Source organism: Stenotrophomonas sp. 1278, from assembly GCF_029892765.1.
In the GTDB taxonomy this organism is placed as follows: domain Bacteria; phylum Pseudomonadota; class Gammaproteobacteria; order Xanthomonadales; family Xanthomonadaceae; genus Stenotrophomonas; species Stenotrophomonas indicatrix.
The window spans coordinates 1-43,500 of sequence record NZ_JARXWD010000033.1 but is presented as its reverse complement, the minus strand read 5'-3'; the positions used below and the strand labels follow the sequence as shown (position 1 = coordinate 43,500).

The following is a 43,500-nucleotide window of genomic DNA, read 5'->3' as shown; positions in this document are numbered from 1 at the left end:
CCGGCTTCCGGTGTGGTGTGTGGTCGGCGGCGCCGGGCGCCCCCCCCCCGGGGGGGGGGGGGGGGGCCGCCCCGCGCCCCCCCACTACCGTAGATCCACGCCACGCGTGGGTGGTGCAGTAGATCCACGCCATGCGTGGGTGGTGCAGTAGATCCACGCCACGCGTGGATGGCGATTCAACGATCGGCCGCGCTACCAGCGCAGCTTGCGCCGTGCCAGCGCCGTGGCCAGTTCTTCCATCAAGGCATGTGCACGCGCCTGCGGCAGGTAGCGCAGTGCCAGTGCCACATCGCCATGCGCACCGGCGGTGTCCAGCTGCAGGCTGGCCGTACCCAGCAGCTTGTCCAGCGGCGAACGCTGCAGGCGCAGGCCCTGCACCTTGTCCAGCTCGGCCCAGCGCCACCAGCGCTTCCACCAGCCGCCGCGCACCGCCGCGAACTGGCCATCCAGGTGCCAGCCCATCCGCGCCATCTGCCGGTGCGCGATCAACAGGCTGACCGGCAGCCAGGCCAGCAGTGCCAGGGCCGGCAGGCCCCAGCGCCAGTACAGCGCGGCGGTCAGCAACGGCACCACCAGCAAGGTGGACAGCGACAATCGCCACCATCCGCGTTGCGGAATCGGTTGCCACTGCTGCGGCGGCCATTGCAGCTGCGGCAGCAGGTGGCGCACCAGCCCATCGCAGGCGCTTGCACCAGCCAGCGGTGCCAGTTCGCGCAGCGCGCGGTCGTCGTCGCGCGAGGGGCCACCGGCAGCGCTGTCGATACGCAGCTGGCGCAGCCCGAACCAGCGTTGCAGGGTGCTCTCGCCCAGCGTCCATGCCTGGATGCGGCGGCGCGCGACGCTGCTGCGGGTGCGGCTTAGCAGGCCGGTGGAGACGGTCAGGCGCCGCTCGCGCTCGCTGAGGGTGAAGCCGTGGTAGCGCAGCAGCGTCAACACCACCGACAACACCCGCAGCAACAGCCAGCCCAGCAGCAACGCGGCCGCCAACAGCACCAGCCCGCCGGTCACCCCGGCATGCAGGTGGCTGGCGTAGCCGAAGGCCTCGCGCCCGCCACGCTGGATGGCATCGTCCATCACCGGGCGCGGTACGGTCTGGAACAGGACGCCGAAGGCGGCGATCGCCAGCGCCCAGCCACGGTTGGACAGCAGGCCCATGCGCAGCACATCCCAGCTCGACAGGCGCAGCAATACCTGCTCGTCGTCGGATGGCACGACATCGGCAGCCGGCGCGCCGCTAGGCGTCGGCTGGGGCGCCTGCCCACGCTGGCGCACCAGTTGTTCCAGGGCCAGCGCCTGGTCCAGCCGCAGCACGCGCATCTCCGCTTCCGGACGCACCCCGCCGGCCGATTCCAGGCGCAGTTCGGCAACCCCGAACAACCGGTGCAACGGGTTCTGCCGCACTTCCACGTTGTGGATGCGGGCGAAGGGAATCTCGCGCCGGTTGCGCGCCAGCAGGCCGCTGCGCACGGTGATCGCATCGTTGCCGATGCGATAGCGGTAGCTGAGGTACTGCAGCACCGACACCAGCACCAGCGCGGCGATGGCGGTCAACGGGATCAACTGTGCCCACATCGGATCGCGGTCGCCGCGCTGGCCGAACACCAGCAACGCGACCAGCGGCAGGAAATAGTGGCGCAGCTGCATCAGCAGCACGAACAGCCACGACCACGGATGCAGGCGATGCTCGTCGCCACCGCTGGGCAGCGAGGGCGGCAGGGGCGGGGGCAGGCTCACAGGGCGTCGGCGTCCTGGTCGAGCTGATGGGCCAGGGTGTCACGCAGGCGCTCGGCATCGGCTTCGTCCAAGCCGCTGACGGTGACCGCACTCAGGCGGGTGCCGGCGGTGTGCACGATCAGCGTGGCCAGGCCTGCACGCCGCTCCAGGGGCCCGCGACGCAGGTCCAGGTGCTGCACGCGCGAAATGGGAATGCGGGTCTCCAGCTGCCACATCAGGTCGCGGCGCAGGCCCAGGCCCTGTGCGTCCAGCCGCCAGCGGGTGCGGGTCAGGCGCCGATGGCCGATCCAGGCGCCGAAGGCGAGGCCGACCAGCAGGCCCAGCATCGCTGCCCACAGGCCACCGGGAAGATCGAAGAACCACCAGAGGGCCGCCAGCGGTGCGCCGGGGATGAACAGTCCGCCGAAGGCGCCCTCCAGCGCCGCCAACCGGGCAGCGCGCAGCGGCAGGGGTTGCCAGTGGTCGAGGGGCATTTCGGCAGCAGCAACAGGCAAGGGCAGTTCGGTCACGCGGGCGTCCGTCGGGCAGCAGGGCGGGCAGGCGCGGTGATGACCGCACCGCGCAGACGTTAGCAGGTCGCCCGCGTTACTGGGCGGCCTGGATCAGCGCATCGACATCCAGCAGATGGCCAGCGCGGTCGGCCTTGGTGCGCAGGTAGTGCTCGTTCTCGGCGGTGATCTCGCCGGTGACCGGAATGCAGTCCAGCACCTCGATGCCGGCATTGCGCAGGCGCTGTGCCTTGGTCGGGTTGTTGCTGAGCAGGGCAACACGGGATACACCCAGCCCGCGCAGCATCGCCACCGCGCTGCCATAGCGGCGCTCGTCGGCGCCGAAGCCCAGCTGCGCATCGGCGTCGATGGTATCCAGGCCGTCATGCTGGTAGCCGTAGGCGCGCATCTTCGCGGCGATGCCGGTACCGCGGCCTTCCTGGTCCAGGTACAGCAGCACGCCGCCGCCCAGTTCCTTCAGTTTGCGCAGGCCGCGCCGCAGCTGGTCGCCGCAATCGCACTTGAGCGAACCGAACAGGTCGCCGGTGAGGCAGGACGAATGCACGCGTACCGGCACCACTGCGGACAGGTCCGGTTCGCCGACGATGATCGCTACCTGGTCGCGCTGGGCGACGCCACCGCGGAACACCGCGAAGGTGGTCATGCCGACGTCGCGCAGCGGCACCGGCGAACGCGCCACCAGTTCGTAATCATGTGCGGCGTGCGCGGCGCCTTCGGCCAGATCGCACAGGCCAACCTCGGCCGCGCCATCGAACGTGGCGTCGTCTGCATCCAGGCGCACGGCCACCATCGCCGGCAACAGCAGGCCCAGCCGGGCCAGTTCGACAGCGCCGGCATCGAACGCATCGCCTGCGCTCCAGGCCGCGGGCATCGGTCCGGGTTCGCGCAGGTAGCCCAGCGAGGGCAGGGCATCGAAGGCAACGCCGGCCAGCGGCAGGCGCGCGCCCTCGGGTGCCTCCACGCCGAGCACGCGGGCGCGGGTGGCGGTCAGGTACAGGTAATGGCGCTCGCGCGCGGCACTGGCGAAGGCGGCGAAGCTGCTGGCAGTGGCGCTGTCCAGCGCGATCACCGCCAGGCGCTGGCCCTGGCCATCGTGGAGCAGGACCGGGCGACCGGCGCGCAGTTCGGCGACCGCGCGCTCGCAGCGGATCGCTGCCGGATCACCGAACAGGGAGGAAGCAGACATGGCAGGACCGGGGGAGGCGGACATCGGTGTCTCTATGGGGGCGCCAGCGTCGTATTCAACGTGCTGCGGCGGTGTGTCGCAGGCCGGTGCAGCGGCTCTCAGTGCGGATGTTCGTCGGTCGCGTATGGGTCTTCCTCGCCGCTGCCCGGTGGCCGCAGCGTATAGCGCTTGTAGGTCCACTGGTACTGCGCCGGGTCGCGGCGGGCGATGCGCTCGATGCCCGCGTTGAGCGCGGTGGCCGCCACGTGCGGGTCCGGATCGGCCACGGCCGGGTCGGTCGGCTCGATGTGCAGGGCAAATTCCATGTCCGGGCCGATGCGCTCGCACCAGCCATACAGCACGGTCGCGCCGGTGCGCTCGGCCAGGCGGTTGACCAGGGTCATGGTCAGTGCCTGCACGCCGAAGAACGGCACGAACACCCCGTCGCCGGCCTTGGGCTGCTGGTCGGGCAGGATGCCGGTGGCACCGCCGTCCTTGAGCACCTTGAACAGCTGGCGCACGGCCGGGCCTTCGGCACGCACCTGCTGCACGTTGTCGCCGCCGCGCACGATCTGCAGGAAGGCATCGCTGGCCTCGTCCTCCGGCGGCTTGTAGACGATGGCGATCTGGCCGCGCGAGGCCAGCCACTGGTTCAGCAGCTCCCAGTTGCCGTAGTGCGGGGCCGCCACGATCACGCCCTTGCCGCTGGCAAGGGCCGCGTCGTACAGCGCCTGGCCGTGGCGCTCCTTCAGGTGCAGGCGCAGGTTGTCGGCGGGCTTCCGGCTCCACAGGCGCAGGGTCTCGATGGCCTGCAGGGCGGTGGAGCGCAGCAGTTCGCGCTGCAGGCGGTCGCGTGCCGGTGCGTCCAGCTCGGGGTAGGCCAGCTCCAGGTTGCGGCGGGTGACGCGGCTCTCGCGGGCATCGAGGCGCACCCACGTCCAGGCCAGGGCGCGCGCGAACCCGCGCAGCAATGGCCAGGGCAGGCGGGCGAACAGGGTGGTGGCGCGGTAGACCAGCCGGGCTTTGCGGTGTGGATTCATCGGCCCCAGTTTAGCCAAGGGCGCTGCTATCGTGGCCGGCCCCTTGCCCGGAAGCCCGCCGATGCTCGTCCTGATTCAACGTGTCAGCCAGGCTGCCGTGCATGTGGAAGGTGAGGCGGTGGGGCAGATCGGCCCCGGCCTGCTGGCCCTGGTCGGCATGGAGCCGGGCGATACCGAGGCCCAGTTGCAGCGGATGGCCGAACGCCTGCTCGGCTACCGTGTGTTTGCAGATGAGGCCGGAAAAATGAACCGCTCGCTGCGTGATACCGGCGGCGGCCTGCTGCTGGTCAGCCAGTTCACCCTGGCCGCAGACACCCGTTCCGGCATGCGGCCAAGCTTCACCAGCGCGGCACCGCCGCAGGAGGCTGAACGCGGGTTCAATCGATTTGTCGACATCTGTCGTGAAAATCACGCGCCGGGGGTGGAAACGGGCCGCTTCGGTGCCCATATGGTCGTCAGCCTGGTCAACGACGGTCCCGTGACCTTCCTCCTCAGGCCCTAGGCCGCCGGGACCACCGCCCGGCAGGCCGGGCCCCGGGCTGGTATAATGCTACGTTCCCTATTTCCCCCTAGCCGGTGGCGCGAGCACTACATGGCCAACGAACGTCCTGCCCAATCCGAAATCAAGCAACTGATCAGCAAGGGCCTGGAACAGGGCTACCTGACCTATGCCGAAGTCAATGACCATCTGCCCGACGACATGGTCGACCCGGAACAGATCGAAGACATCATCGGCATGATCAACGGCATGGGCATTGATGTCCATGAAGTTGCTCCGGATGTGGAAACCCTGCTTCTCAACGACGGCAACACGGGCAACCGTGAGGTCGACGACACCGCAGCCGAAGAAGCTGCCGCCGCGCTGAGCGCGCTCGACACCGAAGGTGGCCGTACCACCGACCCGGTGCGCATGTACATGCGCGAAATGGGTACCGTCGAGCTGCTGACCCGCGAAGGCGAAATCGCCATTGCCAAGCGCATCGAAGAAGGCCTGTCCCAGGTCCAGGCCGCACTCGGCCAGTTCCCGGTGTCGGTCGAATCGCTGCTGACCGATTACGAAGCGCACAAGGAAGGCCGCAAGCGCCTTGCCGAAGTGATCGTCGGCTTCAACGACCTGACCGACGACGTGCCGGCCCCGGCCGCTGTGGTGGCCGATGACGCGGACGACGCCGATGCCGACGCCGACGAGGAAGAAGACGACGTCGACGGCGGCGATGAAGAAGCCGCGCCGACCGGTCCGGATCCGGAGGAAGTGGCTGCGCGCATGCAGGCGCTGGGCGATGCCCTCAACGCCTTCAAGAAGGCTGCCGCCAAGGGCGACAAGAAGAACCTGCTGAAGCTCCGCGAGGAGATGTCGGCGGTGTTCGTCACCCTGAAGCTGCCGCTGCCGCTGACCGACGTGCTGACCAAGCAGCTGCGCGACACCATGGGCAGCATCAAGGCCCACGAGCGCCGCGTGCTGAACCTGGCCACCGTCACTGCCCGCATGCCGCGCAAGGACTTCATCCGCTCCTGGGAAGGCAACCAGACCAACCTGGAGTGGGTGGAAGACGCACTGAAGCGCAAGCAGAAGTGGTCTTCGGCGCTGCGTGAAGTGAAGGACCAGATCGTGTCCGAGCAGCAGGCCACCATCGACATCGAGAAGGTCACCCTGCTGGACCTGGACGAGCTGAAGGAACTCAGCCGTGCCATGGCCTATGGCGAAGCCAAGGCGCGCAAGGCCAAGAAGGAAATGGTCGAGGCCAACCTGCGCCTGGTGATCTCCATTGCCAAGAAGTACACCAACCGCGGCCTGCAGTTCCTCGACCTGATCCAGGAAGGCAACATCGGCCTGATGAAGGCCGTGGACAAGTTCGAGTACCGCCGCGGCTACAAGTTCTCCACGTATGCGACCTGGTGGATCCGCCAGGCCATCACCCGTTCGATCGCCGACCAGGCGCGCACCATCCGTATTCCGGTGCACATGATCGAAACGATCAACAAGTTGAACCGCATTTCCCGCCAGATGCTCCAGCAGTACGGCCGCGAGGCTACGCCGGAGGAGCTGGCCAAGGAAATGGACATGCCGGAAGACAAGATCCGCAAGGTGATGAAGATCGCCAAGGAGCCGATCTCGATGGAAACCCCGATCGGCGACGACGAGGATTCCCATCTGGGCGACTTCATCGAGGACACCAACGTGGAGTCCCCGATCGAGAACACCACCAACATCAACCTGTCTGAAACCGTGCGTGACGTGCTGGCCGGCCTCACCCCGAGGGAAGCCAAGGTGCTGCGCATGCGCTTCGGCATCGACATGAACACCGACCACACCCTTGAGGAAGTCGGCAAGCAGTTCGACGTGACCCGCGAGCGCATCCGCCAGATCGAAGCGAAGGCCCTGCGCAAGCTGCGTCATCCGAGCCGTTCGGAGCAGCTGCGCAGCTTCCTGGATATCGATTGATCTCCAGCGAGTGCTGACGTGTTGAGAGAAACCCCGCTTCGGCGGGGTTTTTCTTTGGGGGATCCGGTGTGGAGCCGTGGCCATGCTTGGCTGCGGTTGGCGATGACGCTTTGGCCAACTCTTCGTCGTCTCCCACCACCAATATTTGCGCCTTTTGACGCAACCGGCTTGAGCATTGTTGAGCAATAAAGCGCGATTCCGTGCGGCGGGCAGGAGTTGACCAGCTCATTCCTCAGTTGCCCCAGTACGTCGAGCTGTTTGAGCTGGCATGCCTGCCGCAAGCCCTGTCGCAATCAACAATTGAAGGCACTACCTTCTTTTCCACACAGTCCCCTGCAGGTGCTCAACACACCGTCGTGGGAGGGCTGTCTGCCGTAACAGCAGTCAATCCAAGGTCAACTCGCATCACTCGCCACCCCGGCGAGCCCAAAGGTTTCTGGCCGGGTGGCGCGCAGCCATACAAGACCCCGCAAGGGGGAACGCTGCGGGCGGCCCTACGACCGTGTTGAAGCACCCGGCCGCCTCTCTCAACAGGAGGCGTAGAAGGCTCGACGAATCGTAGGAGATCCAAGATGAGACTGAAGGCGGCAGCCGGCAAGAGCGCTGGCGACCCGGTTAGTGCAGATACGTGTGACTTCCCGCCCCTGCTGGATTGGAATGAAGTGCTGCAGGACGAGCGGGAGGATCGGCTGGGGTTTGCCAGGCGCGCGACGTTCGCGCTGCTGACGCAGTCTGGTGCGGGATTGATCGAGGGCTTCGGTAGCGGCAATCAGAAGGAACTGGAAGGGGCCATGAGGGTGGTGGCGCTGTTCCAAGCGCATCTGCAGGAGATGGAGCGGTTCGCTGGAATAGCCGAGAAGCGGCTGCAGCATGTTGCTGAGGCACTCGCTGCTGCCGACTGAGTAGCCGACTCCGGCCGTGCTCCACTACACTAAGACGCTGCGCCGGGCCTATAGCTCAACGGTTAGAGCAGGGGACTCATAATCCCTTGGTTCCAGGTTCGAATCCTGGTGGGCCCACCATATTGACGTCCAGCCAGATCCAGAGACGTCCGACATCGCCAGAAATGGCGGGGTTTCAGGCCGGGCTCACAGGTGGCCAAAGAAGCAATCGACGAGCCCTGGAAGGCCTAAGACCTCCACGACGGTCGGTTCCCTGCGTGGACAGGTGGGCATTGCCACTGTGGCCTGATTAGCTGTTTCAGCAATGGTCGGTGGGTGGCAGAGGCAGACATGTGCCACTTAACTGTAGATCAGAACTCACCGCACTAGGCCTACTTTCCGGTCTCCTTGCGGGCGTACATGTCCCACTCCTTTTCGTGCCCGTAGCCAGTGCCGCACTCAAAGCTTCAGGAGTCGTCTGATGGGTTCTCAGATGCCAACCACCTAGGGGCGCCAATGGGGGCGCTCTGGCACTGCTAAGGACGCGTAAGCTGCTGCAGATCGCCTTTGAGGTGTCTTCAGCCGCTAAGGATTTTCCAGGCGGATACACCGAGGCCGTCCAAACCTAATGCGAGCAGTGACAGGGCGACGAACCGAAGTCTAGGCATTGCCCGATCCTTGGCGTTCAGAGGGAAGCCTCTCAGCAACCGCCATGCGAATGCATCGCCCACGCATAGCGAACACAATTCTCCATTTATAGGATGATTTAGTTGGCGAGAATGCAATTTGTGTGCCAACAATCCGATTGGACATCACCGAATTAAGGGTTAGGCTCGTAAGCTGCCCACTCAGCTTTGAGTGAGGATAACTGCCCGAAAGGAGGCACAGTTTTGAAACCGGCGCGTGTTCAAATACAGCTTTTCAGGCTGAATAAGGTTGGTGGAGAGAGGTCCGTCAATTCCTTACTTAGAGCGATCGAAGCGGATGATATCGGAGACCGAGTTCGATACGTGCGCGGCGCCAACGTTCGACTAGAGAGTGCGGAGCGGTTGAACGCGGAAAACGGGCTGCCACGCCGGTGGGCGCTAGACTTCGTGAAGTTGAGAGATGTGTCTGGTCCAGGAAAGGGTAGCAAGGACCAGCCAATTGAAGATCTCGACATCGAAGAGGAGCAATTCTTCGGGGAAGAAGCTGCAGCATTGTATCTGCCACAGACCGGCCATCTGATAGCTCAGTACAACCACTATGGCGTTAGACCAAGCGCTATGGCGCAGTACTTGTCTTGCTACTTGGAGGGCGAGACGAATGAATACGAGGCTGACGTTGTGCTCGACCCCGAAGCAGAGGCCCGCTACGGGAGGATTACCGAGGTAAGGAGATTCTCGGTGGGGGTGGATCTCGCCAAACTTACTGCCCAACAGCGAAGGGATGGGCATGCGCTTACACAGGCTTTGGGTCAAGCAGCCGATATGAATGGTGCGCGCATCAAGATTGAGGTCTCAGTTGGCCATGACAAGAACAGGTCTCTTCGCAATGCAAAGGGTTGGCTAAGCCGGCTGGTCAACAGCGGTGCGGCTGATTCGGCAGAAATCGCAGGTCGTGAGACCCCAGACGGCGATATTTGTCCTGTAGATCTCATCAACGAGACACTCAAGCACCACGTAAGCATCGAGCCGGGATCAGGGAAGCGACTTCCGATAGATGCTCGCTTTAGAAAATTGGAGGCGACGTACAGAAGATGGCGAGAACGAATTCACAATGGATAACACCGCTAGACCGGGAGCGGGCTTCTCCTTGGATACTAGCGGTGGTCGTCGGTCTCGCAGCTGGGCTTCTGCACAGAGCGGCGGTCATTTCTCTGCCTGTGCAGTCGCCCGATAGCTATCTTTCTGCGGTGATCTCACTAGGAGGGGTGCTGACAGGCTTCATGGCTACGCTCAAAGCCCTTCTATATGCAATGAGTGACACGGCTTACAGGCGGCTAAAGACCAGTGGCTATCTGGACGATCTTCTCCGCTATCTTCGCGAGGCTCTGTGGGGCAGTGTTCTAATGTGCGTTGTTGCACTGATTGCCTTTTATCTTCCTAAGAGCGTAAGCCTCCACTCAATCGTTGCTGGGGTGTCAGCGTTTGCGCTTTCTTCCGTCGCGAGGATTGCTAGCATTACAACCAAGCTCTTAGCTGTGCGGGCGATTCCAGAGGAAGATTAGATGCTCCTGTCTAGTTGCGTGCCGTCAGACTGTCGATGCGACGAGCGGCACGCCTATTCTCGAAAGCACCTAGTTTCGCTTGCCTGTTGTCGGATCATGAGTGCTTACTGACAGAATTTTCTCAATGCTGAAGATTCCTAATACGGGTAAGTGATAAGGCTTTGCACCGAAAACTGTTCAGGTAAATTAATTGACACATGTCAGCGAAGGAGAGAATCGTGACCAATAGCAAAGTGCCCAGTAGTGCAAAGAAGTCCGGTGCCAAGGTCAGTAAGCCGAAAAGCAGACTGTCAAAGGAGGAGCGGCCTATCAAAAGTGATCAGGCGATGGTTTACACCTTGGATGCCGCAGTGAAGAAGTTTCGCGACAGGGCGCCGGACGCTCCTAACGGTGGGAAAAGGAAGGCTTGATCGAGCTGTTAGTTCATCACGCAATGCAGCCTCTAGCTAAGAGAGATGAATGTTTTTTTGGTTACTAGTGGGCCACCACCGTTGGCGTAAAAGAAGGCAACCAACTGACGCCCTGATGACCTCTGCACGTAGGGAACCCTGCCGCTCCTCAGTACCGAATTCGAGCCGTTCTGGCTGAAGAACCGATCCGCAGCCCGCCCGTGATCCCGGCTTCACGCCCCGCACGCTATCCACGGCGGTCATGGACCTCATACGACTGCTGCGATCGCTGGAAGAATTCCTCTACGAGCTGGTCGGCTGGCTGGTGTTCTATCCGCGGATGTTCTGGCGGGTACTGATTCACCCCGGCGAGGTCGCGCTCTACACCCGCCGCGAGCTCGGCAAGGATCCGGACCAGCGGTTCTCCGATGCGATCAGCCCGGTGCTGATGCTGATCCTGTCGGTGGCCATCGCCCATGCGCTGGAGATGGCGATGCGCATGTCCTCGCCCCGACTCAGTACGCCGGTGGGGCAGCTGCTTTTCAGCAGCGAGCAGGGGTTGCTGCTCACCCGCTCTGCGGTGTTCTGCGTGTACGCGCTGGGTGCGGCACTGGGCACGCTTCGGCGTCAGCGGCTGCCCGTGAACCGCGAGACGCTGCGCGAGCCTTTCTCCATCCAGGCGTTCATCGCATGCCCCTTCGTGGTGGCACTCGCGCTGGCGCAGGTGGCAGCCGCGTCCCCGGCGCAGGCCGGCCCGTTCACCGCGCCAGCCATCGGCGCGCTGGCGGTGGCGTGGTACCTGTGGGCCCGCATGCGGGCCTTCGTGGCCTTGAATGGAGGATCAGCGCTGCGTGCGCTCGGCTCGGTAGTGGTCTCGTTCCTGCTGACGACGATCGGGGTTGTCGGCCTGTTTGCTGCCGTCATCCTCTGATCTTCAACAGGGCGGCGATCACTCGAGAACGTGATCGGACTTGCGCGGTGGCACTGCCGTGGCCTCACCGCGCTGCAGGAGGTCGAAGAAATCCACTGCCTCCGCCGCCAGTGCATCGTGGGCGTCGAAATCCCAGTTCTGCTTGTACTCGCGGGCAAGCAGATCACAGACGGCCTTGGCCTGCTGGTAGGTCTGCGACTGCTCCCCGCGATCGGCCAACTGGTCGCGGTGGATCTGGCACAGCATGAGCTGGTGGGCATCTTCGGCCCGCTCGCGCTCCCAGCCTATGTCGGGCAGGGCGGACAGTGCTGAGGCAAGCGCGATGGCAATCAAGGGCATGATCCGGTTCCGGGCAGGGGGCGGAACCTGAGCGTAGGTGATGGTGCAGTGCGCGTGGCGGCACGCGCGATGGCCGTTTTACAGGGTGTTCACCATTCGCAGCAGCATGGTTGCTGCGCTGAAGGTGGTCATGCCGATGGCTCGCCTGCCGCTGGTTTCTGCTCCTGCCACAGCAGCAGCGCGTCCAGTGCCGGGCACAGGGCCTGCCCCCACGCACTGAGTCGATACTCCACTTTCGGTGGCACCTGCGGATACACCGTGCGCAGCACGATGCCGTCGGCTTCCAGTGCACGCAGCTGCTGCGCCAGCATCTTCTGCGAGATGCCGGGGATGAGCCGCTCCAGGTCGGAATAGCGCTGCACCTTGCCGTCGAACAGGTGGAAAAGGATCAACAGCTTCCAGCGGCCTTCCAGCAGTGCGAGTGCACGGGCCACGTCCGCGGCGGCGGTTTCAGGGGTATAGGCCTTTCTCATGGGGTGGGTCACTTACCTTCAGGTGCGTTCTTGTGGCGGCCAGGGTGCGGTTCGAGAATAGCGCCAGTCCCGCCTGGAGTGCCTGTGATGCCGATTGATCTTCCCGCGCCGTTGTCCCGCTATTTCCTGCTGGCCAATGGCGAGCCCGGAACGCACGTGGAGCAGTGCTTTGCCGCAGGCGCGAAGGTGGGCGATGAGCGCCAGCAACACCAGGGACACACAGCGATTGCCGCCTGGGTGGCACAGACGCGTGCGGCCTACCAGCAACACGTGGTCCCCCTGCAGCTGCACGTGCAGGACGGTCGCCACATCGTGTCTGCGGAGGTCAGCGGCACGTTCCCGGGCAGCCCGGTGGTGCTGACGCACGCGTTCACCCTGCAAGGGGATGGCATCGTCGCGCTGGACATCCACTGATCCAGTGGCGGTTGCTTCCGGAGATCGGGTGGCACGCGGATGGCTGCCGATTGACGCGTAGCAGTACCAATGGATGGCGAACTCCACGCATGGCGTGGAGCTACTGGGAGCGGCGTGGAGCTACAGGTTCTGGAACACCGCCAGCTGCGCGGCGAAGGCGCGCTGGTAGGCCGGCCGCGCGGTCGCGCGGTCAACGTAGGCAGCAAGGTCTGGATACTCGCCAACGATGCCGCTGCTCTGCAGCCGCAGCAGCACCGACACCATCAGCAGATCGCCGGCGCTGAAGTCTCCGTCCAGCCACGGTGCATCGCCCAGCCGGGCGGACAGCTGGCTCAGCCGCCTGCGCACGCGCTCGTCCAGCATCACCAACCGCTGTGCATACCAGGGCTGCTCGCGTTCCAGCACCCACGCCATGGAGCGTTCGACGATCGGCGGCTCCACAGTATTCAGCGCGGCGAACATCCAGGTGATCGCGCGCATGCGCGCACCCGTATCGGCGGGCAGCAACCCGGGGTGCTGCTCGGCCAGGTGCAGCAGGATCGCGCCTGATTCAAACAGCATTACGTTGCCATCCTCATAGGTGGGGATCTGACCGAACGGATGCCGCGCCAGGTGCGCCGGCTGCTTCATCTCCTCGAAGGTGAGCAGATGGACGTCGTAGGCGAGGCCCAGCTCTTCCAGCGCCCAGCGCACGCGCATGTCGCGGGCCAGCCCCTGGCCACGGTCCGGGGAATGCTTGAATGCGGTCAGGATCGGCGTCATCGGGATGTCCATCGGCGTTGGCTGCCACGTTGGCCGGCCTTTCTTCTCTCGACGCCCGGACGGCTCGGGAATCGACACGCCTCCGCTGACCGAGGGTCCCACATCGCCGGCCCGGATGAACGGTTCACGTCGGACGATTCGCCCGGGAGGGTCGGTGCAGCGATACTGCCGACCTGCACACCCTTGGGGAAGTACGTGAGCACGTCCAGACTGCCGCGCATCGTTGGGTTCGACGTGCCACGGCTTCACCAGCAGGTCGATGCGACTGCCGATGAAGCCATCACTGCGCTGCTCGATCAGGCACCCGATGAACAGTGGACCGGCCGCTTCCTGCAGCACTGCGCGACGCTGGCGTCGCAGCTGTCATTGGCGGAAGTGAGGGTGGAGGGCACCCGCATTGCCTTCCACGGCTCCATCGCCGATGCGCGTGCCTTGGCCGATGCGGTCATCGCGCTGGTGAACCGGTTGAATGATCAGCTGATGCAGGAAGGCAACCAGCTCGCGGGCGAGGAGTGATCTGCCCGCAGCCTGCTGTCTCAGCCCGCTTGCGGGGCCAATGCCGGTCCGGACAGGCGCGCCCAGCAGCCCATCGCCATTTCCGCCGACCCCGGGTGGCCACGCAGGCTGGTGCGCAGCGCAAGCCGTGACTGCAGATCGGTGAGCCACGCCGTGCGCGTGCCATGCGGGTTGCGGACATAGATGTCGCACGCCAGGCGGATGACCGGTGCGACCTCGTGGCGGAAGTTGATGGCGGGCAGATCGCCCGTCTGGAACGCGGCCTGCCAGTGCTGCAGCTCGCGCTCGACGTCAACGAAGTCCTTGTTGGTGATGCGTTCCATGAGACTTCTCCTGTTGGAACGCCAACGTACACCTGTGCATGTCAGGAGCCTGTGTGCGCGCAGCGCTGTTCATGGTGCCCGTTCATTAATCTCCGGCTTTCATGCAGCTGCGTAACCGGCCCACGCCCACAGTGGCGTTGCAGCAGATCGCTGCGGTGGAGCAAGACATGAACAACAATACGCCGCAAGGCCAGACCGACCGCACCAACGCCCCGACCGGAATCAAGCAGGCCGCCCAGCAGGGCCAGGCCGACGGCAACGCAATGGGCGGCGACCGGAAGCAGGACGGCAAGCAGCGCCAGCAGGAGCAGCAGGTCCAGCAGGATGCAAAGCCGGTCGGCCCGCAGAAGTCCGGGCAGGAACAGAAGAGCGAGCCGGGCCGTGACAGCCGTCGCTGAGCAGTAAACGAAGAAGAGGCCGCGCGTTGCGCGGCTTTCCTCTGTCCAACGTTCGGGAAGAGCGCTGATGCCATCCCATGCCCGTGCGGTAAGCCTGATGACGAAGATCATGTACCAGTGCCGGCCGGCAAGAACGACGACGATGGCGCGCTGCCGCGCCTGCCAGGCCCCCAGTCCGGGTGGCATGGAGTGCGCGCGTTGCCTTACCGAAGAACTCGGGGGTGTGATCGGCAACCGCGGTGCTGCGGCACGCTGGCTGGATTCGTTCCTGAAGGTGCAGCAGGACGAGGCGTTCGTTTTCGTGTGTGCCAAGCGGGTCGAGGAAATCGCGTCGGCGGGTCGCAGTCTGGAGTGACATTGCGCAGGCGTATGCTCGAACTCCAATGGGAGCGAGCGTCATGTCTTTTCAGATCAACCTCTATGACAGGGACGGACGCGGGCTTCGCCTTCCCGATGGATGGTGGATCGACCTGCACACCGATCCCCCCGCGCTGGTCAACGGCGCTGTCCGCATCGATCTGCCGGCGTCCGCGCGCAACGAGCATCCTGATCTGCAACCGGACGTCCTGAACCATCTCCGCCGCCGTATTGAAGGTGCGCAATGGCTAACCTGACCTACCATCCGCCGCTGGGCGTGCGCTGGCTGACGTTCCGCCTGCGCAACGGTCAATCCATCGGCCCGGAGAAGCTGCGGGCCGTGTGGTCCGATGCCGCGGAAACCAACAACTGTTCGGTGCGCCGCGAGCACGTGGAAGGCGCCGGCTTCGTCTATGCGCTGTACGCACCGAGCGGGCTGTGTGTTCCGCGGCGCGCGGAACTGCGCATGCGGCTGTTGCTGGAAGAAGCGGGCTACGCGTTTTCGATGGGCGTGCTTACAGGCAGCCATCCTGCCTACGGTTGAGCGCAGGGTGATCTGATCGGCCCGGAGGTTGCTAGACTGCGCGCCCCGCGCGTTGCCGCAATCACGGAAGATTCCCCATGCCGAAGCTGTCTGCTCTTGCTGTTTTCCTGGCGCTCGCTGTCTCCGCGCCAACCGCACACGCCGAGGAACAGGACAGCGCCTCGACCATCGCGTTCAAGTCGATCAGCCCGGTGCTGAATGCCCTGATCAATGCCGACGATGCGCAGGAACTGATGGAGCGGGCCGAGGAAGACGACGCCACGCTGCTGCAGTCGCTGGCGCTCTATCTGGCCGCAACCCGCGAAGACCCCACGTTGGCGCAGGCGCCGTACCACGCAGCGGCATTGTTCGCACGCCGCGGTGACGATGCGCTGGCCGAGCGCTATCTGCGCCAAGCCGATGAGCGTGGCATGTGGTTCGCGCCCGCGCTGGCCGACAACGATGACTTCGAGCACCTGCGCGGAACGCCGTTCTTCAAGCAGGTGCTGGCCAATACACAGGCACGCTACGCGAAGGTATCGGTCGGCAAGGTGGGCGCCATCTCGGTGCTGGCCCCTTCGAAGGGGGTTGCGATGTCGGCCTGTGCGCCGGTGCTGGTGTGGCTGCACGGCTACGGCATCAATGGCCACCTGGACAGCAGCGAGCAGCCGCTGGCCGATGCTGGTGTGGTGTTGCTGGGCATCAACGGTACGGAGATGCGCGAGTCGTTCGACAGCTTCAGCTGGACCGGCCCGTATGAGGGCACGCACAAGGTGGTGCAGGCGGGGCTGGAGCAACTGGCCGCGCGCCAGTGCATCGACCGCAAGCAGGTGTACCTGATGGGTTTCTCGCAGGGCTCGCAGCATGCCGGCGCGCTGCTGGCGCAGCATCCGGATGACTATGCCGGTGCATTGCTGGTGTCGCCGGGTGGCTGGCGCCAGCCGGTGCCCACGCAGAGCAGCGCACACGGCAAGCGGGTGTTCGTCATCAACGGCGAGCAGGAAGGGCCGGCGAACCAGAAGATGAGCGCGGATTTCCGCGCCCTTTTCAGCGATGGCAACGAGCTCCGGTCGCGTACCCATGAGGGTGGCCATTTCTATCCGGACGACTGGAAGACCTCGTTCCCACAGGCCATCCGCTGGATGATGGGCAAGGGCGGCTGAGCACCCCGCCTTCGTCGCGACGGGTGCCAGCGATTCACTCCGGGTCGAACTTCTTCCACATGAGGCGACCGGTTTCTCCGCTCAATTCGCTGCGATCAAAAATTCTACCTTCGAACTGGAATTCCTCGTTGATACGGATGATCAACAGTTGTTCGAAATCCCCTTGGCGTTTGACTGAAACACGGTTGTTGGATTTTTCGGGGGAAATGGTCTTCACTTCGACCCGTTTGCCATGGATGGTGCCATCCGATCCCGCCTGGTGCGTGCCGTGGCGACACAGGCCGAAGTGGATCTCTGCGAAGATTTCTCCGAGCTCGCCCCATACCTGCAGATAGCGCCCAGTGTTGTCGAAATGTCGCTGTGCGCATTCGACAAGATCCTCGAAGATATCAGTCTGTTCCAGAAAATTGCGCGGGTAGCCATTCCTGCTCCGGAACGCTCCTGAACTACTCTGGGGCGGGGCAACTTCGCTCCTGTCACTTTCCGCTCCTTCCCAGTCGAAGTGGACCGTGTCCCATTCCCAAGGGGCCGCGCCACTGCTGGCGGCGTCCATGATGTCATCATCGCTGTAGCCGGCTTCACGCATTTCATAGAGAAAATCCCAGTCACCCATGACCACTCCTTGTGATGTTCCCGGGCTCTGATACCCGTCGCGCAACGAGCGGACGGTAGCACCGATCGAAACGCCTTGTGTAGCTTCGATCCCTTTCTGGATCCCAGCCACTGCTTCCCAAAAGGCAACGCCGCGAGCCCGCCTGCGGGTCTACTGCGCACTGCCTGCGTTGCCTACGCTGATCCCACACGGCCCTTGCCGTGCTCCGGGGCCACGACAGCTCGTGGATCCCGTCTTCAATCGAACCAGCGGCGCTGTGCTGCAGGGCATTGCTGCCCGGCAACGCCATGCCCTGCGCCGTGCGAAGGCGTACCCCGGAACTGTCCGCCGGCCCTGCTTCACTGCCTGCCAGCCAACCTTCGTGGAGATCGCCTCATGTTCAGCCTGGAAAACACCGTTGCCCCTGCCGCGCCCGCGCTCGACGAGCTTGTTCCCTCGCGCTACGCCCTGAAAGTCGGTGATATCGATGTGCTGGTGGTCAGCGACGGCGTGCTGCCGCTGCCGACGCAGATGCTCGGCCACAACGTGCAGGCGTCCGAGCGCGCCGAATGGTTCGACGAGATGTACCTGCCACAGGATGCGTTCGACTGGGCGTTGAACGTGATGGTGGTGCACAGCGGTGAGCGCACCATCCTGATCGACGCCGGCCTGGGCATGGACCCGGACCTGCAGCTGCCGCGCGCCGGCCAGCTGATCCGTCGCCTCGGCGCTGCCGGTATCGACCTGCGCGAGATCACCGATGTAGTGATCACCCACATGCACATGGACCACATCGGTGGCCTGCTGGTGGACGGAGTGAAAGCACAGCTGCGGCCGGACCTGAAGATCCACGTCGCGGCGTCGGAAGTGGCGTTCTGGAAGTCGCCCGACTTCACCCGCACGAACATGCCGCAGGGGTTCCCGGACGCGCTTCGCGCAACGGCCACGCATTTCTGGGCCGAGTACGGCAGTTTCGTGCACACCTTCGAGGATGAGCATGAGATCGCACCGGGCGTAGTCGCGCGCCGCACCGGCGGGCACACGCCGGGCCACTGCGTGGTGCGCGTTGCCTCTGAGGGCCAGGCGCTGACGTTCGCTGGTGATGCCGTGTTCGCCGTCGGTTTTGATCAACCGAACTGGCACAACGGCTTCGAGCATGACCCGGAGGAAGCAGCGCGGGTGCGCATCGAACTGCTCAATGCGCTGGCCGGCACCGGCGAGATGCTGGTGGCCACGCACCTGCCGTTCCCGTCGGTGGGCCGGGTGTCCCGCGAGGGCGAGGCGTTCCGCTGGGTGCCGGCGTTCTGGGATTTTTGATCAAGTTTTCTGGACTTCACGTCACCAATGGTCCCGGGCAGGGGCGCACAGTAGCCCCTGTCGAAACCCACCCATCCGCTGGAGGTCCACCATGAACACCGTTACCCGCACCCTCGCTGCAACTGCCTTGGCCCTGTCGATGCAGGCGGGCCTGTCCGCCCAGGCCGCCGCGCCGGCACACCCGTCCGCGCCCAGCGCTGTCACGCGCACCGCCAGCACCATCACCACCGCCGATGGTGTGCAGCTGTACTACAAGGACTGGGGCCCGAAGAACGGGCCGGTGGTGACCTTCAGCCATGGCTGGCCGCTGGATTCGGACAGCTGGGAATCGCAGATGATGTTCCTGGCGGACCACGGTTACCGGGTGGTCGCACACGACCGCCGTGGCCACGGTCGTTCCAGCCAGCCCTGGGATGGCAACGACATGGATCACTACGCCGATGATCTGGCCACGGTGATCAATACGCTGGACCTGAAGGACGTCACACTGGTGGGCTTCTCCACCGGCGGCGGCGAAGTGGCGCGGTACATCGGCCGCCATGGCACGGGACGGGTGAAGAAGGCCGTGCTGATCAGTTCGGTGCCGCCGTTCATGCTGAAAACCGCAGACAACCCGGGTGGCGTTCCGATCGAAGTGTTCGACGGCATCCGCAAGGCGCAGCTGGAGAACCGCTCGCAGCTGTACAAGGACATTCCGTCTGGTCCGTTCTATGGATTCAACCGACCGGGCGCGAAGGTCAACCAGGCGATGGTCGATGCATGGTGGGCGCAGGGCATGCTGGGTGGGCAGAAGAACACCTACGACTCGATCGCGGCGTTCTCGGCGACCGACTTCCGCGCCGACCTGCAGAAGTTCGATGTGCCGACCCTGGTGATCCACGGCGACGACGATCAGATCGTGCCGATCGACGTGGCGGGACGGATGTCGGCCAAGCTGATCAAGGGCGCCAGGCTGATCGTCTACCCGGGTGCGCCGCATGGTCTGACCGAGACCCACAAGGACAAGGTCAACCAGGACCTGCTGGCCTTCCTGCAGCAGAAGTAACCACAAGGGCAGCCGTCAGCCAGCACGGAGACCGGTAGAGCCACGCCATGCGTGGCTTTGCTGTGCATGAGAGCAACCGCATCCACGCATGGCGTGGATCTACTGGATCGACGCAGGGTGGAAAGCCCGCCGGTAGAGCCACGCCATGCGTGGCTTTGCTGTGCATGAGAGCAACCGCATCCACGCATGGCGTGGATCTACTGGATTGACGCAGGGTGGAGAGCCCGCCGGTAGAGCCACGCCATGCGTGGCTTTGCCGTGCATGAAGGCAACCGCATCCACGCATGGCGTGGATCTACTGGATTGACGCAGGGTGGAAAGCCCGCCGAGCCACGCCATGCGTGGCTTTGCTGTGCATGAGAGCAACCGCATCCACGCATGGCGTGGATCTACTGGATTGACGCAGGGTGGAAAGCCCGCCGGTAGAGCCACGCCATGCGTGGCTTTGCTGTGCATGAAGGCAGCCGCATCCGCGCATGGCGTGGATCTACTGGATTGACGCAGGGTGGAAAGCCCGCCGGTAGAGCCACGCCATGCGTGGCTTTGCCGTGCATGAGAGCAACCGCATCCACGCATGGCGTGGATCTACTGGATCGACGCAGGGTGGAAAGCCCGCCGAGCCACGCCATGCGTGGCTTTGCTGTGCATGAGAGCAACCGCATCCACGCATGGCGTGGATCTACGGGATTGACGCAGGGTGGAGAGCCCGCCGGTAGGGCCACGCCATGCGTGGCTTTGCCGTGCATGAGAGCAACCGCATCCACGCATGGCGTGGATCTACTGGATCGATGTTGGCTGGTTCAGGCCCTGCAGCTTGTGCGGGTTGCGCTGCACCAGGATCTGCACGATCTGCTCGCCGTTGGTATCGAAGGCCATTGCCGATTCCAGCACGTTGTCGAAGTAACGCAGCAGCCCAAGGCGTCCGTTGATCATGCTCGGCACCATGCGCAGCTGGTCCTTGCGCCGCAGGTGCGGGGCGTACAGCAGCTGTGCGATGCGTGCGCCGCCGACCATCGGTTTCGGGAAGCTGGTGACGATGCCGCCGCCATCGCCGATCAGCACGGCCGATTCGGCCATCAGGGTTTTCATCGTCCTGAAGTCGCCATTGGCGATGGCCTCTGCGAAACGCCGCATCAGTTTCTGGTGCACGTCCTGCGGCACGTTGTAGCGCGGTCGCTCCTGCCGCAGCTGCAGGCGTGCGCGGTGCACGATCTGCCGGCAGGCGGCTTCGGTCTTGTCCAGCGTGCGTGCCACCACGTCGTAATCCTGGTCGAACACATCGTGCAGCAGGAACGCGGCACGCGCGTCCGGGGCCAGCCGCTCCAGCACGTTGAGGAAGGCCACCGACAGATCACTGGCCGTTTCCAGCATGTACTCGGGTGTGCCGGTGTCTTCGGTGAGCAGCGGCTCCGGCAGCCACATGCCGACATAGTGCTCGCGCGTGCGCCGGGCCAGGCGCAGGCCATCGATGGCGCGGCGGGTGGTGGTGGCCACCAGCCAGGCTTCGGCGTTCTCGATGTCCTGCTGGTTGGCGCCATGCCAGCGCAGCCAGACATCCTGCACCACGTCCTCGGCCTCGTGCGAGGAGCCGAGCATGCGGTAGGCCACGCCGAACAGGCGCGGGCGTAGTCGGGTGAACAGTGCGGTGGGGTCGTCCATGCCAGCAGAGACGGGACAGGTCCGCCGATTGTGACACCGGCGGACCTGTGGGAGTGGCGGGTACTGCCCCGGACCGGTGGCGGTCAGCGTGGTGGCAGTACCGCCGGCTTGCCGATGTCCTTGATCAGGAACACGACGAATGTCGCCGGCTCGGTCTGGCTGGCATTGCGGCCGACGGTATGCAGATCGTCCGGGCCCTCATGGAAGGCCTCCCCCGGGCCGAGGGTAACCTCGCGGCCGCCAGCCACGCCCATCACGATGCGGCCCTGCAGCACATAGACGAAGCCGTGGGCATCGTGCCGGTGTACGGGATCGGCGCCGCCGGGTGGGTATTGCACCGTCAGGATCAGTGCTTCCTTGCCCGGCTGTTCCGGCAACGGACGGGTCATGACCTCGCGCACGATGGGCTCGGGCGCGGTGGGCGGCGGCGTGGCGGCGATGCTGGTCAACGGCAGCAGGGCCAGCAGCGCCAGGGAACAGAGAGAACGCATGGCAGGTCTCCAGCAGGAAAGTGTGCAGTCGACGCTCAGGCCAGACCGGCCTTGTCCAGGCCAAAGGCCTGGTCCAGCGAGCCGGGTTGCGTACGGAAGGCGACGTTGGCGCGGTTCCAGGCGTTGATCGCCATCACCGCGTAGGTCAGATCGACGATTTCCTGTTCGGACAGCTGACTACGCACGCGCTCATACACGTCGTCCGCAACCCCCTGCGCAGGCAGGTGGGTAAGTGCGTCGGTCCACGCCAGGCAGGCACGTTCGCGCGCACTGAACAGGTTCGATTCACGCCACGCCGCGACATGGTGCAGGCGCAGTGCGCGCTCGCCACGGATCGTCGCTTCCTTCACGTGCATGTCCAGGCAGAACCCGCAGCCGTTGAGCTGCGAGGCGCGGATGTTGACCAGGTCGATGATGGCCGCTTCGATCGAACTGTTGTGCACGGCATGGGAGAAGGTGCCGAGCTTCCTGAAGAGTTCGGGCGACTGTGCGGCGTAGTCCAGGCGTTGGCTCATGACGGTGTTCCGATGGGAGTTGAGGGACGCAGCGAGGCTAGGCCCGCTGCATGCGGGGCGGTAGGCGAGGGCAGGGCTGCACGGTGTTGCTCGAAAAACACCAATGGCCTGTCACAGCGGCGGATGCTCGCCCGTCTGCCGGGCATGGACACCTCATCCGCCCCGAACCGCGCAGCAGCCTGCCCCGCCAGCGAGCGGGTCTGGCAGGCCTTCCTTGCCGCATTGCACGAACTGCCACCGGACATGCGGGCCGTGCTGTTGCTGCATGACGTGCTGGGCGCGGGCTTTGAAGACATCGCGCCGCTGCTGGGGCTGGATCTGCCGGCATACCGCCAGCGACTGGCCCGTGCACGCGCCCACCTGCTTGCCCGACGCGACTTCCAGGAGCCCGGAACACCATGAATGTCATGCCGCAGTCCTGCTTGGCCAGCGACGGCCGCGATTCCCTCACGGCGTCCTTTTCCGCCAGCTATGCCGGGGTCCTGGCATTCATCGCGGTAGCCGCCGAAGGCAGCTTCGCCCGCGCCGGTGATCGCCTCGGCATCGGTCGTTCGGCCGTCAGCCGCAGCGTGCAGAAGCTGGAGGGACAACTGGGCGTGCGCCTGTTCCTGCGCACCACGCGCTCGACAACACTCACCCGCGAAGGCGAGCTGTTCCTGGAGGGCTGCAGCCCGGGCGTTGCCAGCATCCTGCAGGCGCTGGACGAAATGCGCGACCTGCGCGAGGGACCGCCGCGCGGGCATCTGCGGATCAGTGCGACCCATGGCTTCGGACGCCGGGTGATCGCGCCGCTGCTGTCTGCGTTCCGCGCGGAGTATCCAGAGGTCTCTGTGGAGCTGCTGCTGGACGAGCAGGCACCGGACCTGGCCGCCGATCGCATCGATGTGGCGTTCCGCGATGGCGTGCTGGAAGACAGCCAGGTGATCGCAAAGCAGCTGGTGCCGATGCAGCTGGTGGTCTGTGCATCGCCCGCGTATGTGCAGGCACATGGCCTGGCAGACACCATCGAAGTGTTGTCCAGCCATGCCTGTATCGGTCGACGCCTTCCCGGTGGGCGCCTGCAGCGCTGGGACTTCCGTGTGGACGGCCAGGATGTGAATCTGCAGCCGCCGGCGGAGGTGGTGTTCAATGATGCCGATCTTGTCCTGCAGGCAGTGATCGACGGATTGGGGATCGCCCAGCTGCCCAGCTACCAGGTAAGTGATGCGTTGCGCACAGGCGCTGTAGTGACCTGCCTGGACCGCTACGCGCCGCACGATCGTGGCCATTACCTGTGCTATCTCAGCCGACGCCAGCTGCCCAAGCGGATCCGCGCGTTCATCGATTTCAGCACCCAGCGCATACGCGCGCTGGATCTGGATGTTTTCTCGCACTGGGAAGCGCGGCAGCAGGCGGCAGCGCAGCGCGATGCGGCCCCGGCCTGGGCATGACCACATTGGTGCCGATGCGGCAACAGTGCGTGGCCCGCTGCGGATCTACTGCGCCGGCCAATGCGTTTCTAGCATGCAGCCACATCCGAACTTTCCACGTTCCAGGAGACCTGTCATGAAGATCCTCGTCATCGGTGGCACCGGCCGCATCGGCAGCAAGGTGGTCGATCGCCTGCATGCGGCCGGCCACGACGTCGTCGTCGCTGCACCCTCCACCGGTATCGATGTGCTGAGCGGCGAGGGCCTGGCCGCTGCGATGGCGGGCACCGAGGTAGTGGTCGACCTGGCCAACTCGCCCTCGTTCGAAGATGCGGCGGTGCTGTCGTTCTTCGTGACTGCCGGCCACAACATCCTGGCGGCCGCGGCGCAGGCAGGCGTACGCCATCATGTCGCGCTGTCGGTGGTGGGTACCGACAAGCTGGCGGCCAGCGGCTATTTCCGCGGCAAGATCGCCCAGGAACGCCTGATCCGCGATTCGGGCCTGGCGTTCACGATCATCCACTCGACGCAGTTCTTCGAGTTCCTGCCGGGCATCATCCAGGCAGCCGGTGACGGCCAGACCCTGCAGCTGCCGACCGCCGCAGTGCAGCCGATCGCCGCCGAGGATGTGGCCGATGCGGTTGCGCGCATCGCGCAGCAGGCACCAGCCAATGGCGTGGTGGAGATCGCCGGCCCGGAACGCGAATCGATGGCGGTGCTGGCGCAGCGCTTCCTGCAGGCAACCGGTGACGCGCGTGAAGTGGTTGGCGATGCCCAGGCGCGCTACTTCGGTGCGCAGCTGCAGCAGGACACGCTGGTGCCGGTGGGCCAGGCATGGCTCGGCACGATCGGCTTCGAACGCTGGTTGCAGCAGTCCGGGCTGGCACAGGGCCAGCCGGCCTGATCGGCGGTGGACGCTCCCAGCGGGAACCTGCGATGACCGGGCTGAAACCACCTCCGCACACGGTGCTCGACAAGTACCACGGTGATGAGGTGCGCCCGCTGTACACCGGAAGGGTGCGGGTCAGTGGTGGCGTGGCACAGCATGGCCGCGCGTCGGGCGTGGTGCGGTCCGATGATGGTGCGCTGTCAGTGGACCTGCGGTTGCCTGCTGAGCTGGGTGGACCCGGTGGCGGTACCAATCCCGAGCAGTTGCTGGCGGCGGGCTACGCCGGCTGCTTCCACGGTGCGATGGTGCTGGTGGCTGCGCGTGCGGGGATGGAACTGGTCGAGCCGAGCATCGAGGTAGCGGTGACGTTCGCGCGAGATCCCGTGGACGGCCTGTACCTGCTGTCGGCCGAGATCATGGTGTGCCTGCCTGGCATGGACCCGATACGTGCAGCCGAACTGGTGCGCAACACCGAGCGGGTCTGTCCGTACGCGAAGATGTTCCATCGGGGCATCAGCCACGTGGTGCGGGTAGCGGTGGACTAGACATGCGGTGCGGATGATCGGGCAGGTCATTGCCAGGATTCAGATGCGGTGAAGACACCGCGTCGCCCGCGTGAGCGGGTGGGGCGCCGTTGGGCAGCATGATCACCGCATCAATCGATGCTCACCCGCGAACCACACCCGGTCGGCCAGTCTGGGCTCGCAGGCAACGGATTCCACTGTTGCCCTTTTTCCCCCAGAGGAGACTACACATGAGCACCCAGTCCACCATCGAGCATCGCCTCAACGACCTGATCGAGATCGCACGTGATGGCAAGTCCTTCTACGAGGAAGCCGCAACCAAGGTGAAGGATGCCGAGCTGTCGGCATTGTTCGTCCGCATCGCCGGCGTGAAGGGCCGCATCGTGTCCTCGCTGAGCAGTTCGGTGGCCGCTACCGGCGGCAAGCCGGCCGAGCACGGCACCATGGTCGGTTCCATGCAGCAGTTCTACGGCAAGGTGCGAGCGGCCTTCGGTGACACCAACTACGGTTACGTGGCCGAACTTGAAGAGTCCGAGGATCGCCTGCTTGGCGCGTTCAAGGATGTGCTGAAGGACAACGACCTGCCGCCGGCGGTGCGCCAGGAAGTGACCCAGTGGCTGCCGGAAGTGCAGGAATGCCACTCGGTCATGCGCGACCGCAAGCATGCGATGAAGGCTGCCTGATCGCATCCGGCGATCGTCCCCCCACATCGCCGCGACCAGGGCAGCCCAGTGCTGCCCTGGTCGTTTCTGCGTCTGCCATCTGCGATCAGGCGCGTGGTCTGAGCAGGACAACGGCCAGGCTGGCCAGCGTCGCTGCTGCGGCCGCAGTCCACAGGGACGCGGCAAAGCCCTGGCTGAAGATCGCCCGCGCCAGATCAACCTGGGCTCCTCGGGTCAGTGCACCGGTGGCGATGGTGTCGGCCAGACGCATGACTTCATCTGCAGGAACGCGTGCTGAGAGTCCGGCGCGGATGCCGACGGTCAGGGCGCTGGAGAGGACCGTGAAGCCGAGCAGGATGCCGACGAAGCGCGTCGTCGCACTGATGCCCGAGGCCATGCCTGCGCGGTCGCGGGGCGCCGAACCGATGATCGCCTTGGATGTTTCGCCGTTGAGGATGCCACCGCCTGCGCCGATGATGACCATCGCCAGCAGCGCCACCGTCGGCTGGTTGTGCCATGCACCGACACCGGCCAGCGCATTGCCGGCGGCAGTGATGGACAGGCCGATGGCCAGCACCATCCCGCTCGACAACCGTCTGCCCAGGCGCCTGCCCACGCTGGGGAACAGCAGCATCGCCGCAGCGAACGGCAGCATGCCGGCGCCCGTGGCCAGCGCACTCAGGCCGACGCCGTTCTGCAGGTACTGCGGCAGCATCGAGGCCATCACCTGCGCGCTGACCGCGTAGCCGATCATGGCGATCAGGGCACCGACAAAGCGCGGGCTGGCAAGCAGCCGCAGGTCGACCATCGGATGCCGACGCGTGAGCTCGATGCAGGTGAACAGCGCGGCCATCGCGATGCCCAGGCCCAGGCCGGCCAGGGCCACCGCCGATGTCCATCCCTGCGCGAGTCCTTCCACGAGGAAGAACACGATGCCGAAGATCGCCATGCTGAAGGTGATGATGCCGGGCGGATCGAGCGGGCGTACCACCGTGTCGGCAGTGTCGGGAACCCAGCGGATCGCACCATAGGCCAGGAAGGCGAGGAAGGGCAGGATCGCGATGAACACCGAGCGCCATCCCCACAGCGAGGACAACAGCCCACCGATAAGCGGCGAGAGCACCATCATCATGCCCATTGCCGTGCCCCAGAAGGCCCAGGCATCGTCGCGTTGCTTGCCCTCGTGGAATTCGTGGCCGATCACCGACAGTGATGGGGCCAGCAGGAAAGCGGCACCCACGCCCTGCAACGCTCGGGCCACATACAGCGCACTGGCCGTGGGGGCCAGCGCGCAGGTCAGCGATGAGAGGGCGAACAGTGCGATGCCGATCAGCAGCACGCGCCTGCGGCCATGACGATCGGCGATGGCACCGGCGGGCAGAAGCAGCGAGGTGAAGGTGAGGATGTAGCAGCTGATCACCCATTCGATGTCGGCGAAGTCAGCCTGCAGATCCCGCGCGATGGTCGGCAGGGCGACGGCCACGGCGTTGGTTTCCAGCACCGTCATCGTGCAGCCGAGCGAGGCGATGATCAGGATCCAGTTGGGTGGTCTGCGGCGGGGGAAGAGATACACCGGGCACTCGGGTGGGGAAGGAAGAAGGCCCATTCAAGCAACTTCGACTGTTTGTTTCATTGCCGATGTTCTTCAAGTACGTTAGGCAAAAGCTAACGAACCGGCACGCATGGACCGTCGACATCTGCAGTACTACGTCGCACTGGCCGAGGAGCTGCATTTCGGGCGCGCCGCGCTGCGCCTGGGCATCGCCACGCCGACGCTGAGCGTTCAGATCCAGCAGATCGAGCGTCGCCTGGGCACCCCCTTGTTTGATCGCAGTAGGCGCGAGGTCACGCTGACCTCTGCCGGTGCGATCTTCCTGGCCGAAGCACGCAACGTGCTGCGCCAGTTCGAGCAGGCAGAGGCCGTGGGCCGCCGCGCCGGTCGCGGGGAAATCGGCAGGATCGAGATCGGCTACGTAGGTTCGGCGGTCCATGCCGGCGCGCTGCAGGAGCAGTTGCAGCGTTTCCGCAGCGCCTCGCCCGATGTGGAGCTGAAGGTCGGCGAATGGCCGATGGCCGACCTGCCGGACCTGCTGCTGGACGGTCGCATCGATGTGGTGTTCTGCCGGCTTCCGATCGAGGTGCCCGATGCGCTCGGTTCGCACATCCTGATCGAAGATCAGTTCTGCGTGGCGTTGCCGGCATCGCATGCGCTGGCCCACGCGGGGGGGCCGGTGCAGCCGGCGCTGCTGGCGAACGAGGCGTTCATCATGCCGGAGCAGCCCGCCGGCACGCTGGAAGTCGCCCGCCGTGGCGGATTCGTGCCGGACATCCGCTCCCGTCCCGGTCATCTTGTCGCGGTGCTCGCGCAGGTCTCGGTGGGCGATGGCGCCGTGGCGATCGTGCCGTCGGTGCTGCAGCGGACGCTGCTGCTGCCAGGCGTGGTGTATCTGCCGATCGCCGGGCCGGTCATCGCCTCGACCATCGCTGCGCTGTACCGTGAACAGGAAACATCGCCAGCGGTCCGCCGGCTCATCGAGCAGGTGCGGCGTACCCCCTCCCGGCGCATCGACATGCTGCCCTTGTCCTGAGGCCTTGGCGGACGACGTTGCCGGACTGCCCCGCAATGGCCTTGCTACACTGGCCGCACTCGATCTTCCACCGGATCATCAGATGAACGGGAACGGTCCGCAGACAGTCCGCTGAGCCGCAACAACGGTACGCACGTTGTTGCGGTGATCTTGTCCTGCGATCTCCACGCACTGGGTTGATCACCGCCGGATTCCCTCCTGAGCGGATGTTTCCCCATGTCTGATCGAAAAGCCCTTCGCTGGGCCCATTCCCTGCCGGGCGCCATCGCATTGATGGCTCCCTTTGACCTCCTGGCTTCGCTGGCCATGGATATCTACCTGCCGGTCGTATCGGCCATGCCGCAGGCACTCGGCACGTCGCCCGCCCTCATCCAGTTGACGCTGAGCCTGTACATGCTCGTGCTGGGGCTGGGCCAGCTGATCTTCGGCCCGCTGTCGGACCGGATCGGGCGACGGCCGGTGCTGCTGATGGGCGCGCTGTTGTTCACGCTGGCGTCGTTCGCGCTGGCCGCGTGCAGTGGTGGTGCGGCATTCCTTGCGTGGCGCGGCGTGCAGGCGATTGGGGCGTCGGCCGCGCTGGTGGCCACCTTCGCCACGGTGCGCGACGTGTATGCCGATACGGCCGAGGGCGCCACGCTCTATGGCTTGTTTTCCTCGATGTTGGCGTTCGTGCCAGCGCTCGGTCCGATCCTCGGCGCATTGATCGCCTATACGCTGGGCTGGCGGGCCATTTTCATCGCACTGGGTGTGCTGGGACTGCTGGCGGGTGTACGCGCATGCCGCGGATGGCAGGAGACACGGCCACCGCAGCATGTCCACGCATCGCCAGCCTTCGCGCGCATCCTCGGCAATGCCGGCTTCTGGGTTCATGCATTGGGATTCAGTGCGGCGATGGGCACGTTCTTCGTGTTTTTCTCGATCGCCCCGCGGGTGCTGATGGGGAGGGCCGGCTATTCGGCGATGGGCTTCAGCCTGGCCTTCGCGACGGTGGCACTGGTGATGATCGTCACCTCGCGCTTCGCTGCTCGATTCATCGGGCGATGGGGCATTGGTGGCAGTTTCCAGCGTGGGCTGATGGTGATGATCGGCGGCGCGCTGGTCATGGCGATGACGGCGATGCTGCCGCCATCCTTTGCCAGTGTCGTGTTGCCGATGTGGCTGGTGGCCACCGGCATCGTGATAGTGGCTGCGGTGGCGGCCAACGGTGCGCTGCGCGATTTTGCCGATGCCTCCGGCACGGCAGTGGCGCTGTACTACGCCGTGCAGAGCCTGATCGTGGCAACGCTTGGCACGCTCGCGACGCTGCTGCTGCCGGGCGATACGGTCTGGCCGCTGGTGGCCTTTGGGCTGCTGCTGCCGTCGCTGAGCCTGGGTGGCCTGGTGATGCTGAGGCGGTGAACTGTGCAATCAGCATCAGAAAGACAAACTGCTGGCGTGATACGTTCCCGCGTCGGGCAATTGAACAGTGGCTGCCCGGATCGGTTCCGTCTCCATGCTGTCCTTCCGTTCGGTCACCCAGGTCGCTTCATGACACCAACCTCCCGCAAGTCCTTCCGCAAGCCCCAGATCGCCATCCTGGGGAGTGCCGATCCTGGCTCACCGGCGTTCGACCTCGCTGCACAGGCGGGCAGGTTCCTCGCCGAAAATGGAATCACCCTGGTCAGCGGCTGTGGCAGCCCAGCCACGCGGGTGGCAGCCGAGCATGCAGTCGCAGCCGGCGGCACGGTGCTGAGCGTGATTCCGGAAGGCAGCATGCCCGCAGCAGACTGGCCGGCAACGGTGGTGGTGCCATGCGGCATGGGCGATGCCCGCAACCTGATCATGGCCTTGGCCGGCGATGCCTGCATTGTCATCGGCGGGCGCGCGGGCACGATTTCCGAAGTGTGTCTGGCCTGGCTGCACAAGCGGCCTTTGCTGCCGCTGGTGGGCGCGGGTGGCTGGTCGGAGGGGCTTCCGGGCAACCCTCCCGATGAGCGCGAGAACTCGCCGATACTGCCGTGGCATGACCTCGCGGAGCTGCGCGCGCAGCTGCGTGATCTGCAATTGCTGGCAGGCTGAACCGGCGCCTTCACTTCCTATCCCGCACGCACGGCTACGGTGATGCAGCCTGGAATCACCAGGCCTATCAGGGAGTGATATCGATGCGAGCCATCAGGAAAGTGATCGTTGCTGCAGTGTTTGCACTTGCGTGTACCGGTTCGGTGGCGGTGGCCGGTCCGGTCCAGCCGTGCGACTTCCCGTGCTGGAAGGCCTACCAGGCCTGCGTTTCCAGCGGCGGCGATGCCATGGAGTGCCAGTTCGAATACGATCGCTGTGTCATGGACAGGTGCGGCGCCGTCTGAGGCCTGCATACCGTTCGCAATGGGGGGCCCGATCCAGGGGCCCCCTTTTCCACCTGGCCGCAGGCACGAAGTCCGCGGTCCTGATCGTCTGGAGCCGCAACATGGCCGTCAAACGTGTCGTCGCCAACATCGCCAGCGCCGATCCTGCGCAGGCGGCCGCGTTCTACGGCGACATCCTCGGCATGGACATCGTGATGGACCACGGCTGGATCGTCACCTACGGTGGGCAGGGCGCTGCGCTGGCACAGCTCAGCGTTGCCAGCGAGGGCGGATCGGGTACGCCGGTGCCGGATCTTTCGATCGAGGTGGATGATCTGGACGCCGTGCTCGAACGCCTGCGACACGCGGACATCGCGCTTGAATATGGCCCGGCCGAAGAGCCATGGGGTGTACGTCGCTTCTACGTGCGCGACCCGTTCGGGCGCCTGTTGAACATCCTCGCCCACACCTAGCCGGGCGCGCACCAGCTCAGCGGCGCCTTCCACTGTGCTGACAGTGCTGAGTGCTGATCGACGTCGGCCGCACCGCCGGTACGCGGCGCAGTGACCGCAACACGTCAACGTTGTTGACCGCTGTCAGGTTTGTCGGGCATGTCCTGCTGTTGCTGGCGGCTGCTGGCGTGCCGCGCATGGCCGCCTTCACGGCCGATCGTGGCCATGTGTTGGCGGTCCTGGCTGATCGCTTCACCGCCTTTCCGGCCCGCCACCCGGGCCTCGGCCGGGCTGAACTGGTGCGCATTGCCGGATGCGTGGGCGGCACGTCCCCCTTTGGCCGCGATCGCGCGCTGCTTGTCTTCGTCCATCGAGGCAAAGCCACGATTGCTGTTGCCATTGCGTGAGTTGGTCATTACCGGTCTCCGGTGTGAACATGGGGCGCTGCCATCAGTGACGGTCCCATGTTGCACAGTGCAGGCTAAAGACAGGTCGAAGTGGGCTGTACGAGGCTCACATGGCCTGCGCACGCGTTTGACAACCGGTTACCGTGCAGGAAGTGCCGGGATCTGCAACCGGTCGTCACGGCAGTCACCCGTGGCGCCCTGGCAAGGGAGAGTCCGAGCCGTCGGCCGGAGGTGGATGGCATGCAGAATGTCATCGTCTGCTATCGCCGACGCCATCGTGCATGCCTAGAATCAAGCCATCCCGGTAGGTCCCGGGCGCTGTCGAGTGAATGGATTCAATGAAGATTCTGTTGACCGGAAGTTCCGGGCGGATAGGGCGGGCGATCTTCGGTGCGCTGGCCGCTGCCAATGAGGTGGTGGGGCTGGATCGCAGTCCGTTCGCCACCACGCGCGTCATTGCCGATGTCACCGATCGCCGGGCGCTGGAACGTGCCGTGCAGGGGGTCGACGCGGTGATCCATACCGCGGCCCTGCACGCCCCGCACGTGGGCCTGGTACCTGACGCGGTGTTCCAGCAGATCAACGTGGAGGCCACCGCGAACCTGCTGCAGCTGGCGCGCGAGGCCGGCGTGCAGCGCTTCGTGCTGACCAGTACCACGGCGTTGTACGGCCATGCCGTGGTGTCCGGCGGCTGCCGTTGGATCGACGAGGACACCGAGCCGCTGCCGCGCACGATCTACCACCGCACCAAGCTGCAGGCTGAGGCGGCTGCCGAAGCGGCGGCCAGCGCAACGTTCACCGTGCGCGTGCTGCGGATGGCACGTTGCTTCCCCGAGCCGCCTGACCGCATGGCGATGTTCCGCCTGCACCGTGGGATCGACGCGCGCGATGTGGCCAGCGCGCATGCCGCGCTGCTGCACGATGACGGCGCCGCCTTCCAGCGTTACCTCGCCTGTGCACCGACGCCCTTCCGGCGCGAGGACTGCCTGCAGCTGGCGGCCGATCCGCGCCAGGTGCTGGCGCGCCGCGCACCGCAGCTGCTGGCCGAGTTCGAGCGCCGTGGCTGGCCACTGCCGCTCAGCATCGATCGGGTCTATGACAGCAGCCGGATGCGTGCAGCGCTGGGCTGGCAGCCACGTTTCGGTCCGGAGGACGTGCTGCAGCAGTACGCCGCGGGCAGCATCGAGGTCCTGCCCCGTGCGGAGTGGATCCGCGACCGCGTCGCCGAATAGCACAGGCGAGCAGCACAGGCCTGGGTCGACGGCCGCAGCTGAGCGGGTTCAGGTTTTGTGCGTGCGGCGAGCCTCAACCTCGCCCGGCCATGGCCGCTAACCCGGTGCGCGCCTTCCCGCGCCGGGTTCCGATCCGGCGGGCAGGCGGCCCGCGCGACGGATCGCGCATCTGCGCGGTGCCCTGGTGGCACCGGTCGACCTGAACTGCCTGCGGATCCTCCCATGTCTTCTTCCCGTTCCGTCGCTGCCCGTCGCCCCGGCAGCATCGCCCACAAGCTGATGCTGGGCACCGCGGTGATCGCGTTGCTGTGCTTCGGCGCGACCGCGTTCCTGATCTATCACCAGGCCAGTTCGGCGCTGGTGTCGTCCTCGCGGCAGACCATGGCCAGCGAAGCCCGTGCCGAGGCGCGGCAGGTGGCTGCCGACCTGGGCACGGCCTTTGCCAGCAACGATGCGATGGTGGAAACCGTGCTGGCCCAGCGTGCGCGCGGTGATGCCCCTGATCGCGCCAGCCTGGCCAATGTCATCGGCGAGCAGCTGCACGCGCACCCGGAATGGCTGGGCAAGAGCACCATGTGGGAGGCCAATGCCTTCGACGGCAAGGACGCCGAGTTCGTCAACAGCGAGGCGCACGACGCCACCGGCCGCTACATGAGCTACTGGGCCTGGCAGGACGGCAAGCCGCAGCAGTCGACGATGACCGACTACACCGAGACGCCCAGCGGCTCGGGCAACTGGTACATGGTGCCCAGCCGCGACAAGCTGCCGCTGGTCAGCGAACCGTATGCCTACGACATCGGCGGCAAGCAGGTGCTGATGAGCACGCTGAGCACGCCGATCGTCGAGAACGGCACCTTCCTCGGTGTCTTCACCGTCGACTTCTCGCTGGACGCGCTGCAGAAGCACCTGGCCACGCTGACGCCGATGGGCGCCGGCCGCGTCGAACTGCTGTCGCCGAAGGGCGTGGTGCTGGCCTCGGCCGATGCTGCCGAGATCGGCAAGCCGCGTACCGATGCCGCCACCCTCGGCATGCTGGCGCAGATCGCCGCCGACAAGACCTACGAAGCGTTCGAGCCCGACGCTGCCGGCAACGTCCGCCTGTACGTGCCGCTGCAGGTGGGTGACGCGCCGCAGCGTTTCGCGCTGGGTGTGGTGGTGCCGCATGCGGTGATCATCGCGCAGGCCCGCGAGCTGCTGTGGATCATCCTGCTGGTGGGTGTGGTGGCTGCGCTGGTGCTCAGTGGTGGTGTCTACCTGCTGCTGCAGCGCCTGGCCGTGCGACCGCTGGCGCAGGCCGTGCGCATCGCCGGCGACGTGGCTGCGGGCAAGCTGGATACCGCCATGCCGGCGCTGGGCAACGACGAAGTGGGCCGCCTGCTGGACGCCATGCAGGGCATGCGTGGCCAGCTGCAGGCAGTGATGGCCGCACAGGCGGAGATGGCGCGCCGCCATGATGCCGGTGAAATCAGCTACCGCATGGATGCCTCGGTGTTCCCGGGCGAATATGGCCGCATGGTGGCCGACAGCAACCAGCTGGTGGCCGACAGCAATGCGGTCACCCAACGCCTGGTCGAGGTGATGCAGCGCTACGCGGTGGGTGACCTGAGCGTGGACATGGAGGCACTGCCGGGCGAAAAGGCGATATTCACCGCTGCCATGGCAACCACCAAGACCAACCTGGCGGCGATCAACGAGCAGATCCAGCAGCTGGCCGCTGCGGCGGCGGCAGGTGATTTCGCCGTGCGTGGCGATGCCCAGCGCTTCGAGCATGACTTCCGCCGCATGGTGGAAACGCTCAACACCATGATGCAGGTCAGCGACCAGAACCTGGCTGCGCTGTCGACGCTGCTGCGCGCCATCGCCGCCGGTGACCTGAGTACACGGATGGAGGGTGACTTCCACGGCGTGTTCGCGGTGATGCGCGACGATGCCAACAGCACCGTGCAGCAGTTGACCCAGATCGTCGGCCAGATCCAGCAGTCTGCGGCCAGCATCCGCCTGGCCGCAGGCGAGATCGCGTCGGGCAACAGCGACCTGTCACGCCGTACCGAGCAGCAGGCGGCCAACCTGGAAGAGACCGCCGCGTCGATGGAGGAACTGACCTCCACCGTGCGCCAGAACGCCGATCATGCCCTGCAGGCCAACAAGCTGGCGGCCTCGGCCGCAGGCGTTGCCAGCGAAGGCGGGCAGGTGGTCAGCCAGGTGGTGCAGACCATGGAGCAGATCGAGACCTCTTCGCAGCGCATCGCCGAGATCATCTCGGTGATCGACGGCATCGCTTTCCAGACCAACATCCTGGCCCTGAACGCAGCGGTGGAAGCGGCGCGCGCCGGTGAACAGGGCCGTGGCTTTGCGGTGGTCGCCAGCGAAGTGCGCGCGCTGGCACAGCGCTCGGCGGGCGCGGCCAAGGAGATCAAGGAGCTGATCGACGCTTCGGTCGGCCATGTCGGCGCCGGCGCGCAGCTGGTGCACGGTGCGGGCCGCACGATGCAGGAGATCGTCGGCCAGGTCGGCCGGGTCAACGAGATCATGGCCGAGATTTCGGCCGCCTCGCGCGAGCAGTCGGCCGGTATCGAGCAGGTCAACCAGACCGTGGTGCAGATGGACGAGACTACCCAGCAGAATGCTGCGCTGGTGGAAGAAGCCACCGCTGCGGCGCGGGCGATGGAAGAACAGGCCGAGCAGCTGGCGGTGGCCGTGTCCCGCTTCCGCCTGCAGGCCGACACCCGACCGGCTGCCGCGTTGCGCGCCGCCTGAGCCGGGGCATGAACGACGACGCCCGGCCAAGGCCGGGCGTCGATGTGCCACTGCGCATGCGGTGCGCTGGGCTTAGAACATGCCTTCGAAGGGGTTCCAGCTGGTGTTGCCCTTCACCTGTTCCAGGTAGTAGCTGTAGTTGGTGCTCGAGGCGACCAGGAAGTTCATTGCAATGAACAGTGCGCGGGCCACGATGTCCGGCAGCACCAGGCTGACCGCGATCAGCACGATGTTGATGCCGATCACCACCAGCGCCTTGCGCCACATGCCCAGGATGAACAGATAGATCGCGCCGAAGAAGAAGGCGAAGAAGTTCAGGTTGATCTTCAGGCGGTCGCCGAAGGACAGCGCCTTCCAGGCCTGCTTGAAGCCGGGCTCCTTGGGAGCGCCGTGCTGCTGGAAGAAGTTGAAGCGGAACTGCCACTTCGGGCTGAAGCGGGTCAGGTCAACGGTGTTCATGTATAGGGACTTCCCTGTTAGGAAAACGTTTTCATGATAAGTGAGTCACATTCAGCAAACCAGCTTGGAGCGTCAAAAATGTGACGTTCCTACGGCAAAGGGCTTGCGTCCCGGTGCCGCACCGTCACCCATCCGCCTTGTTTTTAGGATAGGGTGCGCAGTTCCGCTGCTACCCCGGCTGTTTGCGGGTAGCAGCGGTATGTCCATGGAGGTTGCATGACCACACCAGCTACACCGGAAAACGCACCCGGACCGGTGCTCCTGCCGACACCCGAAGTGGTGCAGGCACAACAACTGCTCGCCCGCCAGCAACTGGCGGTGGCGATGGACCGTGCACGCATCGCGGCCAGCCGCGACGCTGCGCCGGCGGTTCTGGAAAACGACTGAGCCTGGGAAACCAGCCGCGATCGCGCTGGCCTGCTGCCAGCGCGATCGCAGTGCGCATCAGAAGCGCGCGGTCATGCTGAGGAAGTAGCTGCGGCCGGCGACGAAGTAGTCGGTAGAGCCGTCGGCGTACAGCTTCTTGTCGGCCAGGTTGCTGACGCCGCCACGCAGGGTCAGCACCTCATTGACGTTCCATGCAGCGGTCAGGTCATACAGCGTATAGGCCTTCAGGAAGGTATTGACCACGCCGGTCTGCTTGCCGGTGTACTGCGCCGACAGGCTGCTGGAGAACGTGGTGTTCGGGGTCCAGTCCAGCGACGAATAGCCTGAGAACTCCGGGGTGTCGATCAGGTTGCGGCCGGTGGTCAGGTTCTTGGCTTCCTTCATCCAGGTCGCCGACGTGCGCCAGCGCCAGTGATCGCCGAAGCGGAAGTTGAGGTTGCCTTCCATGCCGCTGGTGCGCGCGCGCTGCACGTTGCTCATGCGCGTCCACCAGTAGCCGTTGAAGAAGCCCAGCGCTTCATACTCGATCTTGTTCCTGAAGTCGGTATGGAAGTAGGTCAGGCCGGCGTCGACCAGGTCGTTGTCGAAGCTGATGCCGATCTCGCGGTTGGTGCTGGTTTCCGGGTCCAGGTCCGGGTTGCCGGCCATGTAGCAACCGCCGCGGGTATAGCCCAGCGGGTACAGCGAGGTGCAGCCGCGGCCACCGGACTGGGTCGCCGCGCTGGGCGAATTCTCGGTCAGGCTCGGGGCGCGGAAGCCCTTGGACACGCCGCCACGGATCGTCCACTGCTCGCTCGGGTGCCAGACCAGGTAGGCACGCGGACTGACATGGCTGCCGAACTGTTCATGGTGGTCCAGGCGCGCGCCCAGGGTCAGTGCCAGGGTACGGTGCAGCTTCAGCTCGTCTTCGACGAACAGCGCCCAGGTGTCCACTTCCAGGGTGGAGCCGACCACCGGGTTGCCGGCATAGTCCACCGGCGCCTGGCCGATGGTGTCGGTGTTGGTCAACTCCTGGCGCTTCCACTGGCCGCCCACCGCGAACTGGTGGTCCACGCCCAGGGTAAAGGGCGTGCTCAGGCTGCCTTCGATGATCGTATCGGTTGCCTCGGAGCGACCGGTGGCGCCGATGTCGTTCTTGTACTCGGTCCAGTACGCGCTGAGCTTGGAAGTACCGAAATCCCACTTGCCGTCGTGGTTCAGCGCCAGCGAACTGCGCTTGAGCTCACTGGCACCCCAGGCGCCTTCGTCCTGCTTTTCCAGCGCCTGGGCGATGAAGGCCTGCTGCACACCGTGGCCAGCTTCCAGTGACACTTCCTGTGCCTCGCTCAGCTTCCACTGCAGCAGCGCGTCGATGTTGCGGTCCTTCTCGCCGGCGTAGGCGTTGCCATACACGCCGCCGTTGGAGCGGTCCGAGTCGCGGCGCATGCTGTTGGCACCGATGCGCAGGCCGAAGCGCTCGCCCAGCGGGCCGGAGAAGGTCGCGCCGATCTGCTGGGTGTCGCCACGGTCGCCATCCTGCGGCCGGGTGTAGCTGTGGGTGGCGCTGCCGTTCCAGCTGTCACCGATGCGCTTGGTGATGATGTTGATCACCCCGCCCATCGCGTCCGAGCCATACAGCGAGGACATCGGGCCACGCACCACTTCGATGCGTTCGATCTGGTCGGGGGAAATCCAGTTCAGGTCCTGGCGGCCCAGGTCAGGGCGATAGTTCGTCGAGGCCGAGCTGCCCATGCGCTTGCCGTCCACCAGCACCAGCGTGTAGTTGGACGGCATGCCGCGCAGCTTGATCTTGGACTGCTCACCGGCGGCGCTGAGCCCACCGGTCACGCCCGGAATACGGCTGAGCAGGGTAGCCAGGTCGTGCACCGGCTGGCGTTCGATGTCTTCGCGGCTGATCACGCTGATGCTGGCCGGGGCATCCTTGATCCACTGCTGGTTGCCCGAGGCGGTAACCACCACGGTATCCAGGTCCTTCGTCGAGGCATCGGCGCTGGCTTCAGCGGCGGCGAGGGCAGGCAGGGCCAGCAGGCAGGCGGCGGCCAGGGCGCTGGCCAGGCGGGTGCGCGACAGGCGCGCGGAACGGAGAGGGGACATGACGGCTTCCAAGGGAGAGGAGAGACCCGGTGGAAGCAGCAGGCGCACGCAGACAGCAGGCAGCCACCCCTTCCCTGGGTCGTCGGGCGCGCGGAGGGTCCGGCGCAGCTGGGTGGGTCCGGTGCGCGAAGCGCGGTGACCTGCCTGGTTAACGGAATGATAACCGTTCTCGTTTGTTACGATCCAGTACCTCCCGGAATGAATCGACATTCCCCGGCCGCGCGCGACGGTTCGCCTGCTGATTGCTGAATGGGGAGATTTCCCGGCGTAGACCTTCGCACCCGGCTTACATTCGGGGCCATAGACTGGGCCGCATTTTTCGATTCCGCCCCGTTGGAGATCGTGTGGGTTCTGGTAGTGACAGACAGCGACTGCGCGGCATGACGCCGTGGCAGACAGGACAAGTGCGGACGCCGGGAATGCGGGCCAGGAACCTTGGTGCATGCAGCCTGGCCGGGACGGCTGGTCCTGCGGCCTGCAGGGAGTAGGCGGCCATGGGGAGTGAAACCATCGACACGGAACCGGTCACGGCCGGTCCCGACGCGGGCTGGGCCCTGCTGCCGGCCGAAGCACCGCTGGTGATGCCCGAACAGACGCTGCGGCAAGGCTCGCTGAAGGTCCGGCGCCATCGCACCTCGCCACGCATGATCGGCCTGCGTCGCCTGTACATCCTCGGCGGCACCGTGGCGATGACCGCCGTGGCCACCCGGATGATGTGGCGGGTGCTGTCCGGCAATGGCATCAGCGTGCTGGAGGCCTGCCTGCTGGTGCTGTTCGTCGGCCTGTTCGCCTGGATCGCGCTGTCCTTTGCCAGTGCGGTGGCCGGCTTCCTGACGGCCGTGTTCGACCGGGGCTACCGTCTGGGCATCGATCCGGACAAGCCGCTGCCCACCGTGCACAGCCGCACCGCGCTGCTGATGCCCACCTACAACGAAGACCCGCGCCGGCTGCTGGCCGGCCTGCGCGCGATCTACGAATCGGTGGCGGCCACCGGCCAGCTGCAGCGGTTTGATTTCTTCGTGCTCAGCGATACCCGTCGCGAGGACATCGCGCGGGCCGAAGAACAGGTGTTCGCCGAACTGCGCGAGCTGGTGCCCGATGGGCGTGCGCGACTGTTCTATCGCCGCCGTGGCGACAACAGCGCGCGCAAGGCCGGCAACATCGCCGACTGGGTACGCCGTTTCGGCGGTGCCTACCCGCAGATGCTGATCCTGGATGCCGACAGCCTGATGACCGGTGACAGCATCGTGCGCCTGGTCGCCGGCATGGAGCACAACGCCGACGTCGGCCTGATCCAGACCCTGCCGTCGGTGATCGGCGGCCGCACCCTGTTCTCGCGCATGCAGCAGTTCGGCGGGCGCGTGTACGGGCCGGTGATCGCCCGTGGCGTGGCCTGGTGGCACGGTGCCGAAAGCAATTACTGGGGGCACAACGCGATCATCCGCACCCGTGCCTTCGCCGACCACGCTGGCCTGCCGGAGCTGCCGGGGCGCAAGCCGTTCGGCGGCCACGTGCTCAGCCATGATTTCGTGGAAGCGGCGCTGATGCGCCGTGGTGGCTGGGCCGCGCACATGGTGCCCTACCTGGGCGGCAGCTACGAGGAAGGCCCGCCAACGCTGACCGACCTGCTGGTGCGCGACCGCCGCTGGTGCCAGGGCAACCTGCAGCACGGCAAGGTGGTGGGCAGCCGTGGCCTGCACTGGATCAGCCGCGTGCACATGCTGATCGGCATCGGCCATTACTTCACCGCACCGATGTGGGCGATGCTGATGCTGATCGGCATCGCCATCCCGCTGTTCCAGGAAGGCATCGATTTCAACGCCCTGCTGCACCTGTCGCCCAGCGTGTACTGGCGTGCGCAGGATGAAGAACAGGTGGTGCGCCTGTTCGCCGCCACCATGGCGGTGCTGCTGATGCCCAAGGTGCTGGGTTATTTTGCGATGCTGCTCGATCCGGTTGAACGCCGTGGCTGTGGTGGCGCGATCCGGGCGTTCCTGTCGATGCTGGTGGAAACCGTGCTGGCCGCCCTGATGGCGCCGGTGGTGATGTACGTGCAATCGCGCGGGGTGGCCGAAGTGCTGTCCGGCCGCGACTCGGGCTGGGATGCACAGCAGCGCGATGACGGTGGCATCTCGTGGATTTCGCTGGTGCGCGGCTACGGCGGCCTGGGCGTGTTTGGCGCCTTCATGGGCGTGCTGGCGTGGGCGGTGTCGCCGTCGCTGGCGGCCTGGATGGCGCCGGTGGTGATCGGCATGGTGCTGGCGGTACCGGTGGTGGCACTGACCTCGCTGCGCGGGCCGGGCGCCTTCCTGCATCGCCTGGGCCTGCTCGACATTCCCGAAGAGAACATCCCGCCGCCGGTGCTGGTGCGCGCCGCACAGCTGCGCCGGGAAGCGGCCGAGCAACCGCCGCTGTACTGATCGCACCGTGCCAGCGGCATAATGCGGCTCGAACGTACAGGAGCCGCAACATGCTGCAAACGGTGGAACAGGAAACCGGCGCCTCGCCGCAGTGGTCGGTGATCTGGCTGCACGGCCTCGGTGCCGACGGCCATGATTTCGCGCCGATCGTGCCCGAACTGGTGCGTCCGCACTGGCCGGCGCTGCGCTTCGTGTTCCCGCACGCACCGGTGCGGCCGATCACGATCAACAACGGCGTGCCGATGCGTGGCTGGTACGACATCGTCGGCATGGACTTCCGCTCGCGCGCCGACATGACCGGCGTGCAGGAGTCGGTGGTGCAGCTGGATGCGCTGATCGCCCGTGAGATCGAACGCGGTGTCGCCGCTGATCACATCTTCCTGGCTGGCTTCTCGCAGGGCGGGGCGGTGATCCTCAGCGCCGCGCTGGCACGCACTGCGCCCTTGGCCGGACTGATCGCACTGTCGACCTACCTGCCGGAGGCCGAAAGCGCGTCGCGCGTTGATGGTGCGGTGGATGTGCCGGTGTTCATGGCCCACGGCAGCAGTGATCCGGTGATCCCGCAGGCGGTGGCCGCGCACAGCGCCGAGACGTTGCGCACGCTTGGGCTGGACGTGCAGTGGCACAGCTACCCGATGGCCCACCAGGTCTGCGCCGAGGAAATCGACGCGCTGGGCGACTGGCTGCAGGCACGCCTGGGCGTCGCCTGACCCATGGCCGCGAGCGCTGCCACCCCGTGGATGCCGGAACTGTGCCGTTTGCCGCGGTTGGCAGCGATGCTCGGCCTGGCCGAACTGGTGGTGGTGGTGCTGGCGCTGGCGCCCGATGGCAGCCGCCACTGGACGATGGGGGAACTGGCCTCGGCCAGCGGTTTCGCGCTGTGGCTGGCGCTGGCGGTCACCGCCAGCCTGTGCCTGCTGCGGCAGGCGCTGTCGAAGCTGCCGGAACTGCTGGGCGCCGTCGCCGCCGTTGGCCTGGCCGCGCTGATCGCCATCCTGTGCGCGGGCATCATCCACGCCCTGTATGGCGTGCTGGGCGACAACTTCGCGCGCGGCATCGGCTTCTGGCGCTTCACCCTGGGCAGCGCGGCCACCACGGCGCTGATCACCGCGTTGGCGCTGCGCTACTTCTATGTCAGCGACCGCTGGGCGGCGCAGATACAGGCCAATGCCCGCGCGCAGGCCGACGCCCTGCAGGCGCGCATCCGCCCGCACTTCCTGTTCAACAGCATGAACCTGATCGCCAGCCTGCTGCATCGCGACCCGGCGGTGGCCGAGCGTGCCGTGCTCGACCTGTCCGATCTGTTCCGCGCCGCACTGGGTGCAGGCGAGGGCGATTCGACCCTGCGCGATGAGTGCGAACTGGCCGAGCGCTATCTGTCGATTGAATCACTGCGCCTGGGCGACCGCCTGCGGGTGCATTGGCAGCGCGATGAACCCCTGCCCTGGGACCTGCCGATGCCGCGGCTGGTGCTGCAGCCGCTGGTGGAAAACGCGGTGCTGCACGGCATCTCGCGCCTGCCCGAAGGCGGCACCATCGAGCTGCATCTGGCCTGTGTGGGCAGCGAGCTGCAGATCCGCGTACGCAATCCTGCACCGGATCCGCAGGTGCCCGGGCTGGCCCTGGCCCAGGGAGCGGGCCACGCCCAGCACAGCATCGGCCATCGCCTGAGCTGGCGCTTCGGCCGCGCCGCGCGGATGACGGCTGGCTGGAGCGAGGGCTACTATGCCTGCCAGGTGACAGTGCCGATCCAGTGAGGGGACGATCGTGAGGGTAGTCATCGCCGATGACGAACCGCTGGCGCGCGAGCGCCTGCGCAGCCTGTTGGCCGCGCAGGAAGGGGTGGACGTAGTGGCCGAGGCCGGCAACGGCGAGCAGGCCCTGCACGCGTGCGCCGAACTGCAGCCGGACCTGGTGCTGCTGGATATCGCCATGCCCGGCCTGGACGGGCTGGAAGCGGCCCGCCACCTGGCCAGTTTCGAGCCGAGGCCGGCGGTGGTGTTCTGCACCGCCTACGATGCGCACGCGCTGTCGGCGTTCGAGGCAGCGGCCATCGATTACCTGATGAAGCCGGTGCGCGCAGAGCGGCTGGCAGCGGCGATCGCACGCGCCCGCACCTTCCTGGCCGGCCGTGACGGGCAGCCCCAGCACACCGGCGGCCAGGCCCGAAGCATGCTGTGTGCCCGCCTGCGCGGCAGCCTGCGATTGATTCCGCTGGACGATATCCACTATCTGCAGGCCGAGGAAAAGTACGTGGTGGTGCATCACGCGCGTGGCGAGGACCTGATCGAGGAATCGTTGAAGTCGCTGGAGGAAGAGTTCGCCAGCCGCTTCGTGCGCATCCATCGCAACTGCCTGGTGGCGCGCCACGAGCTGGTGGAGCTGCGGCGTGGCAGCGGAGGCCAGGTGCAGGCGGTGCTGCGGCATGGCAAGCAGCCGCTGGAAGTGAGTCGGCGCTGCGTGGCGACGCTGAAGCAGGAATTGCGGCATCTGTAGGTTTTCCGCGCGGCCTGCGGCCGCGACTGCTTCGAAATCAACAGCAACAGCAACAGCAACAGCGGGTTGTCGGCTCTGTGTTGTTGCGTGTTGGGTGAGGCGGGGTGGGGGGGGGGGGGGCCCCCCCAAACCAACCAACGGGGCGCCCAAGCGCCCCACCAAGCGCCCAACCGACCCCCCCCCCCAACCCACCACACCCACCGCAAAAACAACCG

At 65.7% G+C, this 43,500-nt stretch carries 48 protein-coding genes and 1 tRNA gene; 33 read left to right on the top strand and 16 right to left on the bottom strand.

Annotated elements, in window-relative coordinates:
- Positions 1-192: 192 nt before the first annotated feature.
- The 4 genes from M2299_RS19150 to M2299_RS19135 all read right to left on the bottom strand — a co-directional run bounded on the left by M2299_RS19150 (position 193) and on the right by M2299_RS19135 (position 4,448).
- Complete coding sequence (locus tag M2299_RS19150; protein WP_099843835.1) at positions 193-1,734, bottom strand: PH domain-containing protein; 1,542 nt, start codon at positions 1,732-1,734, stop codon at positions 193-195.
- The gene (locus tag M2299_RS19145) at positions 1,731-2,207 is read right to left on the bottom strand and encodes a PH domain-containing protein (RefSeq protein ID WP_223487030.1); all 477 of its coding nucleotides are present in this window, start codon (positions 2,205-2,207) and stop codon (positions 1,731-1,733) included. Before M2299_RS19145 ends, M2299_RS19150 begins: the two co-directional genes overlap by 4 nt.
- Positions 2,208-2,319: 112 nt before the next feature.
- Positions 2,320-3,453 carry a GTP cyclohydrolase II RibA gene (gene ribA, locus M2299_RS19140; RefSeq protein WP_032976682.1) on the bottom strand — a complete coding sequence of 378 codons (1,134 nt, stop codon included), beginning with the start codon at positions 3,451-3,453 and terminating at the stop codon, positions 2,320-2,322.
- 74 nt (positions 3,454-3,527) lie between these two features.
- On the bottom strand, positions 3,528-4,448 hold the full coding sequence (locus tag M2299_RS19135; RefSeq protein WP_025879049.1) for a lauroyl acyltransferase: 921 nt from the start codon (positions 4,446-4,448) through the stop codon (positions 3,528-3,530).
- A 61-nt stretch (positions 4,449-4,509) separates the two neighbouring features.
- On the opposite strand from M2299_RS19135, the gene dtd reads away from it, so the two are divergent.
- The 7 genes from dtd (at position 4,510) to M2299_RS19100 (ending at position 11,301) form a co-directional block, all read left to right on the top strand.
- The gene (gene dtd, locus M2299_RS19130; RefSeq protein ID WP_032976683.1) at positions 4,510-4,950 is read left to right on the top strand and encodes a D-aminoacyl-tRNA deacylase; all 441 of its coding nucleotides are present in this window, start codon (positions 4,510-4,512) and stop codon (positions 4,948-4,950) included.
- Positions 4,951-5,040: 90 nt separating this feature from the next.
- Positions 5,041-6,891 (top strand): RNA polymerase sigma factor RpoD, encoded by a 1,851-nt coding sequence (rpoD, locus tag M2299_RS19125; protein WP_032976684.1) that lies wholly within the window; start codon positions 5,041-5,043, stop codon positions 6,889-6,891.
- 572 nt (positions 6,892-7,463) lie between these two features.
- Positions 7,464-7,793, top strand: a complete 330-nt coding sequence (locus tag M2299_RS19120; protein ID WP_280884840.1) for a hypothetical protein — start codon at positions 7,464-7,466, stop codon at positions 7,791-7,793.
- Positions 7,794-7,837: 44 nt separating this feature from the next.
- Positions 7,838-7,913: transfer RNA gene (locus M2299_RS19115), tRNA-Ile, on the top strand.
- Positions 7,914-8,662: 749 nt separating this feature from the next.
- A complete protein-coding gene (locus M2299_RS19110) occupies positions 8,663-9,538 on the top strand; it encodes a DUF6731 family protein (protein ID WP_280884839.1) in 876 nt (291 codons plus the stop codon).
- 661 nt (positions 9,539-10,199) lie between these two features.
- The gene (locus tag M2299_RS19105; RefSeq protein WP_280884838.1) at positions 10,200-10,391 is read left to right on the top strand and encodes a hypothetical protein; all 192 of its coding nucleotides are present in this window, start codon (positions 10,200-10,202) and stop codon (positions 10,389-10,391) included.
- A 241-nt stretch (positions 10,392-10,632) separates the two neighbouring features.
- Positions 10,633-11,301, top strand: a complete 669-nt coding sequence (locus M2299_RS19100) for a hypothetical protein (RefSeq protein WP_280884837.1) — start codon at positions 10,633-10,635, stop codon at positions 11,299-11,301.
- A gap of 18 nt (positions 11,302-11,319) precedes the next feature.
- On the opposite strand, the gene M2299_RS19095 is transcribed toward M2299_RS19100, so the two are convergent.
- On the bottom strand, positions 11,320-11,640 hold the full coding sequence (locus M2299_RS19095; RefSeq protein WP_280884836.1) for a hypothetical protein: 321 nt from the start codon (positions 11,638-11,640) through the stop codon (positions 11,320-11,322).
- A gap of 128 nt (positions 11,641-11,768) precedes the next feature.
- Complete coding sequence (locus tag M2299_RS19090) at positions 11,769-12,113, bottom strand: winged helix-turn-helix transcriptional regulator (protein ID WP_049469382.1); 345 nt, start codon at positions 12,111-12,113, stop codon at positions 11,769-11,771.
- An 87-nt stretch (positions 12,114-12,200) separates the two neighbouring features.
- On the opposite strand from M2299_RS19090, the gene M2299_RS19085 reads away from it, so the two are divergent.
- Entirely contained in the window at positions 12,201-12,527 is a 327-nt protein-coding gene (locus M2299_RS19085) for a nuclear transport factor 2 family protein (RefSeq protein WP_280884835.1), read from the top strand.
- Positions 12,528-12,647: 120 nt separating this feature from the next.
- Here M2299_RS19085 and M2299_RS19080 read toward each other — a convergent pair whose 3' ends face one another.
- Positions 12,648-13,289, bottom strand: coding sequence for a glutathione S-transferase family protein (locus M2299_RS19080; protein ID WP_280884834.1), 642 nt, complete (start codon positions 13,287-13,289; stop codon positions 12,648-12,650).
- 195 nt (positions 13,290-13,484) lie between these two features.
- Here M2299_RS19080 and M2299_RS19075 point away from each other — a divergent pair, with 195 nt between their 5' ends.
- Complete coding sequence (locus M2299_RS19075) at positions 13,485-13,805, top strand: hypothetical protein (protein WP_080149919.1); 321 nt, start codon at positions 13,485-13,487, stop codon at positions 13,803-13,805.
- A 20-nt stretch (positions 13,806-13,825) separates the two neighbouring features.
- Here M2299_RS19075 and M2299_RS19070 read toward each other — a convergent pair whose 3' ends face one another.
- The gene (locus tag M2299_RS19070) at positions 13,826-14,128 is read right to left on the bottom strand and encodes a hypothetical protein (protein ID WP_025879036.1); all 303 of its coding nucleotides are present in this window, start codon (positions 14,126-14,128) and stop codon (positions 13,826-13,828) included.
- Positions 14,129-14,295: 167 nt separating this feature from the next.
- Between M2299_RS19070 and M2299_RS19065 the strand changes: the two genes are divergently transcribed.
- The 5 genes from M2299_RS19065 to M2299_RS19045 all read left to right on the top strand — a co-directional run bounded on the left by M2299_RS19065 (position 14,296) and on the right by M2299_RS19045 (position 16,569).
- The gene (locus M2299_RS19065; protein WP_139784961.1) at positions 14,296-14,526 is read left to right on the top strand and encodes a hypothetical protein; all 231 of its coding nucleotides are present in this window, start codon (positions 14,296-14,298) and stop codon (positions 14,524-14,526) included.
- A 97-nt stretch (positions 14,527-14,623) separates the two neighbouring features.
- Positions 14,624-14,881 (top strand): hypothetical protein, encoded by a 258-nt coding sequence (locus M2299_RS19060; protein WP_223483464.1) that lies wholly within the window; start codon positions 14,624-14,626, stop codon positions 14,879-14,881.
- A 43-nt stretch (positions 14,882-14,924) separates the two neighbouring features.
- Positions 14,925-15,140: a hypothetical protein gene (locus M2299_RS19055; RefSeq protein WP_025879033.1), complete on the top strand. Its 216-nt coding sequence runs from the start codon at positions 14,925-14,927 to the stop codon at positions 15,138-15,140.
- A complete protein-coding gene (locus tag M2299_RS19050) occupies positions 15,128-15,427 on the top strand; it encodes a hypothetical protein (protein WP_025879032.1) in 300 nt (99 codons plus the stop codon). Before M2299_RS19055 ends, M2299_RS19050 begins: the two co-directional genes overlap by 13 nt.
- Positions 15,428-15,504: 77 nt before the next feature.
- Positions 15,505-16,569, top strand: coding sequence for a prolyl oligopeptidase family serine peptidase (locus M2299_RS19045; protein ID WP_280884833.1), 1,065 nt, complete (start codon positions 15,505-15,507; stop codon positions 16,567-16,569).
- 34 nt (positions 16,570-16,603) lie between these two features.
- Here M2299_RS19045 and M2299_RS19040 read toward each other — a convergent pair whose 3' ends face one another.
- Positions 16,604-17,182, bottom strand: a complete 579-nt coding sequence (locus M2299_RS19040; RefSeq protein ID WP_025879030.1) for a hypothetical protein — start codon at positions 17,180-17,182, stop codon at positions 16,604-16,606.
- 375 nt (positions 17,183-17,557) lie between these two features.
- On the opposite strand from M2299_RS19040, the gene M2299_RS19035 reads away from it, so the two are divergent.
- Both M2299_RS19035 and M2299_RS19030 read left to right on the top strand, forming a co-directional pair.
- Positions 17,558-18,478 carry an MBL fold metallo-hydrolase gene (locus M2299_RS19035; protein ID WP_280884832.1) on the top strand — a complete coding sequence of 307 codons (921 nt, stop codon included), beginning with the start codon at positions 17,558-17,560 and terminating at the stop codon, positions 18,476-18,478.
- 91 nt (positions 18,479-18,569) lie between these two features.
- The gene (locus M2299_RS19030; RefSeq protein ID WP_032976695.1) at positions 18,570-19,523 is read left to right on the top strand and encodes an alpha/beta hydrolase; all 954 of its coding nucleotides are present in this window, start codon (positions 18,570-18,572) and stop codon (positions 19,521-19,523) included.
- 777 nt (positions 19,524-20,300) lie between these two features.
- Here the strand turns inward: M2299_RS19030 and M2299_RS19025 are convergent.
- The 3 genes from M2299_RS19025 to M2299_RS19015 all read right to left on the bottom strand — a co-directional run bounded on the left by M2299_RS19025 (position 20,301) and on the right by M2299_RS19015 (position 22,188).
- Positions 20,301-21,182: an RNA polymerase sigma-70 factor gene (locus M2299_RS19025; RefSeq protein WP_280884831.1), complete on the bottom strand. Its 882-nt coding sequence runs from the start codon at positions 21,180-21,182 to the stop codon at positions 20,301-20,303.
- Between the two features lie 83 nt (positions 21,183-21,265).
- On the bottom strand, positions 21,266-21,673 hold the full coding sequence (locus M2299_RS19020; RefSeq protein WP_049466772.1) for a cupin domain-containing protein: 408 nt from the start codon (positions 21,671-21,673) through the stop codon (positions 21,266-21,268).
- A gap of 35 nt (positions 21,674-21,708) precedes the next feature.
- A complete protein-coding gene (locus M2299_RS19015; protein WP_099843770.1) occupies positions 21,709-22,188 on the bottom strand; it encodes a carboxymuconolactone decarboxylase family protein in 480 nt (159 codons plus the stop codon).
- Positions 22,189-22,332: 144 nt separating this feature from the next.
- On the opposite strand from M2299_RS19015, the gene M2299_RS19010 reads away from it, so the two are divergent.
- The 5 genes from M2299_RS19010 to M2299_RS18990 all read left to right on the top strand — a co-directional run bounded on the left by M2299_RS19010 (position 22,333) and on the right by M2299_RS18990 (position 25,693).
- Positions 22,333-22,590 carry a sigma factor-like helix-turn-helix DNA-binding protein gene (locus tag M2299_RS19010; RefSeq protein ID WP_280884830.1) on the top strand — a complete coding sequence of 86 codons (258 nt, stop codon included), beginning with the start codon at positions 22,333-22,335 and terminating at the stop codon, positions 22,588-22,590.
- Positions 22,587-23,618, top strand: a complete 1,032-nt coding sequence (locus M2299_RS19005; RefSeq protein ID WP_165780415.1) for a LysR family transcriptional regulator — start codon at positions 22,587-22,589, stop codon at positions 23,616-23,618. Before M2299_RS19010 ends, M2299_RS19005 begins: the two co-directional genes overlap by 4 nt.
- A gap of 115 nt (positions 23,619-23,733) precedes the next feature.
- Positions 23,734-24,501, top strand: coding sequence for an SDR family oxidoreductase (locus tag M2299_RS19000; RefSeq protein ID WP_099785510.1), 768 nt, complete (start codon positions 23,734-23,736; stop codon positions 24,499-24,501).
- Positions 24,502-24,533: 32 nt separating this feature from the next.
- A complete protein-coding gene (locus tag M2299_RS18995) occupies positions 24,534-25,031 on the top strand; it encodes an Ohr family peroxiredoxin (RefSeq protein WP_100436948.1) in 498 nt (165 codons plus the stop codon).
- Between the two features lie 209 nt (positions 25,032-25,240).
- Complete coding sequence (locus M2299_RS18990) at positions 25,241-25,693, top strand: PA2169 family four-helix-bundle protein (RefSeq protein WP_032952113.1); 453 nt, start codon at positions 25,241-25,243, stop codon at positions 25,691-25,693.
- A gap of 85 nt (positions 25,694-25,778) precedes the next feature.
- Here M2299_RS18990 and M2299_RS18985 read toward each other — a convergent pair whose 3' ends face one another.
- On the bottom strand, positions 25,779-27,245 hold the full coding sequence (locus M2299_RS18985) for an MFS transporter (protein ID WP_280884829.1): 1,467 nt from the start codon (positions 27,243-27,245) through the stop codon (positions 25,779-25,781).
- Between the two features lie 109 nt (positions 27,246-27,354).
- Here M2299_RS18985 and M2299_RS18980 point away from each other — a divergent pair, with 109 nt between their 5' ends.
- The 5 genes from M2299_RS18980 to M2299_RS18965 all read left to right on the top strand — a co-directional run bounded on the left by M2299_RS18980 (position 27,355) and on the right by M2299_RS18965 (position 31,054).
- Entirely contained in the window at positions 27,355-28,260 is a 906-nt protein-coding gene (locus M2299_RS18980) for a LysR substrate-binding domain-containing protein (protein WP_280884828.1), read from the top strand.
- 216 nt (positions 28,261-28,476) lie between these two features.
- A complete protein-coding gene (cml, locus tag M2299_RS18975) occupies positions 28,477-29,658 on the top strand; it encodes a CmlA/FloR family chloramphenicol efflux MFS transporter (RefSeq protein ID WP_280884827.1) in 1,182 nt (393 codons plus the stop codon).
- Between the two features lie 36 nt (positions 29,659-29,694).
- Complete coding sequence (locus tag M2299_RS18970) at positions 29,695-30,318, top strand: Rossmann fold nucleotide-binding protein (RefSeq protein WP_280884826.1); 624 nt, start codon at positions 29,695-29,697, stop codon at positions 30,316-30,318.
- Between the two features lie 83 nt (positions 30,319-30,401).
- Complete coding sequence (locus tag M2299_RS20670; RefSeq protein ID WP_127564606.1) at positions 30,402-30,602, top strand: hypothetical protein; 201 nt, start codon at positions 30,402-30,404, stop codon at positions 30,600-30,602.
- 101 nt (positions 30,603-30,703) lie between these two features.
- Positions 30,704-31,054 carry a VOC family protein gene (locus M2299_RS18965; protein ID WP_099844401.1) on the top strand — a complete coding sequence of 117 codons (351 nt, stop codon included), beginning with the start codon at positions 30,704-30,706 and terminating at the stop codon, positions 31,052-31,054.
- A gap of 104 nt (positions 31,055-31,158) precedes the next feature.
- Here the strand turns inward: M2299_RS18965 and M2299_RS18960 are convergent, their stop codons facing one another.
- Positions 31,159-31,449: a KGG domain-containing protein gene (locus M2299_RS18960; protein ID WP_099785502.1), complete on the bottom strand. Its 291-nt coding sequence runs from the start codon at positions 31,447-31,449 to the stop codon at positions 31,159-31,161.
- Positions 31,450-31,778: 329 nt separating this feature from the next.
- On the opposite strand from M2299_RS18960, the gene M2299_RS18955 reads away from it, so the two are divergent.
- Together M2299_RS18955 and M2299_RS18950 are read left to right on the top strand one after the other, a co-directional pair.
- Positions 31,779-32,672, top strand: a complete 894-nt coding sequence (locus M2299_RS18955; protein ID WP_099843760.1) for an NAD(P)-dependent oxidoreductase — start codon at positions 31,779-31,781, stop codon at positions 32,670-32,672.
- 222 nt (positions 32,673-32,894) lie between these two features.
- The gene (locus M2299_RS18950; RefSeq protein WP_033832282.1) at positions 32,895-35,429 is read left to right on the top strand and encodes a methyl-accepting chemotaxis protein; all 2,535 of its coding nucleotides are present in this window, start codon (positions 32,895-32,897) and stop codon (positions 35,427-35,429) included.
- Between the two features lie 72 nt (positions 35,430-35,501).
- Here the strand turns inward: M2299_RS18950 and M2299_RS18945 are convergent, their stop codons facing one another.
- Positions 35,502-35,888 (bottom strand): DUF2628 domain-containing protein, encoded by a 387-nt coding sequence (locus M2299_RS18945; RefSeq protein WP_025879013.1) that lies wholly within the window; start codon positions 35,886-35,888, stop codon positions 35,502-35,504.
- Between the two features lie 216 nt (positions 35,889-36,104).
- Between M2299_RS18945 and M2299_RS18940 the strand changes: the two genes are divergently transcribed.
- Complete coding sequence (locus tag M2299_RS18940; RefSeq protein ID WP_162887695.1) at positions 36,105-36,275, top strand: hypothetical protein; 171 nt, start codon at positions 36,105-36,107, stop codon at positions 36,273-36,275.
- A 57-nt stretch (positions 36,276-36,332) separates the two neighbouring features.
- Here M2299_RS18940 and M2299_RS18935 read toward each other — a convergent pair whose 3' ends face one another.
- On the bottom strand, positions 36,333-38,369 hold the full coding sequence (locus M2299_RS18935; RefSeq protein ID WP_099843756.1) for a TonB-dependent receptor: 2,037 nt from the start codon (positions 38,367-38,369) through the stop codon (positions 36,333-36,335).
- 494 nt (positions 38,370-38,863) lie between these two features.
- Between M2299_RS18935 and mdoH the strand changes: the two genes are divergently transcribed.
- From mdoH to M2299_RS18915, 4 genes are read left to right on the top strand one after another with little or no spacing between them, the layout of a single operon-like run.
- On the top strand, positions 38,864-40,789 hold the full coding sequence (mdoH, locus tag M2299_RS18930; protein ID WP_051501661.1) for a glucans biosynthesis glucosyltransferase MdoH: 1,926 nt from the start codon (positions 38,864-38,866) through the stop codon (positions 40,787-40,789).
- 50 nt (positions 40,790-40,839) lie between these two features.
- Positions 40,840-41,499 carry an alpha/beta hydrolase gene (locus M2299_RS18925; protein ID WP_280884825.1) on the top strand — a complete coding sequence of 220 codons (660 nt, stop codon included), beginning with the start codon at positions 40,840-40,842 and terminating at the stop codon, positions 41,497-41,499.
- A 3-nt stretch (positions 41,500-41,502) separates the two neighbouring features.
- Positions 41,503-42,546 carry a sensor histidine kinase gene (locus tag M2299_RS18920; RefSeq protein ID WP_280884824.1) on the top strand — a complete coding sequence of 348 codons (1,044 nt, stop codon included), beginning with the start codon at positions 41,503-41,505 and terminating at the stop codon, positions 42,544-42,546.
- Between the two features lie 10 nt (positions 42,547-42,556).
- A complete protein-coding gene (locus M2299_RS18915) occupies positions 42,557-43,285 on the top strand; it encodes a LytTR family DNA-binding domain-containing protein (protein WP_025879008.1) in 729 nt (242 codons plus the stop codon).
- Positions 43,286-43,500: the final 215 nt, after the last annotated feature.

Coding starts and splice junctions, on each gene's coding strand:
- M2299_RS19145 (WP_223487030.1), bottom strand. CDS start 2,207: ATGCCCCTCGACCACTGGCAACCCCTGCCGCTGCGCGCTGCCCGGTTG.
- ribA (WP_032976682.1), bottom strand. CDS start 3,453: ATGTCCGCCTCCCCCGGTCCTGCCATGTCTGCTTCCTCCCTGTTCGGT.
- M2299_RS19135 (WP_025879049.1), bottom strand. CDS start 4,448: ATGAATCCACACCGCAAAGCCCGGCTGGTCTACCGCGCCACCACCCTG.
- dtd (WP_032976683.1), top strand. CDS start 4,510: ATGCTCGTCCTGATTCAACGTGTCAGCCAGGCTGCCGTGCATGTGGAA.
- rpoD (WP_032976684.1), top strand. CDS start 5,041: ATGGCCAACGAACGTCCTGCCCAATCCGAAATCAAGCAACTGATCAGC.
- M2299_RS19120 (WP_280884840.1), top strand. CDS start 7,464: ATGAGACTGAAGGCGGCAGCCGGCAAGAGCGCTGGCGACCCGGTTAGT.
- M2299_RS19100 (WP_280884837.1), top strand. CDS start 10,633: ATGGACCTCATACGACTGCTGCGATCGCTGGAAGAATTCCTCTACGAG.
- M2299_RS19095 (WP_280884836.1), bottom strand. CDS start 11,640: ATGCCCTTGATTGCCATCGCGCTTGCCTCAGCACTGTCCGCCCTGCCC.
- M2299_RS19090 (WP_049469382.1), bottom strand. CDS start 12,113: ATGAGAAAGGCCTATACCCCTGAAACCGCCGCCGCGGACGTGGCCCGT.
- M2299_RS19085 (WP_280884835.1), top strand. CDS start 12,201: ATGCCGATTGATCTTCCCGCGCCGTTGTCCCGCTATTTCCTGCTGGCC.
- M2299_RS19080 (WP_280884834.1), bottom strand. CDS start 13,289: ATGACGCCGATCCTGACCGCATTCAAGCATTCCCCGGACCGTGGCCAG.
- M2299_RS19070 (WP_025879036.1), bottom strand. CDS start 14,128: ATGGAACGCATCACCAACAAGGACTTCGTTGACGTCGAGCGCGAGCTG.
- M2299_RS19065 (WP_139784961.1), top strand. CDS start 14,296: ATGAACAACAATACGCCGCAAGGCCAGACCGACCGCACCAACGCCCCG.
- M2299_RS19060 (WP_223483464.1), top strand. CDS start 14,624: ATGACGAAGATCATGTACCAGTGCCGGCCGGCAAGAACGACGACGATG.
- M2299_RS19055 (WP_025879033.1), top strand. CDS start 14,925: ATGTCTTTTCAGATCAACCTCTATGACAGGGACGGACGCGGGCTTCGC.
- M2299_RS19050 (WP_025879032.1), top strand. CDS start 15,128: ATGGCTAACCTGACCTACCATCCGCCGCTGGGCGTGCGCTGGCTGACG.
- M2299_RS19045 (WP_280884833.1), top strand. CDS start 15,505: ATGCCGAAGCTGTCTGCTCTTGCTGTTTTCCTGGCGCTCGCTGTCTCC.
- M2299_RS19040 (WP_025879030.1), bottom strand. CDS start 17,182: ATGGGTGACTGGGATTTTCTCTATGAAATGCGTGAAGCCGGCTACAGC.
- M2299_RS19035 (WP_280884832.1), top strand. CDS start 17,558: ATGTTCAGCCTGGAAAACACCGTTGCCCCTGCCGCGCCCGCGCTCGAC.
- M2299_RS19030 (WP_032976695.1), top strand. CDS start 18,570: ATGAACACCGTTACCCGCACCCTCGCTGCAACTGCCTTGGCCCTGTCG.
- M2299_RS19025 (WP_280884831.1), bottom strand. CDS start 21,182: ATGGACGACCCCACCGCACTGTTCACCCGACTACGCCCGCGCCTGTTC.
- M2299_RS19020 (WP_049466772.1), bottom strand. CDS start 21,673: ATGCGTTCTCTCTGTTCCCTGGCGCTGCTGGCCCTGCTGCCGTTGACC.
- M2299_RS19015 (WP_099843770.1), bottom strand. CDS start 22,188: ATGAGCCAACGCCTGGACTACGCCGCACAGTCGCCCGAACTCTTCAGG.
- M2299_RS19010 (WP_280884830.1), top strand. CDS start 22,333: ATGGACACCTCATCCGCCCCGAACCGCGCAGCAGCCTGCCCCGCCAGC.
- M2299_RS19005 (WP_165780415.1), top strand. CDS start 22,587: ATGAATGTCATGCCGCAGTCCTGCTTGGCCAGCGACGGCCGCGATTCC.
- M2299_RS19000 (WP_099785510.1), top strand. CDS start 23,734: ATGAAGATCCTCGTCATCGGTGGCACCGGCCGCATCGGCAGCAAGGTG.
- M2299_RS18995 (WP_100436948.1), top strand. CDS start 24,534: ATGACCGGGCTGAAACCACCTCCGCACACGGTGCTCGACAAGTACCAC.
- M2299_RS18990 (WP_032952113.1), top strand. CDS start 25,241: ATGAGCACCCAGTCCACCATCGAGCATCGCCTCAACGACCTGATCGAG.
- M2299_RS18980 (WP_280884828.1), top strand. CDS start 27,355: ATGGACCGTCGACATCTGCAGTACTACGTCGCACTGGCCGAGGAGCTG.
- cml (WP_280884827.1), top strand. CDS start 28,477: ATGTCTGATCGAAAAGCCCTTCGCTGGGCCCATTCCCTGCCGGGCGCC.
- M2299_RS20670 (WP_127564606.1), top strand. CDS start 30,402: ATGCGAGCCATCAGGAAAGTGATCGTTGCTGCAGTGTTTGCACTTGCG.
- M2299_RS18965 (WP_099844401.1), top strand. CDS start 30,704: ATGGCCGTCAAACGTGTCGTCGCCAACATCGCCAGCGCCGATCCTGCG.
- M2299_RS18960 (WP_099785502.1), bottom strand. CDS start 31,449: ATGACCAACTCACGCAATGGCAACAGCAATCGTGGCTTTGCCTCGATG.
- M2299_RS18955 (WP_099843760.1), top strand. CDS start 31,779: ATGAAGATTCTGTTGACCGGAAGTTCCGGGCGGATAGGGCGGGCGATC.
- M2299_RS18950 (WP_033832282.1), top strand. CDS start 32,895: ATGTCTTCTTCCCGTTCCGTCGCTGCCCGTCGCCCCGGCAGCATCGCC.
- M2299_RS18945 (WP_025879013.1), bottom strand. CDS start 35,888: ATGAACACCGTTGACCTGACCCGCTTCAGCCCGAAGTGGCAGTTCCGC.
- M2299_RS18940 (WP_162887695.1), top strand. CDS start 36,105: ATGACCACACCAGCTACACCGGAAAACGCACCCGGACCGGTGCTCCTG.
- M2299_RS18935 (WP_099843756.1), bottom strand. CDS start 38,369: ATGTCCCCTCTCCGTTCCGCGCGCCTGTCGCGCACCCGCCTGGCCAGC.
- mdoH (WP_051501661.1), top strand. CDS start 38,864: ATGGGGAGTGAAACCATCGACACGGAACCGGTCACGGCCGGTCCCGAC.
- M2299_RS18925 (WP_280884825.1), top strand. CDS start 40,840: ATGCTGCAAACGGTGGAACAGGAAACCGGCGCCTCGCCGCAGTGGTCG.
- M2299_RS18920 (WP_280884824.1), top strand. CDS start 41,503: ATGGCCGCGAGCGCTGCCACCCCGTGGATGCCGGAACTGTGCCGTTTG.